Source organism: Amycolatopsis sp. NPDC058986, from assembly GCF_042741125.1.
In the GTDB taxonomy this organism is placed as follows: domain Bacteria; phylum Actinomycetota; class Actinomycetes; order Mycobacteriales; family Pseudonocardiaceae; genus Amycolatopsis.
Map to the genome: position 1 here is coordinate 1 of NZ_JBHYJW010000035.1, position 55810 is coordinate 55810.

The window sequence follows — 55810 nt, forward strand, 5'->3', positions numbered from 1 at the left end:
AGTCACCGTGGTCGGTGTGCGCGGTGGTGCCGAACTCGTGGTTGAGCACGCCGACGTCGAAGTTCACCGACTGGTCGACCGAGGTGACCTCGCCGCTGCCACCGCCGGTGGTCGACCCCTGTTTCTGCATTTGCTCGCCGACGGTCGGCTCCCCGGCGCTGGTGATGGGCTGACCGGTGTTGACCTCGCCGGGGCCGGTGCCGTTGGGGCGGGTCAGCAGTCCGGAGTCGGCCCCGGGGCAGTCGCTTTCCACGATCTGGGCGCCGGAGACGTCGCCGCCGCTCCAGGTGCCGCCGAGGTTGGTGCAGTGCCCGGCGGTGAGCAGATAGGGCGAGCCGCCCCGGGTGACGTTGAAGCCGAGCGAGCAGCGGTTCGTGCCGTTCTGGATCGCGTCGCCACCGGCGATGTACAGCTCGAGCTTGCCGGTCCTGTGCTCGACGCGGACGCTGTCGCCGTACTGGGCCGCCGCCGCGCGCACAGTGTCCGAAGTGGACTGTGACGCCGCGGAGTAGATCGTGACGACGACCTGGTTGGCACGGGTGTCGATACCCCAGGCGGTCTGCGGGACGCCGCGGATCCGGTCGAGCGAGTTCTTGACGCCGGTCAACGCCGCGAAACTGTGCTTGACCTTCTTGGCCGTCAGCCCTGCCGCCTCGACTCTGTGCGCGGAGGCGTCGTCGAGGACGTTGATCACCGCCTTGCCGTGCTCGAGGTAGTAACCGCCGGAGGCCGTGCCCAAGGTCTGCGCGACCTGCGAGGCGTGACGGACCGATGTCTGCTGCGGCTGGGCGAGGTTCGTCGGATGCGCGGCTGCCGGTTGTGCGCAGACACCGCCGATCAGGGCGGCGGTGGACACCGCGGCCAGCAGGGTGAGGGATTTCCGGGTCGACACGAGTTGCTCCTCTTCGCCAGGTGAGGCGCTGATGTGACGAGGAAACTGTCGGTTCGGCAAGCACTGACCACCAGCGACTAAAGTCGGTGATCAATTTGACGACACCGGCGAAAACGCCCGAATAGGCATTTCGGCGCATGAAACGACGCGTCGGCGAATACCTATTAGTCAAACCCGGTAGGGGAAGAACATCCTCGGTCGCCGAGCGAAACATCCTCGGTACCCGCTTCCCCGGCGTGCCCGGCGGGGAAGCGGGCGACCGGTTCGCGCTCAGGCGAGGACTTCGTCGAAGAGGTCGAGCATCGCTCGCCAGGATCGTTTCGCCGACGCTTCGTGGTAGACGATTCCCGGCATCGGCGCGTTGGCCGGATCGGCGTCCGGGTTCGTGAAGCTGTGCTGGGCACCGCCGTAGAGATTCATGCGCCAGTCCACCCGGCCCGCTCGCATCTCCTCCTCGAACGCGACGCGCTGGTCGAGCGGGATGATCGGGTCGTCCGCCCCCATGCAGATCAGCACGCTTCCGGTGATGTTCGCGGCATCCCCTGGCGTCGGTGTGCTCAGGCTGGCGTGGAAGCCGACGACGGCTTTCAGGTCCTTGCCGGCCCGGGCGAGTTCCAGCGCCACCGCGCCGCCGAAGCAGTAGCCGATCGCCGCGACCTTCGCCGGATCCGTCCGCGGTTCGGCCAGGAGCACGTCGAGCCCGGCCGCGCCGCGCGCCCGGGTCAGCGCCTGATCGCTCTGGATTTCGGTGAAGTGCCGGAGCATTTCGTCCCGGTCGGTGAGGAGCCGTCCGCCGCCGTAGTAGTCCAGCGCGAACGCGACGTAGCCGAGTTCGGCCAGCCGCTCGGCGTTCGCCCGCTGGCGATCGCTGAGGCCGTTGCCCTCGTGCGCGATCAGGACAGCGGGCCGTTGGTCCGTGCCGTCGGGCAGTGCGAGCCGTCCCACCATCGTGACTTCGCCGACGATGTATTCGATGTCCTTCGTGGTCACCATGACCCGAACGTAGCGAACCCCGCGGTCCCCGGGCACCCGATTCGCCCCTGACGGTCAGCCGTTCCGAGCCGATCGCGATCAGGTGACCCACGGGCCGGTGAAGCCGCCCGTTTCCGCTGTCGGGCACGGGTCGAGTCGAGCAGCCTTGGCGTGGGGCCTCGATCCTCAGAAGAGCTTCCCCTGGCGCGGTCGTGACCGCGGACACGAAAGGAAACGGCGAATGACTCCGAGACAAGCCACGGCCTCCGCAGCGGTTCTCGCACTCGTCGGCGCATCAGTACTCACGGGAACGGCCGGAGCCGCGACAACCGCGGAGTGTCCCATCGGCGCCTTCTGTGTGTGGACGAACGCCAACTTCACCGGGCACCGGTTCGTGTTCCGGGGAGACGACCCCGAGTGGGAGGACGGCCTCGCCAGGAACGATTCCTCCTGGGTCAACCACGCGGACTCCAAGCCGGGTGTGGCAGACCACGTCAAGGTGTTCGACGGGGAGAACCGCACCGGTCACGTCACCATCTGCCTTGCCCCCGGCCAGAAGGTCTCCACCGACAAGGCAGCCAACGACCGGGGACGTTCCCACGCGTTCACCAAGCACTGCTGACCACCGGGCCGCGGTCCGCTGTCGCGTCAGGCGGGCGGCGGACCCTGCGGCGGGTACGGCACACCGTGGGGCATCGGCGGGGCCGGTGGCTTCGCCGACATCAGCGTGACGATGCCGGTGACCGCGGCGGCGACGAGCGCGACGAACACGAACAGCGCGGCTATCAGGTACACGATGCGGAAGCTGAGGGCGTCGGAGATCAGTCCGCCGAGGAACGGCGCGATCACCAGGGCGAGAACACCGAGGCCCGCTGTCACCCCGGCCGCGGCGGCGCGACCGGTGCGGAGCCGCCGGATCAGCGCGGCGGTCACGCCGAGGGCCGCACCCGCGCCGAGTCCGTTGAGCACCCGCCCGACCAGGAGCAGTCCGCTGTCCGGGACGAAGGCGACCAGCAGTACGCCGAGGAGCATCAGGCAGATCGCGGGCACGGTCACCGAGGTCGGGAAGCGCGCGCCGAGCAGCAGACCCGCGGGGAAGGCGAGCACGGCCGCGACGAGGTAAGCGACGAGGCCGATCAGGAGCAGCGACTGACTGGACATCCCCAGATCGGCCTGCAGCGCCGAAACGCCGTCGAAGCGGTAGATCACGGTGAGCAGGAACAGGCCGATGAGCGCGGCGAGCCCGGGTCCGATGACCAGCCACCAGGGTGGTCCTCCGGCCGGGCGTGGGTCGTTCCGCATGGGCGGCGTCACGTACATGCGCACACCGTATAGCGTCCGGCGATGCGGAGAGGCCACATCGCTGAGAAGCCGTCTCCTAGGGAAACCTCATCGCGGCGGTCATGGGTTTCGGACGCGCGCGTCCGGAAGAGCGACGTCGCTTCGTAGTGCCCGCAGGGTTTCCAGCTCGCGCTCGATGTCGCGGCGCTTGGCCTCCAGACGGTCGACCTCCTGGGCGAGCAGCCGCTCCATGACTCCCGTGCGTTCCTCGGGCGGCGCCTCCAGACACGGCAGCAGCTCGTTGATGGTGCCGCTGCCCAGGCCGGCGGCGAAGAGGTGCTGGATCATCACGACGCGCTCGATCATCGCGGTGTCGAAGTCCCGCCACCCGCCGACGGTGCGCTGGGACCTGATCAGCCCCTGCTGCTCGTAGTACCGCAGCGAGCGGGTGCTGACACCACTGGCCTCCGCCAGCTCACCGATCCGCATGAAGTCCTCCTGCTCCTGTCTCGCGGGCTCCCGTTCTTGCACTTGACACCGGTGTCAGGTTCCACGATCGACAGGCCGGCGCCCACCGGGGGTGCCCTGGCGAATCGATCAGAGGACCATCATGCACTGGCTCTACCTCGGCATCGCCGTCATCTTCGAGATCACCGTAGCCGTCGCCGCCGGCAAGGCCCAAGGCTTCACCCGCCCCGTCTGGACCGTGGCGACGCTGGTCAGCGGTGGCGTCGCCACCTACTTCCTCAGCCTCGCGCTGCTCACCTTCCAGGTCGGTGCCGGCTACGCCATCTGGACCTCCATCGCCGGCGTCGGGATCGTCGTCCTCGGCGCGCTCCTCTTCGGCCAGCGCCTCGGCTGGCGCAAGCTGCTGGGCATCGCCGTCGTCATCGCCGGGGTCATCGGCCTCCAGCTCAGTGGAGCGGCCTGAACCCCGCGGCAGTCCGGACAGGCCAACGACATCACCACGAAAAGGAAGCAGACATGAACAACTCCACGACCCGCACCGGCACCCGTGCGCGAGCATGGCTCGTCCTCCTGCTCGCCGGCGTCTTCGAGGTGGGCTACGCACTTTCCGTCGGCGGCAGTCACGGCTTCACGGTGGTGCCGTGGTCTCTCGTCGCCGTCGTCTTCTTCCTGCTGACGCTGTTCGCTCTCAGCGTCGCACTCCGTACCATCGACGTCGGCATCGGCTATGCCGTCTGGGCCGGCATCGGTGCCGTGGGAGCGGCCGTACTGGGGCCGGTGTTCTTCGACGAGAGCCTCACCCCGGCGAAGGCCTTGTGGCTGACCGTGATCATCGCCGGCGTCATCTGGCTGAAGCTCGCCGACCGGCCCCAGCGCGCCGAACCGAGCGCGGCGTAGCGGGCCAGTGTGCATTCGGCATCAGCAGCTCTCAACAGAATGTGGGGCAGCCGAGGCGCGTTACGTCCACTGTAGACAGACGGCGGGCGTGGCCCGAAGGGAAAGCGTGGCACGGGCCGGTGTCGTGCCCACCCTTTGCGGCACGACACCGGCTGTTCGGAGAAACCTGTCTGTCAGGGGATTACGCGGTTGCGCAGGTTGCTCGGGTAGGGGCCTTCGCCATGGATACGCAGTTCGTTGGCGACGTCGAAGGTGTAGAAGGGGTGCGAAGTGAAGTAGCCGTTGAGGTCGGTGATGGTGCTCATGAAGCAGATACCGTCGGCGCCGCCGGCCGAACGAGGACCGTTGCACAGGCTGAGCGTCGGGTATTTGAAGCCGTCGAGCGGTCGGAGACCGGATCCGCCGGGGCCGGGAACCGGGATGTGCCCGATGAGGCCGCCCGGGTCACCGGGCCAGTTGGACTCCTGCGACTGACGACGGCCGTCCGAGAACAGGATGCCCTGCATGTTCCGCCCGGGCGGCTCGGTCTCCAGCACGGTACCCGCGACGAGCGCGCCGAGGCTGAACCCGGCGATGTACACCTTCGTGCCGAGGTCACAGTTGAACTTCACGTAGAGGTCGTGCAGAGCGGTGCGCAGGTTCGCGACGCCGGCGTCGACGTCGGCGTAAAGGTTGATGTCGGTATCCCTGTTGGGGTACGGGATGCGGACCGGATTCACGCCCGCGGGGGCGTGGTCCAGCATCTCGTGGCCCCCGTCCCGGTAACCCGGAACCACGAACATGACCGGTCCGCACGCGTTCGCCGCGCGGGCCGGGGCGGCGTTCGCGGTGGCGGTTCCTGATGTGGCGAGCAGACCACAGAGCATCAGCGCAGCCGTCGCGGCGCGCCACCTTCGCCTGAAATGCATGATTCCCCTTCGCTTTCTGCTCGTGGTGAGCAATCCGTGGACGTGCCGCACAAGGGTGATCCCGGCCGATGAAATTCTCATGAAATCGTCCCGGTCATCCGGTCCCTTGGCTGCTCACCCCTCGGCCGGCGGACCGAAACCATATCCAGAAGTCCACCTTGACCTCGCAGGCCGGTCACGACGAAAGCTTGTGGGGCGGAATAATCTTCACCTGTTTCAGTGACGTCGTTTCACGCCAAGCCGGACTGGAGTTTCGCGTTGGCGCCCGCATTTCACCGAGCGCCCGATGGGGATGCCTTACAGCGGGAACGCCGGGTTGTCCAGGGTGCCGGATACCCCAAGGGCGGTGTCGGCGCGTGTCAAGGCGACTTCGGCGGGCTCGCCGGAGACCGGGACGGCGGTGATCTCCGCCCCCGGCGGCGAGCGGGACGAGAACCACGGCGACGCCGGCGCGAACGGAAAACGGGACCTCCAAGGGCCACCTGGCCGGTCCGTCGCCTATGATGACAATGGTTTTCGTTATCAGTTCGGGAGGAATGCCGTGCCGGTCACCGTCTCACCCGCCTCCGCACGCTCCATCCTGCGGGATGGCGGGTTCGTCCGGCTGTGGACCGGCACCACCGCCTCCGGGCTCGCGACCTGGGCCTTGCCGTTCGTGCTCGGGCTCGCCGTGCTGCACGGCGACCTCGGTCCGGTCGGGCTCGGCGTCGTGCTGGCCACGCGCACGGCCGGGTTCATCGCCGCCGTCCCCGTCGCCGGCGTGCTGGCCGACCGGTATTCGCGGCGCGGGGTGGTGTTGTGGTCCGGTCTGATGGCGACGGCCGCCACACCGGTGATCGCCTTCGGCCTCGGCCGGTCGGTGGTGCTGATGGCGATCGCGGCCGTCGTGTCCGGCGCCGGCCAGGGCGCGTGCCGGCCGGCGTTCCAGGCGCTGACCGCCGAGGTGGTGGACGAGGGGCGCCGCCAGCAGGCCAACGCGGCGACGTCGCTGGCGGTCCGGGTGACCACGCTGGTGGCGCCCGGGCTGACCACGCTGCTCGGCGCGTTCCTGCCGGTGCGCGTGCTGCTGTTCGGCGTGGCCGCACTGTGGCTGATCGCCGCAGTGGTTCCGCCGCGAGGGAAAGCGCCCGGCCCGGCGCCGGCGCCCGCCCGTGCCGGATTCCTCGCCGAGTTCACCGAGGGGGTGCGGGAGGCACGCCGGCACCCGTGGTTCATCGCCGGTCTGGTCGCGCTCACCTCGATGCTGGCGTTCGGATACTCGGCGAGCATGGTGGTGCTGCCGATGGTGAGCCGTGACCGGTACGGCACCGAGGTGGTGCTCGCCGCGGCCACCACCGCGTACGCGATCGGCGCGCTGCTCGGCGCGGTGCTCATCGCGCGCTGGCGGCCGCGCGCTCAGGGGTGGGCCGCGCTCGTGAGCCTTGCCTGCTACGGGTTCGCGCCGCTGTCCCTGCTGGTGCCGGTGCACCCCGCGATGGTCGTGGCGGCGTACGTGATCGCCGGGCTCGGCGTCGAGTTGTTCAACGTGCCGTGGTTCACCGCGACGCAGCGCGAGGTGGCGCCGGACAAGCTGGCCCGGGTGTCGTCGTTGGACTTCCTGCTGTCCTACGGTCTGGCACCGGCCGGCCTCGCCCTGATCGCCCCGGCGATCGAGACCTACGGCGCCACCCCGGTGCTCGCCGTGTGCGCGGTGAGCTGCTTCGTGGTGCCGGTGGTGGCCTGCCTGGTGCCGACCACTCGCGGGTTCACCAAGAAGCCTCAGCCGGCCGATTAGTGCGACGTGCTGTCGCCGAAGAGATGCCAGCGAACGCCGAGCGGTTCCTGAAGCAGACAATCGTTGGGGTGTAACGCTTTCGCGGATGCGACCTGCGGTGAACCTGCTGCGGACGGAGTGTTTTCGACTTCTGGAAAGTCGTCGACTTGCTGGTCCAGGTAATCCTCATGGTGCGGTTAGTGCCGAAATATGACGAGTCGGCAATATGTGAATGTGACAAATGGTTGACAAGTACCAAGGGGAGCCATGGTTTTCGCGGTAGGCGCATCGCTTCCGAAGGGGAATGTTGACCGGTTACCCGTGTTTGCCTCCCTGCCGGACAGGCCTGCTGTCCAGGAGAGGGCGCTGGCGGATTCGGTGTGAACAATGTTCTGACCGACTTGCAATCCGGGGTGCGACGTCTCACTCGAACCGCTGTCTGACATCGACACGGCAAACCCGGCTCCACTGCGCTGCGTTGGGCGCCGGCGCGCGTGGGTGTCGTCAGCCTCACTCAGCTGTTGCAAATGATTATCGTTTCCATGTATAAGGATGGGGTGCTCATGCCGCGACAAGGACAAGGGTCTCTGCTGACCGGAGTCCAGCCGTTCCCGCTCACCGCCCTTCGGCATCCCGCCGTCACCACGCTCCTGGAGGATCACCGAGCCCTGCTGGCCGACCTGCTGGACGGCCTGGGGTCACCACTGCATGTCGTGCTGCCGGAAGTCTTCGAGGAGAACGTCACCGGCCTCCGGCAGGCGTTCATCGAGTCGGGCGCCGACGTCGACATCTTGTTCGCCAAGAAGGCGAACAAGGCCGACTGCTACGTCTCCTCGGCTGCCGCTCTCGGTGCCGGAATCGACGTCGCCAGCAGTGCCGAACTGGTCAAGGCTCTGGCAGGCGGGGTGCCCGGACATCGGATCGGTATTTCCGGCCCGGAGAAGGACGACACCCTGCATGCTCTCGCCGTCCAGCACAACTGTCTGGTCGCGATCGACTCGATCAGCGAGCTTCGCAGGTTGGCCGCGACAGCGCGGCTCGCGGACCGGCGGGTCCGCGTGCTGCTGCGATCCCGGACGTCCGGTCAACCGGGCAGCCGCTTCGGCATGGCCGCCGCCGAACGCGACGCGGCCGTCGGCCTGTGTATGGAACTCGCGGGCCACGTTCGATTCCAGGGATTCTCGTTTCATTTGAACGGTTACTCTCCCGGGGAGCGCGCGATGGCGGCGAACGAGATGATCGAGCACTGCCTCGACGCCCGGCGGCGGGGTGCGCGGTCGGCCGAACTGGTCGACATCGGCGGCGGGTTACCGATGCGCTATGTCGATCCGGGACTCTGGGACGAATTCCTCCGGCAGAACGAGCCTGCCCACTACCACGGGACCAAGGCCTCCAGGGGTTTCTCCTTCTACCCGTACGGAGGGCACTCTCCCGCCGAGGCGGCGCGCATGATCATGAGTCACCCGGTGGACGGTGACGAGAGCTTGTCGGCGAAGGCGGCTCGCAACGGCATCCGTTTCCTCGTCGAGCCCGGCCGGTCGCTGTTGGACCAGGCCGGATTCACCGTGTACCGCGTGCAGCAGGTCGAGGACCGGCGGGACACCGACGGGTACGCGATCGTCACCGTCGCGGGCAACAGCCTCAGTCTGAGCGAACCGTGGTTCAACACCGACTACCTCCCGGATCCTCTGCTGATCTCCGCCGAGCCCGCCGCCGACGAGGTGTTCCCGGCCTGCGTCGCGGGTTCGACCTGTCTGGAAAACGACATGGTGACCTGGCGGAAGATCGGGTTCCCCCGGCCCGTGCGGCCCGGCGACCACCTGGTCTATTTCAACACCGCCGGCTATCACATGGACTTCCTCGAATCACGGTTCCATGACACCGCGCTGCCGTTGAAAGCGGTTATCCGGCTCGGCGACGGCGGCGCATCGCCCCGTTGGCGACTGGATGGCATCTGAACCCGCTCAGAACAAAGGAGAAGTCTCGAATGTCACAGAGCTACGCCGCGTCTGGGCAGCTGTGGTTGTTGCCGCAGTCGCAGCAAGAAGGCCTGGACTTCGACTACCGGCAGGTGCTCGAAGTCGTGGAGCGGGCCTACCGCGCAGTGCGCGAAAACGGGTCGGACAGCCCGGTGAAGACGGTCATCGAGGACCCGGACGATCACTCGCTGAGCTATTCGATGGTGGCCAGGGACGCCGCCAGCGACACCGTGTGCTTCAAAGCCGTCTACGAGTTCGATCCAAGCCGCCGCCGGGACAGTTACCGGTTTCATTCGTTCATCTTCATCGCCGACGACACCACCGGGGCGCCGATCGCGCTGATGGACGTGGTGAAGCTCGGGCCGCTGCGGTCCTCGGCCACCAGCGCGTTGTTCGCTCGCGCGGCCTGTCCCGACGCCCGCAGCGCGCTGGTCGTCGGCACCGGCGTCCAGGGGCAGATGGCATTGCCGATGCTGCTCGCCGCGCTTCCGGATTTGGAGCGGCTGCAGGTGTTCGGCACCTATCCCGATGGTTTGCGCGCTGTTCAGGAGAGTGCCGGAGGCCGCGAGGTCGAGATCGTGGACGACCTCCGGAAAGCCGCGGGCGAAGCGGACATCCTGATCGGCGCCTCCGGTCTGTCCGTGACGGAGGTGGTCCAGCGCGAGTGGGTGAAACCGGGATCGATCTCCGTGCTGCTCGGCTACGGCGTGCACGACGTGTTCCACGGCGCGGACTACCGGATCGCCACCAACACCACCCAGATGCACGTCACCTGCGGCAAACTGCGGGCGGCGGACGGCAGCCTGCCCCCGGTGGACGCCGAACTGCCGGACATCCTGCTCGGCCGTGCGCAGGCCCGGCGCGATCCCGGCGACGTGGTTTTCGCCTACAACAGCGGTATGGCGGTCACCGACGCCGCGCTGGGCCGGTACATCGCCGATCTGGCGCTGGCGGCCGGGCGAGGGGAAAGGGTCGGCTTCTGGTGAGCACCTTCACCTCTGTCGCGGTGATCGTCTCGTGAACCACGTCCTCGAACCGGAGACTTCAGCGTCCTTGGTGCGCCGGGAGGTGGCGGGCCTGCCCGCCTACGATCCCGGCGCCGACCCGGACGAGGTGGCCGCCTTCAGCGGCGCCGCCCGCGTTATCAAGCTTTCCAACAACGAGAGCCCGTTCGGTGCCTCGCCCGCGGTCGCCGAAGCTGTGCGGCTGCGCCTGGCCGGCGGCGTCTCCCGCTATCCCGACCCCACCGGCAAGCGGCTGGCCGAGGCCATCGGAAAGAGCCTGGCCGTGCCTGCCGAGCGCGTGGTGCTCGGCAACGGTTCGGAGAACATCCTGGAGTTGTTGTGCCAGGCCGTACTCGACCCTGGCGACCTGGTGATCACCCAGGCGCCGGGGTTCAGCCTGCACGAGATCTTCCCGCGCATGATGGGCGCCCGGGTCGAGAAGGTCCCGGTCACCGCCGAGTTCGGGTTCGACGCGGCCGCCTGGGGTGACGCGCTGGCCGCGGGCCCGAAACTCGTTTTCCTCGCCAACCCGTGCAACCCCACCGGCGCGATGCTCGATGTCGGGGAACTGGAACGCGTTGTGGCCGACACCCCGGAGTCGGCCCTGCTGGTGCTCGACGAGGCGTACTGCGAGTTCGCCCGTCCGAACCCGGCGTACCCCGACGGGCTCGCGGTGCTGCGCGGGCAGGACCGGCCGTGGATCGTGTTGCGCACCTTTTCCAAGGCCTACGGCCTCGCGGGCATCCGGGTGGGGTTCGGTGTCGCCTCTGCCGCCGAACTGGTCAAGGCACTGGACCGGGTCCGCACTCCCTACAACGTCAACCAACTGGCACAGGACGCCGCCATCGCCGCGCTGGGGGACCACGCGTACCTGGCGGAAACGGTGCGCCGCACCGGTCTGGAACTCGCCAGGGTCACGGATCGGTTGCGCGGCAAGGGCTTCCGCGTGGCGCCGTCCTCGGCCAACTTTCTGTTCATCGATACCAGCCACCACTCCGACTGGGTGGCCCAGGAATTGCACCGCGCCGGAATCATCGTCAAGGCGTGGCGAGAGCCGGGATACGAGAACTTCATCCGAGCCTCACTGTCGACCCCCGAAGACAACGACGTCTTCGTGCGATGTCTGGCGGAGATCCGCGCGAAGGGAACGCGATGATCAAGGACAGAGTATCCGACCTGATCGGGCGGACGCCGCTGCTCAGGCTGGCGGTGGCGGAGGGGGCGGGAACCGTTCTGCTGAAGCTGGAGCAGTTCAACCCCACCGGCACCGCCAAGATCCGGATGGCCAGGAACATGGTGGACGAGGCCGAGGAGCAGGGGCTGCTCGCCCCTGGCGGGTGGCTGGTCGAGGCCACCTCCGGCAACACCGGGCTCGGCCTGGCGCTCATCGCCGCCGAACGCGGCTACAAGTTCACCGCTGTGGTGGACAACCACTCCAGTGTCGACAAGCTGCGCGGGATGCTCGCCTACGGTGCCGAGCTGCACAACATCGCCGGAGACCAGGAAGGGCTGGCCACGGCCGAACGCTACGCCGGGGCTCGCCGGTTCGCGGCCGAGCAGGGCGCGTACCTCACCGCGCAGGACTGCAATCAGGGGAATCCCAACGGCTACCGGCCGCTCGCCCTCGAGTTGTACGACGACTTGGGCGAGGACATCCATTACCTGTACGGGGCGGTCGGCACCGGTGGTTCGCTCAGCGGCACCGGCCGAGTCCTGCGGGAGCGTGTCCCGGACCTGAAGGTCATCGGTGTCGAGCCGGTGGGCTCCGTCAACTTCGGCGGGGAACAGGCGCCTTACCACCAGTCCGGTACGGGGACGCCGGAAGTCTCGGAAATCTGCGATGTTCTCGACTACGACGTGATCGACGAGGGGAGCAAGGTCAGCGATGCGGAGGCCTTCGAGACTTGTCGTTACCTGGCAAGGAACTTCGGCATTCTGATCGGCGGCTCGGCGGGCGGCGTGGTCTACAAGGCCTTGGAGCGCGCGCAGAGCGTGGGGCCCGAAACGACCATCGTCGTGCTGGTGTGCGACGGCGGCGAGCGGTACCTGGACACCGTGTTCAACGACGAGTGGATGGCGGCCAACGGTTTGTTCGACGCGCAGGTCGTCGACAGGATCGCCTCGATGCTGCGGCGCCCGCCGGTCGGCGGAATCGGAAAGGCACCTGACGAGCCCCGTTTACTCACTACTCTACCTGTCCACCCGCAAGTGGCGGGAAATGAACATTATCGTTTCGAACAAACCTCTCCACGTTAAGGCTGCAACGCTCGCCGAGAGGAACGGCGGTCGCAGCCGATGGGGTCCGTGGATTTGTTCGTAAGCGATATTTTGTGGAGGTGTGGCCGTGTGGTCGACAATGAGGTTGTTCGTGAGCTTGCGTCCGCGGGCCTGGGCAGGGATAGCCGGTCTTGTCGTGCTGACGTTGCTGGCGACGGCGACGTATGTGGGTCAGGGCTTGCTGATCGCGAATTTGTTGTTCCGGGTGTTTTCGTCGGTTGACGCCGGTGGTCTGCTGACATCTCTGGCCGCGATCGGCGTGCTGCAGCTGGCTCGGATCGCGCTGGTCGTGGTGCGCGACTGGTGGGCCCCGCGGGTATCGGCGCGGGTGAAGGAGGCGGTGCGCGAAGGGCTGACGCTGAAGCTGATGGAGATCGGGCCCGGGCAGGCGCAGCGGATGCGTACCGGTGATCTGCAGTCGACACTGGTCGACTCGGTGGAACTGCTCGACCCGCTGCTGGGGCGGTTCGTCCCTACGGTGGTGGCGTCCGTGCTGGGGTCCTGCCTCGCTTCGGTGTACGTGATCGCGGTCGATCCGGTGGTGGGCCTCGTCGTGCTCGTGTGTGCTCTGCTGGCGCCGCTGTCCAAGTTGTTCGGGGAAAAGGCGATCAGGGAACGGGGCAGCCGCTGGATGGTGTCCTACCGGGGTATGTACTCCGAGAGCCTGGACGCGGTGCAGGGAATGGGGACGCTCAAGGCGTTCAATGCCAGTGGCAGGCGCGGCCGGGAGATGGTCGAGCGTGGTGACGCGTTCTGCCGGGATTCCATCGGCCTGATGGTGGCGTGGTGCGGTACCTCGGGTATCGCGGCGTTGATGGTGCCGATCGGCACGACGGCCGCGGTGGCACTGGGTTCCTGGCACGCCGCCACGGGCGTGGTGAGTGTCGCGGGACTGTTCACGATTCTGATGCTGACCCGCGAGACCTTCCGGCCCATGCAGGAGCTGGAGGGGGCCTACCACGCGGCGTACCACGCCATCCCGGCCGGCCAGGCGATCGCCGATATCCTTCGCCTCGAAGCGGACGTGCCGGATACCGCGGCTGCGGCCCCCGCCCTGCGGCAGAACCCGCCCGGTCTGGAGTTCCGCGATCTCCGGTTCAGTTACCCGACCCGGAGCGCACCGGCGCTGGACGGGTTCGGCCTGGTGGTCGCGCCGGGTGAGCGGGTGGCCATCGTGGGCCGTTCCGGCGCGGGCAAGAGTACGTTGCTCGGGTTGCTGATGCGGTACTTCGACGCCGATGCGGGCTCCGTCCGTGTCGACGGCCGTGACATCCGCGAGTTCCCGCTGGCCGACCTGCGATCACTGGTCGGCGTCGTGGCGCAGGACACGTACCTGTTCCACGGCACGGTCCGGGAGAACCTGCTGCTCGCGAAACCCGATGCCACCGAAGAGGAGATCGCTCGCGCGGTGACCGCCGCACAGGCGGCGGACTTCATCGCCCGCCTGCCCCAAGGCTTCGAGACGGTCGTCGGTGAACGCGGCCTGAAACTGTCCGGTGGCGAGCGTCAGCGCATCGCGATCGCCCGTGCGCTGCTCAAGGACGCTCCCGTGCTCGTCCTCGACGAGCCGACCTCGAGCGTCGACGCCGCCAACGAAGCGGAGATCACGCAAGCTCTCGGCGACCTGACCCGCGGCCGGACGACGATCGTCATCGCGCACCGCCTGTCCACGGTGCGCGACGCCGACCGGATCGTGGTGATGGACTCCGGCCGGATCGTCGAGTTCGGCAGTCACCCGGATCTCGTGGCACGCAAGGGCCTCTACGCCGAACTCGTCGCGACCCAGACTGGAGCGCCGGAATGACCTCGACCCTCGACATCCACACCCACGGACATGGGCACGGCCACGGCGTCGAAGACGGCCACGGCGGCGCGCCGGTGCCACGCCGGTCACTGGTCGCCAGGCTGAGGAGCCTGATGCCCCTGCTGGGCCCGCATCGCGGGCTCATCACGGTGGCCTATCTGGCCGGTGTGCTGCACCAGCTGCTCCTGCTCGCCTCGTCCGGGATCGGCGCGTATGTGGTGGCACGGGCGGCCGCGGGCGCCTCGCCGGGCCAGCTCACCGGCTGGCTGATCGCGCTCGGCTGCCTGATCGTGCCGCTGGTCGTCCTGAACATCGCCGACAGCACCTACGCCCACGTCGCCGCCTTCCGCGCACTGGCCGACACCAGGGCCAAGGTGTTCAACGCCTTCGAACGGCTCTCGCCCGGTTACATGCTCGAACGGCGTTCCGGCGATCTCGGCTCGGCCGCCGTTTCCGACGTGGAGCAGATCGAGCTGTTCTTCGCCCACACGCTCAGCCCGCTCGCCGTCGCGTCGACCGTTCCGGTGGCCACCACGGTCGCGCTGTGCTGGTTCCACTGGTCACTCGCCTGCGTTCTGGTTCCGGTTCTGCTGCTGATCGCCTCGGTCCCGGCATGGTTGCGGCGTCAGGCCGAACGACATGGACACGAACTGCGCGACTCCCTCGGCCGGATGAGCGCCGACAGCACCGACACCTTCCAGGGCCTGCGCGAGCTGGTGAACTTCGGCGCACACGCCCAGCGGCTCGGCTTGCTGCGCAAGCAGAGCGTCCGGCTGGCCAAAGCGAAGTCCGGGCACGGACGCCGCAGCGGCATCGAGTACACCGCCACCGACACCATCGCCCTCCTGGGAATCCTCGCGGTGCTCGTCCTGGGCGCGCGGCTCGTCATCGCGGGCGAACTCGACCGCTCGCTCTTCCCTGTCGCTGTCGTGCTCGCCGGGATGGCGATGCTGCCAGTGCTGAAGGTGACCGAGGTCGCGCGCGAGTTGTCCATTGTCGCGTCGTCGGCCGACCGCATCAACACGCTGCTCGACGCGCCGGCTCCGGTCTCGGACCTGGTCAGCCAGGCGCCGGCGGGCCCGGTCGTGCCGCATGTCCGCTTCGATGCCGTGACCTTCGCCTATCGGAGCGACTTGCGGCCCGCCGTGCGCGATGTCGGTTTCGAGATCCGTCCCGGCGAAACCGTCGCGCTGGTGGGCCACTCCGGTGCGGGCAAATCGACCTGCGCCAACCTGCTGCTGCGGTTCTGGGACGTCACCGCCGGCTCGGTTTCCGTGGGCGGACACGACGTTCGCGATTTCCCCCAGGAGGATCTCCGCCGTCTCATGACGTTGGTGCCGCAGGACACCTTCCTGTTCAATACCAGCCTGCGCGACAACATCCGGCTCGGCCGTGCCGATGCCTCCGACGACGAGGTCGAGGCCGCCGCGCGGGCCGCACAGGCCCACGAGTTCATCACGACGCTGCCGGACGGATACGACACCGTCGCGGGCGAACTCGGCGCGCTCATGTCCGGCGGGCAGCGGCAACGGATCGCGATCGCGCGGGCCCTGCTGAAGGACGCGCCGATCCTCGTCATGGACGAGGCGGTGTCGAACCTCGACGCCGCCAGCGAGCAGGCGGTCACCCAGGCGATGGACGAAGCCCGGCACGGCCGCACCACCCTGGTCATCGCCCACCGGCTCTCCACCATCCGGACCGCCGACCGGATCGTCGTCATCTCCGACGGACGCGTCGCCGAAACCGGAACCCACGAGGAACTCCTCGCTCGCAACGGCGCCTACGTCGAACTACTCGCCTCACAACTCGAAGGATTCGTCGGGCAGGGTTCCTGACCGACGGCGGCGTTCCGGCCCGGCAGCACCAGAACCTCACCAGAAGAAGGAGCAGACTTTGGATTCGGTAACCGCGAACACCACCGGATTTCTTTACCGTAGCCCGGAGCTGTACGATTCGATCTATCGGTTCGACGAAACCGGCATCCGCCTGACGAGGATGACTCACGAGCTGCTGGCCCGGAACGGGAAAACGCCGCCGAGTTCAGTACTCGACCTTGGGTGTGGCACTGCCTACAAACTCGCTTACCTGAACGAAGCCGGCTATGAGTGCGCCGGCGTCGATTACCTGGAAGGGATGGTCGCCTACGCCCGTGACCAATACCCGGACATGCGATTCGAGGTGGGCGACGTTCGCGATGTCCGGGTTGGCCGGAAGTTCGATGTGATCACCTGCCTGGGGTGGGTGATCGAGAACGTGCACTCGTGTGCGGACATCGCGAGGGTGATGGAGACGTTCGCGGTCCATGCGAATCCCGGTGCGCTGCTCGTGCTCGGTACGCACAATCCTGTCGGTGACTTGTCCGCGCTGGGGGCGAAGAGCAGTTTCGCCATTGAGCGAGAGGATTTCAAGGCGACGGGCGAAGCCTCGTTCACCGTCGACCGTCGTCGGCAAATCCTTACCCGGCACCTGAACTGGTCGCTACCGGGAGGTGCCGCGGAGGAGGAAGTGACGAGTTACCGTCTCTTCTTCCCCATGGAGCTGGAGTACTATTTGACGTCGCATGGATTCGGCGACGTCGTGATGTATGACAACATCGACCTGAACCCGTCGGATCTGGAGGGTTCCATGTTGTATGTGACCGCGACCTATCAAGGGTGAAATCGGTCGTCGGGTCAGGTTCGTTGATCGTTCGCAGTTGTTTGGGGAGTCATCAATGTTGCATCGCCTGCGCCTGTGCGCCCTGGCCGGCCTCCTGGTGGTGACCGCGGGCTGTAGCGCGGGGAAACCGGACGTCACGGCCGGCGGCACCGCCGTCGAGAACTGCGGCGTGCGGGTGCGGGTGGATCAGCCGCCGCGGCGCGCCGTCGCACTCGATCAGGAGACCACCGAGACGCTCCTGGCGCTCGGCCTGCGCGACCACATCGCGGGGACCGCCGTGCGGTCGGGGCCCGTGGCGGAGGAGTACCGCGCCGAATACGCGACGATCCCGATGCTCAACCCCAAGGAGCCGACCGGAGAGCAACTCCGCGCCGCCGACCCCGACTTCGTCGCCAGTGCGTATCCCAGCCGCTTCACCCGTGAACGGGTCGGCACCCGGGACGAGTTGGCCACCCTCGGCGTACCGTCCTATGTGAGCGCGGTGGGCTGTCCGAAGTACCAGCCGGACAAAACCCCGTTCGAGCGGCTGTTCAGCGACTACGAGAACTTCGGCACGATCTTCGGCGTCCGCGAACGAGCCGCCGATCTGATCGGCAAGCAGCGCGCGGTGATCGCCGAGGCGGAGAAGGCTGGCGCGGCCCGGAGGACCAAGCCGACGGTGGCCTTCCTGTACTCCGTCTACAACGGCACGCCGCATGTGGCGGGCGGCAGCGGGATGCCCGCCAACATGAGCCGCGTCCTCGGCGTCACGAACGTCTTCGACGACGTCGACAGCAACTGGCCCGAGGTCAGCTGGGACCAGATCGCCGCCCGCAACCCGTCGATCATCGTGCTCGCCAACTTGCCCGACCGGGGCGAACAGGGTGACACCGCCGACGAGAAGGTCCAGCTGATGCGCGCCAACTCGGTGCTCTCGCAGGTGAGTGCCGTCCGCGCCGGCCGGTTCGTGACCGTCCCCGGCCCGGAACTCGACGCAACGGTGCGCAGCGTGCACGCGCTCAAGCTGATCAACGACGGTTTGGCGGCGCTGGGTTGACGACTTCGGAGAACCGTGTCCTGGCCCCGCCCCCCAAGACTGACGGAGCCGGGACACGGCGCACCGCGATGCCGACCTGGATGCTGTTCGTCATCGGCCTGGCCGCGCTGGCGCTGTCCGTCGGGATCGCCACCTGCGTGGGCGCCAACGGTGTCGGCCTGTCGGAACTGGCTCGCGCCGTCGGCACCCGCCTCGGGCTGCCGGTGGAGCCGCTGCCTCGGCTGCTCGACTCGCTGATCTGGCAGCTCCGTGTCCCCAGGGTGCTGCTGGCGGCACTGATCGGCGCGATGCTGGCCGTGTCCGGAACCGTGTTGCAGGGCCTGACCGGCAACGCACTGGCCGACCCGTACCTGCTCGGCGTGTCCAATGGTGCCTCGGTGGGCGCTGTGTCCATGACGCTGCTCGGCCTGGGCGGGAGCGCGCTCGGGTTGTCCGGCGGGGCGCTGCTGGGCGCGTTGCTGTCCTTCGGCCTGATGATGCTGTTGCTGCGCGGGGGCATGCGGACGGTCCGCATCGTGCTGACCGGCGTTGTCGTCGGCCAGCTCTTCGCCGCGCTGACCTCACTGCTCATCATGGCCTCGGCGGACGCGGAGACCACCCGCGCCATCACCTACTGGCTGCTGGGCTCGATGACCTCCGCCCGCTGGGACTCGGTCGTCGTCTGCGCGATCGCCTGCGCTGTCGGAGTGGCGGCCTGCTGGAACCGGTCCCAGGCACTGGACGCGTTCGCGTTCGGCGAGGACACCGCCGAGTCGCTCGGGATCAGCGTGCGCGCGACCCGGATCGGCACACTCGTCATGACCGCGCTGCTGACCTCGGTCGCGGTCGCCTCGGTCGGTGCCGTCGGCTTCGTCGGCCTCATCGTTCCGCACGCCGCCAGGTTCATGGTCGGCCCCCGGCACCGGGTTCTCACACCGTTCGCCGCCATCATGGGCGCGCTGTTCCTGGTGTGGACCGACGCGCTGGCCCGGGTCGCCCTGGCGCCGAGGGAGGCGCCGGTCGGCGTCATCACCGCCGTGATCGGCGTCCCGCTGTTCCTTCTCATTCTGCGCAGGCGGGGAGAGCTGTGAGAATCGATGTGGAATCCCTGAGCTGGGGCGTACCCGGCAAAAGGATTGTCGACGACGTCGCACTGAGCGTCGGCACCCGCGAAGTACTGGGCCTGGTGGGGCCGAACGGGTCCGGCAAGTCCTCGCTGCTGCGGTGTGTCGCCGGACTGCGCAGGCCCGCCCGGGGGTCCATCCGGTACGACGGTGCGGACATCTCGGACTGGGACAGCAAGCGCATCGCGCGTCGTGTGGCCTTTGTGGACCAATACACGGAGACCGAGAGCGACCTTCGCGTGGCCGACGTCGTGGATCTGGGCCGCACCCCGTTCCGCGCGAACTGGCGAAGCCGGGACCAGCGCGACGACGCTGTGGTGGAGGCGGCGCTGGACCGCATGGGCCTGACCGAACTGCGTGCCAGGCACTGGAAAACCCTCTCCGGCGGGGAGCGTCAGCGCACGCACATCGCTCGCGCGCTCGCGCAGCAGCCTTCGGCCATCCTGCTCGACGAACCCACGAACCACCTCGACATCCGGCACCAGCTCGATCTCCTGCGCCTGCTGGCCGCGGCCGACCAGACCGTGGTGATCGTTCTGCACGATCTGGCGCTGGCGGCACGGTTCTGCGACCGGCTGGTGCTGATGGACCAGGGCAGGGTCGCGGCCTCCGGTGTCCCGCTCGATGTGCTGACGCCCGCGCGCATCCGGGAGGTGTTCACCGTGGACGCGGAAGTCGGACTCGACCGCTGTGGCGACGTCCGGGTCCACTACCGATGACGTGCCCAGCCCGCCCCGGCGGAAATCCATTCGCTTCCACCGCGGTCCCTTCTGTACTCACAGGCGTCCTGCTAAGGTCTGGTTAGTGAAAACGAAAACGATTATCACTGTGCTTTTCTCCGTAACGACGCTCGCGCTCGCGGGTTGCGCCGGTGCCGGTTCTTCCGACGCGGGCAGACAGGGAACGGCGGCGGGCTACCCGTTCACCATCAAGAACTGCGGCACCGACGTGACCTACAAGGCCGCGCCGCGGCGAGTCGTCACCTTGAACCAGACCGCCGCCGAGATCCTCATCCACCTGGGGGCAGGCGACCGGATCGCCGGATCGGGGTACGAGATCTTCACGACGCCGGAGGAGATCTCCGCGCAGTACAAGAAGATCCCGATCCTGTCCGCGCACGGGCAGGAGATCAAGCACGAGAAGCTGCTGGAAGCCCAGCCGGACTTCGTTTACAGCTCGTTCGGGAGCTTTCTCACCGCGGCGCGTTCCGGCGATCGCGCGGAGCTGCACAACCTGGGCGTGCCGACCTACGTGACCGAGTTCGACTGCACCGAGCACGTCAGCGTGCCGGGCGCGGGTTTCCCGATGCTGTACGAGGAGTACCGCCGGCTGGCCAAGATCCTCGATGTGCCGGCCGCGGGGGAGAAGCTGGTGGCCGAGCAGCAGGCCGTCGTCGGCAATGCGCTCGCCGCCGTCAAGAAGCGGGACAAGCCGTTGAAGGTGATGTGGTTCTACTCCACGTACGGTGGCACTCCGTGGGCGGCGGGTCCCGGCGGTCTGCCGCAGCATGTGTCCGATCTGGTCGGAGTCGAGAACATCTTCGCCGATTTGTCGACCAAGATGGCCGAGGTGAGCTGGGACACGGTCGCCGCAAGGAATCCCGACGTCATCATCCTGGGCGACCTGACCCGCGGCGAACCCAACGACACCGCGCGGGAGAAGATCGACCTGCTCAAGAAGGACCCCCTGACCAGCAAGCTCGGTGCGGTGGCCGCCGATCGGTTCATCACCGTCCCGGGGGCTCACATGGATCCCGGCTACGGCAGCGCGTACATGGTTCCCGCGCTCGTCGAAGGCCTGAACAAGATCCGATGAACGGCTTACTGCCATGACGACGAGTTCAAAAAGGACTGTCGGGCGCGCCAAGAATCCGGGCACCGGTGGCGAGACGGCTCCGGTGCGCCCGCGGCGCGCCTCGACCGTGGCGCTCTTCTTCGTGGCCACGGCCGGGCTGCTGGTGTCGGTCGTCGCGGCGTCCCTGCTCGGGAGCGCGAACATCGGTCTCCTTGACGTCGTCTCCACGATCCTGAGGCATGTCGGCCTGGGCGGGATCGCCCCCACTCCGCCACTGCCGAAGCTGCTGGACGCCCTGATCTGGGAGTCGCGCTTTCCGCGGGTGCTGCTGGCCGCCGTCGTGGGCACGGCACTGGCGGTCTCCGGCGCGGTGCTGCAAGCGGTCACCAGGAACTCGCTGGCCGACCCTTACCTCCTGGGCGTGTCCTCCGGCGCCTCGACCGGCGCGGTGGCCGTCCTCCTGCTGGGCATCGGCGGGAGCATCTCCCTCTCGACAGGGGCCTTCCTCGGCGGCCTGGTCTCCTTCGCCGTGTTGCTGGTCCTGCTCGGCGGGGGCCGCGTCGCCAGCCCCTCCCGCGTGGTGCTCACCGGCGTGCTCGTGTCCCAGTTCTTCGCCGCGGTCACCTCGGTCATCCTCATGGTCAGCGGGGACGCGAACTCCACCCGCGGCTTCACCTACTGGCTGCTCGGCACCCTCGCGGGCGCCCGGTGGGAGGGGGTGACCGTCACCGGCGTGATCATCCTGATCGGGGTGCTTGCCATCCTGTTCTTCGCGCCCGCCCTCGACGCCTTCACGTTCGGCTGGGACTCCGCCGCCGCACTGGGGATCAATGTCACCGCGGCGCGCGTCTGGCTGATGGTGCTGACCTCGGTCATCACGGCGGCCGCCGTGGCGGCCTCGGGCGCGATCGGGTTCATCGGGTTGCTGATCCCGCACGTCGTCCGCATCCTGGCGAGCCCGATGCACCGCTCGCTGCTTCCCCTTGCCGCGATCACCGGTGCCATTTTCCTTGTCTGGGTGGACACGTTCGCGCGCACCGCGTTCTCGCCACACGAACTGCCCGCGGGCGTCATCACCGCACTGCTCGGCGCACCCGCCTTCGCACTGGTCCTGAAGCGGCTGGGGTCCTGATGGGTCGCATCACCGCCTCCGAACTCTCCTGGTCGGTCAAGGGGCATCGGCTGCTGGACAACATCGAGATGGCGGCCCACGATGGGAAGATCGTCGGGCTCCTCGGCCCCAACGGCTCAGGGAAATCCACCCTGCTGCGCCTGCTCGCCGGATTGCGCGGCCCGGACACCGGAACCGTCCGATATGACGACACCAGCCTGCGTGACCTCGGCCGCCGTGCGCTCGCCCGGCGGCTCGCCGTCGTCGAACAGGACGTGACCGCCCACAACCACGTCAGCGTCCGCCAGGTCGTGGAACTCGGCCGCACACCTTTCCGGGGACGCTTCGACGCACTGACCGACCACGACCGGCGGATCGTCGACGCGGCGCTGGAACGGGTCGACGTCGCCGACAAACAACACCGGAGCTGGCACACCCTCTCCGGAGGCGAGAAACAGCGCACCCAGCTCGCCCGCGCCCTCGCCCAGGAGCCCCGCGAAATCCTCCTCGACGAACCCACGAACCACCTCGACATCCGGCACCAGCTCGAACTCCTCGATCTGCTGGGAACGCTGGATGTCACCTGCGTCGTCGCGCTGCACGACCTCAACCTGGCCGCCCGCTACTGCGACCACGTCGTCATCCTCGATCACGGACAGGTGGTCGACGCGGGAACCCCCGGGACCGTGCTGACCGCCGAGCTGATCGAGTCGGTCTACGGCGTCAACGTGCTCATCGACCGCGAACCCACCACCGGCGCTCTCCGCGTCACCTACCTGGCTGCCGTGAGGGAAACGACTGCCAGGAAAGCGATGCAGGACGATCCGCGGTAGGTGGCGGCCGTTCGACGCCACCCACCGCGGAGGTTCGGTGCGGAACGGGTCAGAGGTTGAGCTTTCCGGTGGCTTCGGCGGTCAGCTGACGGCTGTCCACCGACGGGTTACTGGCCGCCTTCGCCCGGTCGGCGTCGGCCTTGCCGTCGGCGGTCGGCACGGGGAGCGGCTTGTGCACGTGGAGGGCGCTGTCCCGCGGCGGGGTGACTCCGTCGAGGTAGTAGCTCTCCACGAGGTTGTCGATCTCGGGCACGCCGTCGAGGTAGACACAGTGGTCGCCGACGCCGTCGATGTGCACCAGCCGCGAGTTCTCGAACGACCGGTGCGCCGCGACCGCGCCTTCGTACGGCGTCGCCGGGTCGAGCCGGTTCTGCACCATCAGGATCGGCGGGAGCCCCTTGCCCGTCGGGGCAGGCAGGGCGATGTCGGCGGGCTGTTTCCAGGTGTCGCAGATCTGGCCGACCCAGCTCCAGCCCATCAACGGGTAACGCAGGCCCAGCGCGGTGGATTCGATGAGGCGTGACGCGCGCGTGCCGTGCCAAGCGGTGTCGTTGCACATGATGGTGTTGAACACCGTGCTCTCCGCTTCCTTCTCCTTCGCGTCATCGGCGGGTTTGCGCGCCGCGTCGAGATCGGCCCGCAGTTGTTGCTTGCTCTGGATCCCGTCACCGCCGCGGCTGTCGAGGGCCTTCTTCAGTGAACCGAGGGCCTTGCCCAGCTTCACGAACTGCTTGTCCGCGGAGTACAGGTTGAGCGTGATCAGGCTGTCCAGGTCGACCGCCCCGAGCTTGCCCAGTTCGGGGTCGTCGATCGGTTTCGCGGCCAGCGCGGCACGCATCGATTCGTACGCGGCGGTGATCGCGGCCGGCGTCGTCCCGAGGTGGAACACGTTGTCGTACTTCGCCGCCCACGGCCGGAACTCCACGTCGAACCGCCGCTGGAACCCCATCGGCTGCGTGCTCCACGAGGTGTCGAGATCGGTGGTGAAATTCGTGTTGGCGTCGAGCACGAACTTGTCCACCCGCGCGGGGAACTGGGTCGCGTAGTGCGCGCCCATCCAGGTTCCCGCCGACCACCCGAGCCAGCTGATCTTCTCCCGGCCCAGCAGCGCGCGCAGCAGGTCGACGTCGTCGTCGGTCTGCTCGGTGGTGATCGTGGTGCCGAGTTCGCCCTCGGCACGCTGGCAGTCGCGCTGGTTCTGCTCGTTGGCGTCCTGGATCGCCTTGATGTTGGCCGGGCGCCGGTCCCGCGGGTCCAGCTCGGCGCCGTTGTCCAGGGCGCCTCCGCAACTCACGTGGGTGCTCTTCCCGACACCGCGCGGGTCGAAGCTGACGAGCTCGAAGCTGTCCAGCATCCGGGTGCGCTGGTTCTTGCCGAACACCAGCGGCATGGTCAGGCCCGGTTCGCCGGGGCCGCCGGGGTTGATCACCAGGCTGCCGCGAGGGGCGCCCTTGTCGTTGCGGATCCGGCTCACCGCGACCGCGATCGTCTTCCCGTCATCGGGGTGGTGCCAGTTCTGCGGTACGGTCATCGTCCCGACCTCGTAGCGCTCGACGCCGGGCTTTCCCTTGAGGGCGTCGGGAATCTCGCCCGGTTTGAACCCGGGTTTCCAGTCGATCTTCTGCTCCAGGAACCGCTTCGGCACGACCGGCTGTCCGGGCGCTTTGCCGGGCGCGTCCGCCAGTGCCGGAGCCGCGCCGGCGACCATCGCGCCCACCACCGCCGCGACGACGGGGAGCGCGGTCAGCTTCCTCACCACAGTTCCTCCAGCTCCCCGCCCGGAAATTCCCAGCCGGTGGACCATCTCGTGCCTGCTACGCATCCGGACACCCTGACACGTGCTTTACCGGCTACGCCACATTTCGGCCGGCAGGACAATCCGAAAGTCGGACACTCTTCAATCAAACGATGTAGCCGCCGAAGATGAAAAGTTCTTCACTGCAGCGGAAAAGCACGGCGGGCCGGCGGAATGAATTCGGCGGGCGGTCCCGTCACGACACACTCGAGTCCTGACGGGACCGCGGCCGGCTAATCGTGCGTGGTGGCCCTGCGCCAGACCGCGTCGTGAAGTACTCGGACAGCGCCGGAAACACCGTGGCTGACGACCTCCTCGGTGGCCGGCTCCGGCGTGAGCCACCTGAGCACGAGCACTCCGGTCACGACGACTTCCTGGCCGGCGAGGTCACCCCAGTCCGTGAGCCCGTCGACGTAGATCGGTGGCTCCTGATCTCGGACGAGTACCGCCCCCGCGTGCGCGTTGCCCGCGGTTCCCCGCAGGGTGACCACCTGTCCGGCCCGGTCGTCGCCGGGCATCAGTCTGTTCCGGCGAAGGCCACGCTGAAAACCTGCTCGTCGAAGTCGAGCAGCGGCCTCGAATAATGCTTCAACGTGCTCTGGTAGACCTCCATTCCCGGCTCGGAGTGGTTGGCGTGCCACCACGAGCCGGTCTGCTGGTCGAACCATCCGTAGTCGAAATTGACGTAGCCGGGCTTCGCGCGGTACCGGTAGGTGCTCATGTCGACCTGATCGGTAGCCGGATCCGGCCGGTACACCTTCCTGGCGTGCTCGTCCGACCATTGGGGGTTCTGCTTGGAGTAGAACCGCTTCGAGAAGATCACGGCCTTCAGTTTGGCCGTGCTGATCCAGCGGGGCAAGGCCTTTGCCACGTTCTCGAGCCGGTTCAACAGCGGGTTCGCACGCACCGCGTCGTCGTATTGCCTCGGGCTGGGATGCTTTTGGACGATCTCGTTCAAGGCGTCCCGTACCCGCTCGGCGGTTTCGAGCCTGCCGAACGACAGATACAGGGGTGGGTTTCCGACATCCTCGCGATCGAGGTTCACCACGGTGACCCCGATACATCCGCGAGCGAGGTCGTGACGCTCGCCGGCGGTCATCCGGCGATCGTGAAACCGTTCCCATGCCGCGATGTAGTGCGGAACGGTCCAGGTCCGGGACGCGACACCGTGCCGCAGCGGCGGCGCGATCGGCGATTCGGCGGCGGATGCGGTTTGTGCCGTCACCGCCATGACGGGCGCCATGCCCAGCAGGATCGCGATGGCGACCGCCGCTCTGAGAAACCACCTGTGCACAGGTTTCCCTTTCGTGGGTTGGATTTTTCGTCGGGTTACTCCGATAACGACGACGAGAAGATTCCACAGAGCCACGGTGGCCGGGCGGGAACTGTGATCGACCTCTCCGGGCAGGTCCATCGAATGGCCCAAGCGACCGGCCGGGTATAGCAGGATTCGCTTATTGCGATCAAGTCATCCGGCGTAGGGAAACCAAGTCGAACCCAACAAATTTTCGAGGTTGTGCAAGGCGTGTCAAGGACGGCGAACCGCCGAACAATTCACGGATGGCTCGCACGATCCGGGCTCAGAGGACGTCGCGGGTGTTCAGGACGCGCTCGGCGACCACCGTGAGCACCAGGAGCCAGCCCGCGAGTATCGCGAGCGCCGCCGGGGCGGGAAGCGGTGGCGACGTTCCGGCGTAGGCCAGGGAAAGCTGGCCGCCCAGCGGGAGCAGGCGGCCGATCGCCGGTGCCGCGCTCAGTGCGGGGATCGCGGCGAGCAGGGAGACCAGCGCGGCCAGCGGCGCGAGGACGTAGTGCCGCACCAGTGAACCGACCAGCAGCCCCCAAGGCGCGGCGAACGCCGACGCCCCCATGGTGCCCAGCGTTGTCCACAGCAGCGTGGTGTCCACTGTGGATCGAGAGGTGAGCACGGCAAGGACGGTGCCGTACAGGCCGATGACGGCGCCGCCCGCCGCGGAGGTCGCGACCTTCGCGCGCAGGACGTGCGCGCGGCGGTTCAGCAGGACGCAGCGGGCGAAGACGCCGTCGCGGTGTTCCAGCGCGAACCGGATCGCGCCGTACAGCGCGGCCATGACGGCGGTCTGGATCCCGGCGGCGGCGATCCGCTGGTGAGGGTCACCGCCGCCGGAGGACTGGACGACGCTCGCGACAGCGGTGAACGTCACGAAGCCGAGGCAGCCGAGCAGGACGTAGTCGCCACGCAGCCGCAGCCATTCGGCACGCAGCACGCCGCTCATGCGATCGCCTCGCTTCGCGAGACTGTGTTTCGCGGGACACCCGCACCCGGTCGGCCGTCGCGAGTGGCTGCGCGATTGTTGCTCACGCCGGCCTCCGTGTTGAATCCTTCTTGGCGCATGACATCGATGATTCGCTCGCAAGCGTCGCTCATCGCACCTCCCGGCGCCGGAACAGCACCCAGCCGAGCCACGACGCCGTGGCCAGCACCGGCAGGTACACCAGGAAGCCGAGCGCGGGCGGGAGGACGCCGTCGATCGGGGTCCGGATGATCCCGGCCAGCGCGGTCGCGGGCAGGAACCGCGCCACGTCCGGATAGTTGAGCAGCAGCGGCAGTTCCACGCCGAGCGGCAGCAGGATCGCGATGCCGGTGCCGACGTAGTAGTTCGGCACGATCCAGCCGACCGCGACGCCCCACGGCCCGGCCAGGGTGCACGCGGCGACGCATCCCGCGAGCATCTGCCACGTCCTGGCGTCCATGGCGAACGAGCGGGTGTCGGCACGCAGCACGAGGGTGACGATCACCGCCCAGCCCGCCGCGCCGACGATCCCGACGGCGAGCCCGCCGGCGGCGCCCGCGACCAGTTTCCCGAGGTAGACGTCGGCGCGCCGGTTGGCCAGCACGGTCCGCACCACCGACTTGTAGTAGTACTCGCGGGTCACCAGCCAGCAGCCGAGGAACATCGCCGCGACCGGGCAGGCCGCGAGGAAACCGAGCAGCAGGTGCGTGCCGGTGGCAGCGTCGACGGCCTTGACGTCCACTGTGGACTTCGGCGCGTTGGCCAGCAGCAGCGCGGGCATCAGGAGCGCGTAGGCGAACACCGCCAGCATCCAGAACCCGCTGCGTGCCTTGAGGATTTCACTGCGGACCGCGTCACGCACCGGGCACCCCCGCGTCCACGAGCTCGAAGAACCGGTCCTCGAGGTTGTGCTGTCCGTGGCCGGTGAGTTCGTCGAGCGTCCCGGCGAAGATCGTGCCGCCGCGGATGATGACGACCTCGTCGATGGTCTGGGCGACCTCGGCGAGCTGGTGACTGGACAGCAGCACGGTGCCGCCGTCGTCGGCGAAGGACCGCAGGAACCGGCGCAGCCAGCGCACGCCTTCGGGGTCGAGGCCGTTGGCGGGTTCGTCGAGGACGAGGAGTTCCGGGTCGCCGATCAGCGCGGTGGCCAGGCCGAGCCGCTGCTTCATACCGGTGGAGAACTTCCCGACGCGCCTGCCGCCGACCGAGTCGAGGCCGACCTTGGCCAGCACCTCGTCCACCCGCCTGTCCGGCACACCGGCCGCGGCCGCGCAGATCCGCAGATGCTTGGCTGCGGTCATCCCGGTTTCGAAGCCGACGCCGTCCATGTGCACGCCGATCCGCCGCGCGGGGGCGGCCAGCCCGGCGAACGAGGTGCCGAACACGGTGGCTGTTCCCGACGTCGGGCGCAGCAGGCCCAGCAACCCACGCAGCGACGTGCTCTTGCCCGCTCCGTTGGGGCCGAGGAGGCCGACGACACGTCCTGATTGGACAGTGAAGCTCAGGTCGGAGACCGCGGTCGTGCGCCCGTAGCGCTTGGTGAACCGGTCGAACCGGACGATCTCGTTCATGGCAGTGGTGTTCTCCTAACCGAAGAGGGGGGCCAGCACGGGCCGGAGGTAGCGGCGGCCCGCCCACGTGCCGAGCGATACGGACCCGGTCTCCACGTGGGCGAGCCCGGATCTCTCGGGCAGCCCACCGGTGTCCACTGTGGACAGGGGGAGAGTGAGGGCGTGGCCGGGAATGTCCGAGCGCAGCGGCAGCAGCGCCGAGACGGGGACCTCCGCCGGGGTCGCGGTACCCGCGCCGATCTCGGCCGTGCCCAGCGTCGTGGTGAAGAACAGGCCACCGCGTTCCAGCACGACGCGTTGGCCGGGCCTCAGCTCCGTCACGTCGGTTCCGGACGGCAGCACCAGCCGGATTCCGGCGGCGTCGGCGACGTACCCGGCCGGAATTCGGTAGGGCACGTGCACCAGGGTCGCGACGGCGACGAGCGCGGCGGCGCCGGTCACCACCACCGCGGCCAGCCGGAACCACGACGCGCCGCCACGCCGCGCGTCGGCGAGCACTCCGAAAACCGTGGCCAGCAAACGATAAGCGAGGTACACGGCGAGCAGGCACACCACGATCGCGCCGGCGAACCCGGCCGCCAGCATCACGTTCGTCCACCGCGTCAGCGCCGCGGTCAGGATCACCACCGGGAACGCCGCGCAGAGCATGCCGTAGGGCACGGCCCAGCGCAGGTGCGGCAGCTGCCGTTCGGCCGCGACGCCGAAGAGCCGCCGCGACCACCAGCCCCGCGCGTCGCGGATCGCCTTGTCCCGCAGGTGCGGGACGTCCACGGCGGCCATCAGCGCCAGGTAGCCGTCGAGCTTGATGAACGGCACCAGGTTCAGGACGCCGATGAAATAGCAGGCCAGCGCGAAACCGACCACGGTCGTGCGCGTGTCGCCCGGCGGCAGCGGCAACGCGATCGCCGCCGCGACGCCGCCGATGACCGCCTGCGCGCTCACCCCGGCCAGCGCGATCGCCACCCGCTGCCGGGGACGCGGCAGCCGCCAGCCGTCGGTGACCTCGCAGAAACACGCGGGCGTCAGGTAGAACAGCATGACGCCGAGCCAGCCGGGCCGGCCGCCGTGGTGGGTCAGCGTCGCGCCGTGACACAGCTCGTGGACCACGGTGGTGGCGACGAGCCCGATCCAGATCCAGCCGAACGCGGGCAACGTCATCGGCGCGGCGACCGCACTCACGACGACGTCCGGTTGCAGTGCCAGCGCGAGCAGCCCGGCCGCGCCCAGCACCGCGGCGGTCGTCACCACGGCGCGGCCGGAGAGCCGGGAAAGCAGGCCCCGCAAGGGATCCAGCACCCGGGTGGCGCGGATCAGCCGTAGCTGCACCGCCGCGGGCGGAAGCAGGACGACACGGCGTTCGCGGGGCGCCACGGCGTTCCGGTCCGTGCCGAGCAGTCCCAGTTCGCCGAACTTCGCGAGCGCGCCCCGGACCAGCTCATCGGTCCACTTCGTACCCAGCTGGGTGGCGAGTTCGTCACTGCCCCGGACGCCGTCGAGCGCGCTCAGCAGCCTGCCCGCGTCGGCGCCCACGCGCAGCGGGTTCGTGCCCGGCCGCTCGACGATCCACGCGCCCGCGTCGGTGATCGGCCGGTGCACCACGACCCCGGGCGCGAGGTGCGGTGCGGCCTCGATCGGCGTGCCCATCAGATCAGCGGGTGCGGGAACGTGGCGTGGATTCCCGTGGTCAGGCCGTGGCGGCGGCGTACGGCGTCGATCCGGTCATGACGCCACCCGAACGACGTCGTCTCGTCCATGCGCAGCGGCTGATAGCCCGGCGCGATCACCTTGACCACCCGCCAGCCCATCGCCCGGTGGGCCTCGGGGAGACGCCCGGTCAGCTCGACGGCGGCGGGCCGGGCACCGTCGGCGATCATCCCGCGCACCAGGGTTTCCGGCGACACCGGAGCCGCCGGGACGTCGCGGATCCGGGCGGTGCGCACGGGCAGGTCACGCAGCCGTCGCTCCAGTTCCGCGACGGCGGGTTCGCTCAGCCACAGCCGGGCGCGGTCGATGTCGTCGCGGACCGCGTGCACCGGGGCACCGCCGATCGTGTCCGCGATCCCGAGCAGCGCGGCACGGACCTGGAGCGCCTCCTGCAGCGCGATCAGGATCGCGCGGCCCCAGTCGGGATGTGCCTTGACGCCGACCGCGGCCAGCGTCCGGCCGCGGGTGCGGTCGACCACGGCGGCGAGTACACAGTGGACACCCGGTAGCCCGGTCGTGACCTCGACCAGATTTGCCGTCAGCCCGGCTTCGCACGTGGAAGTCCACAGTGCACTGATCTGACGCCACGGCTGGGTCCGCGGTGCCGCCGCGAGTTCGGCATCCGGATCGAGCGCGGTCAGCCCGGCTTCGGCGGCCCAGGCGACGGCGACCGCGTCCCGCTCGATCGTCTCCAGCAACGCGCCACGCAGTGCGAAATCCAGGTCACCGCCCGCCGCGGCGCCGGACGGTGTCGGGTCGAACCACCGGGTGGACGCCGGGTAGTCGACCAGACCGGCGGGCAGCCACACCGGTTCGCCGGAGCCCAGCCAGCGACCCTCGTACCAGGTCATCGGCTCACCGGCGGCGGCAGGATCGCCCAGCGACTCCGCGGCGAAGTCGAGCGTGTCCGGTGCGGCCGTGGTGCCGACACGGCGGCGGGGACCGCCCGCGCGACGGGGCAGCAACGCATACCGCTCGACCGCCTCGCCCGCGGCACGCACCGTGGCGTCGGTCCGGCTGGCCCCGCACGCGCCGACCAGGTGCAGCGGGTACTCCGCCTCGGCGGCACCGCGCGCGCCGAGCCCGCCGATGTCCACCGCGATACTCCACAGTGGATGGTCGGGCGGGGACGGCTTGGCGACCTTCCAGCCGGAGGTCAGCCCGCGTGCGGGGTCCAAAGTGGCCATCACGTCGAGCACGGCGACACCTCCCTGGCGGCTTCGCGATACAGGGCCTCGAGTTCGGTCACCGGCAGCCCGGCCAGCATCGGCAGCGGGCCGCCCCAGCTCTCGACGGCGTTGGCCGCGGCTCGCGCGCACGCTTCGCCCGGGACGACGGCGGTTTCGATTCCCCAGCGGCGCACCAGTTCGGCGACCCCTTCGACAGGGTCGTCGCCCAGGCCGGGAACGGTGCGGGTGATCCAGTGCCAGATCTCGGCGAGTCGTTCGCAGTGGCCGTAACGCCGGTTTCCGGAGGCGATGCGAGCCCATATCGGCGGCAGGACGCTCGCGGTCGCGGCGATCTTGCCGGTGCCCAGCACCGATGCGAGTTCGTTGGCCAGGTACCAGTGTTTCGCCGAGAACGGCTCCCGCCGGGCCAGCGCCCAGCCGGTGTGCGTGATCGCGCCGAGCGTCGCGGCGGCAAGCCGGGTGTCCGGTCCCGTTTCGCCTCGCGCCAGCCGCTCGCCCACGAGCATCAGCCGGGTGGTCAGCGTCTCGGCTTCCGCGTCGCCGAGTTCGTCGGGCCGGTCGTCGCCGATGACCGGGCCGATCACGCGCAGGAGAGCCTCGAAAACGCCTTCGCGAAGCAGGCGCGACGGCAGGGTCGCGGTGAACCGCGGGTCCAGCACCGCCAGGTCCGGTCGCAGCGCGGCACCGGTGATCAGTCGCTTGCGGTCCGACAGCGTCGTGCACGCGACCTGGCTGACCTCGGTTCCGGTGCCGATCGTGGTCGGCACGAACAACCGTCGTGGCAAGGGTTTCCGCGCTGTCGTGGCGGGCAGGGACACGACCCCCGCGCGACGTCCGCGGACAGCGACGGCTTCGAGAGCGGGCGGGTCGGCGTGACCGAGACACGCGAGTTTGACCCGGTCGAGGACGCTGCCGCCGCCGAAGGCGACAACCGTCGACGGCGCCTCGGCGGTGAGCACGTGGGTGAGATCCGCGATCGACGCGGCGTCGTCGTCTGTCGCGCGCAGGCGCACGAGGGATCCGGGGGAGACGCCGAGCACCGCCACGAGGTCGCGCAGATCCGGTGCGGCGTCGGCGAATCCGGAGTCCACCACGACCAGGCAGCGACGCGGCCGCGCGAGTTCGGCGACGGCGGACGGCCACGCCTCCGGCCCGGCGTGCAGGACCGGGGCAGCCCGGCGGACGGTGGCGGTCATGCGGCCGCCCGGTCCGCCGCCGCGTCGAGTCCGATGCGCAGGCGCTCCTCCAGCTCGTCGAGGTCGGCGTCGGTGTAGGTCAGCGCGGGGACGAGCTGGATCGCGCCCGGCCCCGGCTGCACGAGGACACCGGCGTGCCGCGCCTCGGTCACCACGGCGCGAACCCTCTCCGGCGCCGGGTCGGTGAGGGTGAGCGAGCGGAAGCATCCGACGCCGTCGCTGCCGGACACCAGCGGGTGCTCCGCGAGACGGGCCAGTGTTCCGTCCAAGAGCGTGCCAAGCCGTGCTGCCCGCGTGCACGCGTCGAGCCGTCGCATCTCGGCGATGGTCGCTTCGATCGCGGCACAGGTCGGCGGCGTGCCTGCCTGGGTCTCGCCGTGCACCAGGGTCGCGTCGGCGTCTTCGAAGGCCTGGCAGATCTCGTGGGAGACCACCACGGCCGAGGCCGCGCAGGTGCCGTTGGTCAGTCCCTTCGAGGTGATCAGCACGTCGGGCCGCGTGGGCCAGGCCTCGGACGCGAAAAACCGGCCCGTGCGGCCGAAACCGGTCGCCACCTCGTCAGCCACCAGGAGAAATCCGTGTTCGCTGCGCAACTCGCCGAGCGCGGCGAGCAGCCGTTCGCCGAGCGGATGGGCTCCCGAGCCGAGGACCGGCTCGACGACCACGGCCGCGACCCGGTGTCCTTCACGGGCCAGCAGCGCCGCGAGTTCGGTTTCGTCGTGAGGGGAGACGTGCCGCACCGCGCGCTGGTCGACACCGTAACCGGACTGGCCGAGATCCTCGCCGGTGAGCCCGAAACTGCCGTAGGTGAGCCCGTGGTAGCTGCCCTTGAGCCCTACGACGACGCGGCGCCGCGGTTCACCGAGTAGCGCCTGGTAGTGCCGGACGAGCTTCATCATGACGTCGTTCGCGGCGCCGCCGGAGGTGGAGAACAGCACGCGGCCGAACGTCTCGGGGCCGCACACGTCCAGCAACGCGGTGGCCGCGCGGACCGCGGGTTCGTGCCCGGCGCGAAACAGCGAAAGGTACGACGCGCCGCTGAGCGCGTCCGCGACGGCGCCGGTGATCGCCGGGTTGCCGTAGCCGAGGTTGACGTTCCACAGCCCGCTGGTGGCGCACAGCGCCCACCGGCCGTCGGCGAACCGGACCCGGACACCCTCGGCGGCCACGGCGTGCCGGTCGGCCCGGCCGTACTCGCTCGGCGGCACGAAGGATTCCCACAACGGATACCGGTTCATGTGCACGCCTCGCAGGTCAGCAGCACCGGATACTGCCCGGGCTGGGCCGCGCCCGGGGTCGCCCGCAGCAGATCCGCGCCTTCCTTCCGGTCGATGACGCGCAGGCCCGCATCGGCCAGTTCGGCGGTCAGCCGTGCGGAGTCCACGAGGTACACCTCGCTGACGAACAGCGTCCGATCCGTCGTCTGTCCGTTGTGGACACGCTCGCGGAGGAGACTCGTGGTGCGGATTCCGCGCGGCGCGTCGAAGTGCTGGAACAGCGTGATCACCGTGTCGCCGGGCTCGTCGGCGTACGTGACCATGCTGACGCGCTCGGCCGACCGCGCGGTCAGCAGCTCCGGTCCGAAGTCCATGGTGGACACGAGGAACCGTCCGCCGGGTGCGAGCGACTGCCGCACACGCGAGAACAGCGCCGCGCGGCTCGCTTCGTCGAGCAGGCACACCGAGGACGTGCCGAGCACGACCAGCCCAAAGGTGGCTTCGAAGTCCATAGTGGACATATCGGCTTCGATGGTCTTGAGCGTTCCCCGTGCGTGCGGCTGCTCGGAGTGCCGTTCGGTCAGCAGCCGCAGCATGACGGGAGAGGAGTCGGCCGCCCGGACGTCGTGACCGCGCGCGAGCAGCGGCAGAGTCAGCCGGCCGGAGCCGCAGGCGAGGTCGAGGACAGGGCCGGTGACCTGCCGGGCGGCACGCAGCAGTTCGCCGATTTCCTGGGTGTCGCCGCGGCTCAGCCGGTCGTACTCGACGGACCCTTCCGGCCCGTACAGCGGCAGTGTCGCCAGCCCGGTGCCGTAGATCCGGGCGAGCTGTCCGGCGGTACCCGGCGCGGTGATCGTCGCGGCCGTCATGACGTCGTGACCGGTGTGCGTGGGGTGGTCAGCCGGGTGGTGAGGCCGGTGAGCGCTTCGGTGGCCACGTCGGCGGTCAGCCCTAGGTGCTCGACCGCGCGCCGTGCCGCGGCGGCCACGTCGCCATTGCTGACCGAGAGCAGCTCGACGAGCCGGGCGGCGTCCTTGCCGACCTCGAACCAGCGGCTGTCGCCCAGCTGGTAGAGCAGCGTCCGGTCCTCGGCCCAGAGCAGGAGTGGCGCGGTGGCGTCCTCGGGCAAGTCGAGTGGCAACCCGTCGACCAGTCGTCCGCCGAACCCGGAGACTCGGTACGAACGAGTGTCGCCCCGGCGCAGCGAGCGCAGCGCGTCGAGCGTGGTCAGGTAGCGCGCCAGCCACGGCCGTGCGGCGTGTGCCTCGTCGGTCAGTGTGGCGTCCAGAACCGTCGCCAGTGCTTTCTTTCCATGCGTGTCAAGGGAATCCCACGTCCGCGGCGGCGCATCGATGGAGCCGATCACTGGGCCGGACGGTCCCGCGCGGAACTCGCCGGTCTCCGTGACGTGCACCCGGTCCAGCGTCATCGAGGCGCGGGGGAGGCCGAGCGCGCACTGGTCGGCGAGCACGACCGACGGATGCACGAGCTGCTCGGCGAACACACCCTCCCGCCGGGCCAGCTCGGCGTCCTCCAGGAAGACCTCGAAGTCGTGTGGCCCGGTCACCCGCACGACGGTCGGGCCCGCCACGGCCTGATAGGCGATCGACAGGTAGTCCTGGGTGTGCACGAAGATCTCGTCGCCGATGACGATTTCGTCGCCGGGTTCGGCAAGGGAGCCGTCGTAACCGATCGCCCGCGGGTCGGCGCCGGACGGCGCGAACACCACGTCGCCAGGCTCGGCGAAATCGTCCAGAATCGTCCCGGCGTGTGCGGCGGATTCGAGAAACCAGACCCGGTGCTCAGCCGCGGGCTGATGACCGGAAATCCAGCGAATCAATGCTTCACTGATCAGCTGATGGCTTTTCCTGGCGTCGGAAAGGTGCCTTTCGGTACTGCCCATGACTATCCCCCTGGTTGCTGGCCTTATCCGCACGGCCGGAAAGAACAAAGCGACGGTAACCCGGAGTAGTGGCGGCTGCTCAAGCGAATGTGACGCCGATCACTGATTACGAAACGGGTGAGCGTGGTACACAGATTGGCGCGCTCCGTGACGTCAATCGTTCGATTGACGCACGCTTCAACCGTGCGATTTACCCCTTGGCAACCGGTAACGACTTTCGGCGTATTGTCGCTGGTCGAACGGCATGCCTAGGCTTCGCCGAACGCTGAAAGGGGGTGGATAGCGTGGAAGAACTCGATCTCTCGTTCCAGGAACTGGAAACCGTGAGCGCGCCGAGTGATGACGATTTCTGGGGTGGAGTCGGTGCCGGTCTCATCGCGGCCGGATTCATTGGTGCGACGCTGACCTGATTGCGCGTCCTTCGCATCGTCGAAATTATTCCGAGTTTCACCGGGGAAGTCCGGTGAACCGTGTCCGAAATACAGAGGAAAAGATATGGAAACGCGTGAACTGATGAACGGTTTCGGTGCCTACACCGACGCCGCCGAACTGCAGGTCTCCGCCGCCACCGAGGCGCCGGCCAGCACCCCGTGGTGCCTTGGCCTGATCATCGCGGGCACCGGCCTCGTGGTCTCGGGCGACTCGAAGCACTGAGTCCGCCGGCTGGTGCCCGTGCCCCGCGGCCGGGCACCAGCCACCGCGTCCCATCCGACACATCCCACTCGGCGAGGTCATGGTCCATGAGTACCGGGAAAACGCTGGAGCGGTCGGCTTCCGCCGTCGTTCGCACCGTGCTGGGCAACGGGCTCACGGTCGTAATCGCGCCTGATCCCGCGGCCGGCGACGTGGCGCTGAGCGTCAGCTACCGCGTCGGTTTCCGCGGCGAGCCGGAGCACACGGCCGGGTTCGCGCACCTGCTCGAACACCTGATGTTCGAGGGCAGCGAGAACGTCGAGCCGCTGCTGCACGGGCAGCGCGTCCGTGCGCTCGGGGGAGCGGTCGACGCCCGGACGCATCAGGACTACACACAGTATTTCCAGAGCGTGGCGGGCGAGTACTTCGAGCTGCTGTGCTTCCTCGAAGCGGACCGGATGCGCGCGCCGAAGTTCACCGAACGCGGGCTGCGCCGCCAGCTCGCCGGGATCGGCATGGAGATCCGCCAGGCCCGCTCACGGCCCTACGGCGGTTTCCCGTGGCCGGGGCTGGCCCCGCTGCTGTATCGGAGTTTCGCCAACGCCCACGACGGTTACGGTGACACCGGCGCGCTGACCGGGATCACCGCCGCCGACTGCCACGAGTTCTTCCACCGGCACTACGCGCCGGCCAACGCGGTGCTCGCGGTGGCCGGGAACGTCGAACCGGACCGCGCCCTCGACCAGATCGCCACGTGGTTCGGCGGCATCACGGCCCGCCCGGCGCCACCCGCGCCCCAGCTCGCGGAACCCGCCTTGGCCGCGGACAGCACCGCCATTCGCCACGACGCGCGGGTCAGCCGTCCGGCGCTCGCCCTCGGCTACCGGCTGCCCGATCCGCTGACGCCGCAGTACTTCGCGCACCTCGTCCTCGCCCGGTACCTCAAACACTTCCTCGGGCCCAAACTGTCCACTTCGGACGCCGTGGCGGCCAGTGACGCTTCGTGCGGCTTCTTCGGCGCGTTCGACGCGCTCGCCCCGGACACGATGATCGTCACCACCGTCCACGACCCGGCGATCCGGCCGGACACGGTACTGGACACTGTGGACAGTCTGCTGAGTGTGGCCGCGGATGGTCTCGACGAGACCCGGGTGGCCGAACTGCGCGCGTTGGTGCGCCGGGACCACGACCAGCGCCAGGCCGCGGTGCTCACCCGCGCCCGTGCGCTCGGACGGTTCGAAGCGCTGTTCGGCGCGGCGGAGCGCTACACCGGCCTCGCCGCGCAACTCGACGAGATCGGCGTGGACGACGTCGCGGAAGCTGCGGTCGCCGTCGCGGCGCAGCACCGCGCGGTGCTGCGTGTCGTGCCCGAAGGGAAAAGACGATGACCAGGACGTCGCTGCCGATCCTGCGGGAGCTCGGCCGGGGACCGGCGCTGGCGGCGGTGATGGTGCTGTCGGTGGCCTCGGCCGCGTGCACGCTGGCCATGCCGTTGATCGTCGCCGACCTCATCTCGGCGGTGCGGACGGACGCGGGGCTCGTCCGCCCCGCCGTCCTGCTGGGCGTGACCGCGCTCGGCGGCGCGCTGGCCGCGACCGCGGCGTCCTACCTGCTTGCCCGGATGGGCGAACGGCTCGTGCTGCGCCTGCGGGTCCGGCTCATGGCGCACATCCTGCGGCTGCCGCTGCGCGAGGTGCGGGCCACCGGCGAAGGCGACCTGGTGACGCGGGTGACCGCGGACAGTCTCCAGCTGCGCACGATCACCGACCTCGGGATCGTGCAACTGCCGGTCTCGGTGCTCACCACCGCGGGCACGCTGGTGATCATGGGCCTGCTCGACTGGGTGCTGCTGGTGATCACGGTCGCCGCGTTCCTGATCGCCGGCGTCGTGATCGCGGTCGTCGTGGCCGGGATGCAACGCGCGCAGCTGCGCCACAGCCGCGCCCTCGGCGAACTCGGCCATCGTTTCGCGACGGCGCTGGCGGCACTGCCGGTGGTGAAGGCGTCCCGGGCCGAAGGGCAGGTCACCGACCGGCTCGGCGCCTCCGCCGACGAGACCGCGCGTGCCGCGATCACCGCCGCGCGCCTGCAGGCCGCGGTGAATCCGGTGCTCAGCCTCGGCCAGCAGATCGCGCTCGTCGCGGTGATCATCGCCGGGGGCGCCCGGCTCGCCGCCGGATCGCTGGACATCGCCGGTTTCGCGGCGTTCCTGCTCTACCTCATGCAGCTGATCGCCCCGGTGATCATCATGGTGATGGCGGTCGGCAGGCTGCAGGCCGGGCTCGCCGCCCGGTCCCGGTTCACCGAGGTACTCGATCAGTCCACTGAGGACGGTGGCGATCCGGTGGCCGCGCCCGCCCCGCTCGACGCCGCTCCGGCGGTTCGGTTCCAGCACGTCGAATTCGCTCACGGCGACCGGCCGGTGCTGCGCGGGATCGACTTCGAGGTGCCACGCCGCGGGCTGACCGCACTCGTCGGGCCGTCCGGCGCCGGGAAGACGACGGCGCTGTCGCTGGTCGAGCGGTTCGTCACGGCCGACGCCGGGCGGGTCGAGGTGCTCGGCCGCGACGTCACGAGCTGGCCGGTCGGCGCGCTGCGAAGCCGGATCGCCTACGTGGACCAGTCGTTCACGTTGCTGGCCGACACGGTCCGCGCGAACCTGACGGTCGGGCTGACCGAGCCGATGCCGGACGCCCGGCTGCTCGACGTGCTCGGCACCGTCGGCCTGCGGGAGCACGTGACGGCGATGCCGGACGGTCTCGACACCGAACTCGGCCGCGTCGCGGACCTGTCCGGCGGACAACGGCAGCGGCTCGCCCTGGCCAGAACTCTCCTGTGCGAAGCCGAAATCGTCCTGCTCGACGAGCCGACGTCCCAATTGGACGGAGTGAACGAGAGCCTGCTGCGCGACGTCGTCGACACCCTCGCGGCCGACCGCGCGGTCCTGGTCGTGGCGCACCGGCTGTCCACGATCCGGCACGCCGCCCGGGTCGTCCTGCTCGAAGACGGCCGGGTGACCGACCTCGGCGGACACGACGAACTGCTGGACCGCAACGAGTCGTATCGCGCGCTGGCCGCCGCCCAGCGGCTGGACCGGCCGGTCGGGGCTGTGTCGTGAGCCCGTCACCACAGCTCACCGCGCTGCTCGACCGCGCGGGTCTCGGCCCGTTCGTCCCGGACGGTCTCGCCCGCCTGCCCGGCCGCAACGAGAACTGGCTCGGTACCACGGTTTCCGGCACCACGGTGTTCGCCAAACGCCTGATCGGCCCGCCCGGCGAGGCCGCCGCGCGGATGCGCCGTGAGGTCGCCTACCACCGCAACGCCCGCGGCGGCCCGCGATGCCTGGCCTGGGACGAAGAATCCCGCGCGCTGGTGCTCACCGCCGTTCCCCTCGCGAAGACGGGGCTGCGGCTGGCCGAGGACGGCGAATTCGACCGTACGCTGGCGTACGAGGTCGGCACCGCGCTCCGGTCGCTGCACGGAAGCACCGGCTGGCCCGCCGAACTGGACGACATGCCCCCGGCGATGCCCTCGGCCGAGCTGCTGCGCGGGCTGCCGCGGGCGGTGTTCGACGAATGCTGTGCCGCCGAACTCGAGGCATGGCGGCTGCTGCAACGCGACGACGCGCTGATCGCCGCTGTCGGCGGGCTCTTGGCACGGGAGCGGGACGTGGTCCGCGTGCCCAGTCACGGGGATCTCCGGCTCGACCAGATCCTCGTCGGCACGGGCGGCGTGTACCTCACCGACTGGGAGGAATTCCGGTACGCCGACCCCGCCCGCGACGTCGGCCGGTTCGCCGGGGAATGGCTCTGGCAGGCGGTTTCCGGCCTGCCCGCGGCCGCCGCCTCGACCACCGAGGCGGTCGTCGAACACGGCGCGGCGCGGATCGACCGGACCCGGCCGATCGTGGCCGCGTTCTGGTGGGCCTACCAGGGGACCGACGCGGACGAGGCGCTCGCCGTTCGGGCGACCGCCTTCGCAGGCTGGCACCTGGTGGAACGCATGATCGCCGGGGCTGCCGGGGCCACGCGGCTGAGCGCGGTCGCCAAGGCCGCCGCCGGGATCGGCCGCAGCCTGCTGTGCGGGCCCGAGGCGTTCGTGACCACCGTGGGCCTGGGATAGCCGATGGACGTCGCGAAAAGAGTACTCGACGCGCTGGCCGCCGTGTCCGTCCACGGGCAGGAGGCGATGGCCGGCGGACGACGGGTGACCGCGTCCTCGCCCGGCGGGCTCCGCATGGCGTTGGCGGACGCGCTGTACGAACAGCTGCACCTCGGTGGCTTGTCGTCGGGACGTCCGGTGCGCGACCGCGAGTTCGAGCGCACGCTGATCGACGCCGCGGGACCTCGCACCATCCGGGTACCGACCACCGTCCACGCCGTCGAAGGCGGGCGGATGCTGGCCGACCGCGACGGCGTCCGGGTGTGGTTGCCCGCCGAACCGGGGGCCGCGCCGGGCGAGCGGATTCCCCTCGCGGTGAACGCGATCCGGCCCGCGTTGTCGCCGGGATTCCTCGTCGTCGACGGCCAGGCCGCCCGGTCGCCGGAGTTCCCGGGCCGTCGGGTGTACGTCCACCTGACCCGGCCGCCGGACGCCCCGCGGGTGCTGGCCACCGTCCTCGACGCGCTCGACGTCGCCGGGGTGCCCTACCGCGTCAAAGTGCTTTCCACGCCGGATCTCTACCCGCGCACGGACGGACTCGTCGTCTACTTGGGACACGACGCCGGACCGGAGGTGATCGGGGGCGCGGTGCGCGGCCTGCCCGGGCTCGGCGCGACGACGTCGGTGTTCGCCCGTCCACTGTGGCCCGGCGTCGCAGTGGCTGACGAACCAGCCGATCCCCGTATGCGGGGGAGAAGCTTCGGCGAGCACCGGGCACTGGTGTCCGCGACGGCTTTGCTGCACAGCGCCGAATCCGGCGTCCCCCGGGAATCCGCGCTACGGCGGGAATTCCGGCTCGCCCGCATCGACCCCGGCGAACCGGGAAGGAATGTCCGGGAATAGCGCCCGGCCTCGATTTCCGCGCCGCCCCGACCGCGCGGAAGACCTGTCCGTAACGGAAAACCGAAAGGAGGTGAGCAGGAATGGAAATGGAGACGCTCGACCTGTCGCTGCAGGAGCTGGAGACCACCACCGCGCCCGACTGGGGGCGCAGCGAGTGGCTGGACATCGCCGGTGCCGCCCTCGGCCTCGGCGCCATCGCCATCACCTGATGGTGGGTCCGGATCAGGAGGAAACCGGGGAAGGGGGTGACAACATGGAGAACCTCGACCTGGCCTGCCAGGAGGTGGAGGTCGTGTCCGCGCCCAACGACTTCACGTCGGGCCTCGCGCTCGGCGTCGGGATCGGCGGGCTCGTGATCGCCATCACCTGAAATCGGTGTGCCGCGGCCTGACTCGCGGCCACCGGAAAAGACAGTACGCTCGGTGGCGGAGATCGACGCGGCGGTGGGTGGCGCGGCGGGGAGACCCGTGCCCACCCACCAGCCCACCGGGCGGACCAAGTGCCGATGAGAATTCGACGTGGGAACAAGGAGAAGACGTGTCCGAAGCGAGCGAAGGAAACTCCGCCGCACCGGCGCTGGTCACCGCGAGCGCCGTCATTCCCGCCGCGCTGCTGTTCGTGCTCAGCGCGGTCGTCGACCTGAGCGGCTGGCCACTGGTCGTCGCCGCGGTCGTCCTCGTCGCGGCCGCGCTCGGCCTCATCGCGCTCGGCCAGAGCATGCGGCAACGACGGGCGCGCCGCTAGCGCGTTCACCTGAATCGGTCGTGCAGCCCGGGCCGGACCAGCCCCGATTCGTAGGCGGCGATCACCACCTGGGTACGGGAGGTCAGGCCCAGTTTCGCCATGAGCCGGTGCAGGTGCGTCTTCACCGTCGCCTCGGAAAGCCGGAGCGCGGTGGCGACCTCCATATTGGACAGTCCCTGCGCGACCTGGACCAGTACCTCGGTCTCGCGCTCGGTGAGCCGCGCCAGTGCCCGGCAGGCGGACGGTTCGGTGTCGTCGTCCGGCGTGACGGCGAACTGCTGGATCAGCCTGCGGGTCACACTCGGCGCCAGCAGACCCTCACCGCGCGCGACCGCTTGGACGCCCTCCACGATCCGCTCCGGCGGCGCGTCCTTGAGCAGGAAACCCATCGACCCGGCCCGCAGCGCGCCATAGACGTACTCGTCGATGTCATAGGTCGTCAGGGTCAGCACCGCGGGCGGATCGGGCAGCGCCATGATCCGGGCGGTGGCCTCGACCCCGGTCATCTCCGGCATCCGCACGTCCATCAGCACCACGTCCGGCCGGTGCGACTCGGTGGCCGCCACGGCCTCGGTCCCGGTGGCTGCCTCGGCGAGCACCGTCATGTCCGGCTGCGCGTTGAGCAGGCTCACCAGCGCGACCCGCACGAGCGGCTGGTCGTCGGCCACCACGACGCCGATGAGGTCGTCCGCGGTCACGACGCGATCCTCGGCAACGTCGCGGTGACCCGGAACCCGCCCGCCGGATCGGCCTGGGTCCGCACCTGGCCGCCGTAGATCGCCGCCCGCTCACGGATCCCGATCAGCCCGTGCCCCGGCCTGCCCGCCTTGTCCGACGGCGCGGGCCCGCCCGGGATACGCGGGCCGCTGTCGGAGATGTCGATGCTCAGCTCGTCGGGCGCGTACCGCAGCGCGACCCGCGTGCAGGTCGGCCCGGCGTGCTTGAGCACGTTGGTGAGAACCTCCTGCACGATCCGGTACGCGGCCAGATCCTGGCCGGGCGGTAGGGCATAACGCTCGCCGTCCTCGGTCATTTCCAGGTCGAGACCGGACGAGCGGGCCGAGGCGAGCAGATCGTCCAATTTGTCCAGTCCGGGTGCGGGGGCGGTGCTTTCCTCGGACTCGTCGGGAACCCGCAGCGCGCTGACGACGTGCCGCATCTCCGACAGCGATTCGCGTGCCTTCTCCTCGATGACGCGCAGTGCGTCGCGGGTGTGTTCGGGGTCCTGCGGCAGCAGCGCGCGGGCGACGCCTGCTTGGAGCGCGACGAGACCGAGGCTGTGCGCGACGATGTCGTGCAGCTCGCGCGCGATGCGCATCCGCTCCAGCGTGGCGACCTCCGTGGCCAGTTCCTGCTGCGCCTCTTCGAGCAGGATCACCGCGTGGTGCAGCCGGGCGGCGTGTTCGCGGCTGCGGCGCACCGTGAGTCCGAGTGCCAGGCTGATGATGACCAGCGTGATGGCGATGAGGTAGCCCTGCAGCGTGACGTGGCCGGGCCCGGCGATGCTCCACACGATGTCCCAGGACAGCGGCAGCAGACCGGCCACCAGTGCGTGCCGCGGCCCGCGGAGCACCGCGACGGTGTAGAACGCGACCAGCATCGCCAGCGTACTGGCCGGGCCGGTGGCCTCCAGGATCTCGAGCGCGATGCCGCAGCCGAGCGTTACCGCCACGACCGGCCACGGGAACCGGCGGCGGGCCAGCAGGCTGAGCACCGAGGCCGACCCGATCGCGACCACCCAGGCGACCGGTGCGGGGATCGTCCAGCCTTTCCCCACAGCGAGCCCGATGGTGATCACGTGCAGTAGTAGCAATCCGACGACCATGGCGGAGTCGGCCACGACCGGCCGGGTGACCCAGGTGCCCGCGAATCGATTCCACCAGTTCGTCATGCCTACCAGTATCCAAGGTGGAGGCCGTCTTACCCAATCGGGGCGGTCACTCTCCGTCAGCTTCGCAGGGTCGCGAATGGCACATGGGGGACGTTCAACGCCGTCAATGTCCCCTTCGCGACGCCCGGCCCACTGGGCCCTCGGCATCCACCCGGCCGAATCCGTAGCGCCACGGTGGGGGCACTCGCGATCTTGGTGACCGTGCTTCCGTAACTGGACAGTTCATTCTTGTCCATGGGCCGAAAACGCGACGGTGGAGTGTGCGGCCGTGGTGTTTTCCGGCAGATACCGATGAACGCGCCGTACCACGACGCTCAGTGTCACACCGGCGTCGGCGATTCCGCTTCCTCGGCGTGCCCCAAGAGAAGGAGCCTGACGGATCCCCTGTCGTTCGGCTCGTGCTGATCGAGTCGCCGCCGGGTCGGGGCACCGGCGGCGACTCGAGGTTCGGGGTGATTCAGTTGTTGGCGCCGATGGTGTCGCGGATCCAGTCCATATTGGACGCGATTCCGGTGTAGATGGTGCCACCGCTACCGCACGAGCCGCTCGTTCCACGGCTGGTCACGGCGACGGCTTCGCCGTTCACCAGTGCGGGAGTGCCGGAGTCGCCGTGACAGGCCGCGGCGGTCGGCGACTGCTTGACGCAGACCTCGGTGTCGTCGATCCCGCAGGCGGAGCCGTCGAGGACCGTGGTGTCCAGTTGCTTGAGCTTCTTCGGCGAGTAGTGATCGGTGTTGCTTTCCCAGCCCCAGCCGAGCAGTTTGATCGCCGCGCCGGCCGAGGGCAGGTTCGCGGCCACTTTCATGGGCGCGGATTTGGCCGGAGCGGTCAGGCGGATCAGCGCGATGTCAGCTCCGTCGCGGGTGAACGTCTTGTCCCATTTGACGAGTTCGCCGCCGGATGTCCGGTCGTTGGACCCCACGCGCAGTTGCTCGAACTGGTGGCCGATGCAGTGGGCGGCCGTCACGACCCAGCGGTCCTGGATGAGCCCGCCGCCGCAGCCGTGTCCCTCGTTCGCGTCGTCGTGTCCGAGGTCCACGATCCAGGAATAGCTTTCGGTCGCCTCGCCGCCGCCGATGATGGCGGGCTGGGCGGCGGAGGCCGTTCCCGGTGCGGCGAGGCACAGCGCGCCGGCCGCAAGCGGCAGGAGCAGGGAAGCAAGGCGCTTGTGCACGTAAACACTCCTCACGCTCGAGAATTATCTTCGCTGACACGCTACGACCGCTCTCGCGCGCCGAATACCGACCAACGTCGGGAGTTCCCCGGTGTTCAAGCGTGACGAGCGGGAATTTCTCCGGTGACGATCCGGGAATCGTTCATGGGCTGTCCACATCGCCGGGCGCGAATACTGAGTGTCCATTGTGGATGAGCGGTCGTGAAGTCCGCCGCTAGTGCGGATCCTCCGGGATGTGACCGCCGATCGCCATCGTCGTCGGCTTCAGCTGACGGAGCCGGGGGATGAGGAGCGTCACCGCGACGGCCAGATAGACGTAGGTGAGGATGAGCCTCGCGGATTCGCCTGGCAGCACGAACTGGACGGCGAACAGGACGAAGAGCCCGATCGCCTCCCACAGCCGGAACCGGAGGTCGAGCAGGACCACTACGGCGAGAACTGTCTGCGCCGCGGTCAGTGCCACCTCGTCGACCTGGCGCTCGACGAGGGGCAGCGCGGCGGAACCGCCGCCGAGCAGGTAGGCGATCGGCAGTGCGCCGACCAGCAGCGTCCATTGGTTGATCTTGCTGGACAGCAGCGCGCCGAGTCCGTCGGCGGCACGCAGCCGCCAGGCGAAGACCACGGCGACGATCAGTTCGGGGGCTTCCGATGCCAGCGGTGCCAGCCACTGGATCAGCAGGAATCGGTCGATGCCCAGCGCGCTGCCCGCTTCGACGAGTGATTCGGCGAACGGCTCGGCGGAGGAGAACACCAGCACCGCGGCCACCGCGAACAGCAGGATCGTCAAGGGCCGTCGGCGGTTCGCCCGCAGTGTCGCCAGCCGGGCCGGAACGCCGGCGAGTTCCTCCAGGTCTTCGGCGCCGCACCGGCTCATCCGCCACAGGTAGAACCCGTACCACCCGATCAGCACAACCGAAAGGTACAGTCCGATGTGGCCGGTCAGCGGCATCACGAACGCGACGAGCGCCGCGACCGCGAGGAAGGCGACGTCGATGCGGTGGTGCGGCTCGAGCCGGATGTGCGGGCTTGCCGAGCCGCGTGATCGGCGGACGGCCAGCGCGGTGGCGATGGCGACCAGCGGCCAACCCACGCCGACGAGCAACCTGTTGGCGCCCGTCATGTTGGCGGCCGCGTAGGCCACGTAATCGGGGCGAGTGCCCGCGCTGTAGGCGAAATAGAGGTCCACGGCGTACTCCGGGAGCACGGCGATGAGGGCGAGCAGCGCCAGTGCCAGCGCGCCGGAGATGTCGGCACGCGCGGTTTCCGCCGCCCACATCAGCATCACCGCCGCCGCGAGCACGCCGAGTCCGAACAGGACGCCGCCCCAGACGGCGTTCGGGTGCGTCCCGGTCAGCCTGAGCACGACGGCGGGTGCCGCGGCGACCGCGACCAGGGTGAAGCGCAGCGCGACGGCGCCCCGGCTCGGGAGTGACCAATTTTGACTGTTCATGGTGTCTTTCCTGTCGCCCGGTCACTTCGGAAGATAGAACAGAGCACACGGGGCAGCCATCCGAAACGAGGGGCTTTCGCCGAACATCACCCGAGAGGCAGTTATCCGGGGAGCTGTGCGGTCACCATGAGCTGACTGTCGCCGAACCGGTAGGGCTCGTCGGTCGGCCCGGCGAACCGTGCCACGTCGACGAAGCCCGCTTCGGTGAGCAGCTGGCCGAGGTGGGCACTGGTGTAGATCCGATGAACGGCCGTCGCGGTGACCTCGGCCGCACCACGGCGGAAGGTGTCGTGCGAGATAATGGCGGACCGCTCGACGTCGTAAGTGTTGACCGATTCGACCTCGATATCGCCGACCTGATGTACGGAGCGCTCGGCATCGACGAAGCCCGGCAGCACCGATTCGGCGGTGATCCCGACGTCCACCACGATGCCGCCGCCGGGCCGGACCGTGGCAGCCATTCCCGCGACGAAGTCGCGTAATGCTTCGATGTCCAGGTAACCGAAGCTGTTGCCCATGCACACCACGGCGTCGTATGCGCCGTCGTTCGGTAATTCCCGCATTTCGGCCACGGCGAGGTCGACATCGAGGTCGCGTTCGGCGGCCCGCTTGCGTGCGTGGTCGATCGCTTCCGAAGAGATATCGATACCGCGTACCCGGTGTCCACGGGCAGCAAGTTCGAGCGAATGCCTGCCGCTCCCGCACGGCACGTCGAGTACCCGTGATCCGGCGGTGAGGCCGAGCCTGCGCACGATGAAATCAACCTCGTCCTCGGTGGAGAACGTCGTCGCGACTCGTCGCCAGAACTCGTTGGGAAGCTCGGTGAAGAACGTTTCGAACCAGTTGTCGGAAACGTCGCTGGACATGAGTGAGCCTCTCGCCGTGCCGATTGCCGTGTCTATCGCGTCGTGATTCTAGGCCAGTGCCCATGCGGCCGGCTTACAATCGGCTAGACTTCGTAGGTTGTCGGGGCGCGCGTGCCCCGCGTAGCGGCAAGTGAGGGAAGTGTGATGGCTCAGAAAGTTCTGGTTCAGGTACTGGACGATATCGATGGCAGCGAGGCCGACCAGACCGTTCCGTTCAGTTTGGACGGAGTCGACTACGAGATCGACCTTTCGCAGGACAACGCCGAAGAGCTGCGGGACCTGCTGGCGCAGTTCGTGTCGGCGGGGAGGCGAGTGGGTGGCCGGAAGGTGCGGTCGACGGTCGCCCAGTCCCCGGGTTCGGTGTCCGGCGGTGGTTCGGTGTCGCCGGAGGATCGCGAGCGTTCCCGGGCGATCCGGGCCTGGGCGCTGGAGAACGGTTTCGAGATCTCCGATCGTGGCCGGATGCCGCGCGAGGTCATCGAAGCGTTCGAGGCCGCGGAGGCCAAACCGGTGAAGACGACACGCAAGCGGGGACGACGGAAGTAGCCTGTCACCACCTGATGATGTCCGATGAAGGGGTGAAATCCGGGGTACGGATCAGGGAAGCCGCCGCCTTGTACGATCTCGCGCCGTCCACATTGCGCTGGTGGGAGGCGCAAGGGGTACTCGACGCGCCAGAACGGGAAGCCGGTAAGCGGCTGTACAGCGACTGCGATCTTCGGCGGATAGGGCTCGCCTACCTGTGCTGTGTGGCCGGGAGGATGCCACTGGAACAGGCCGCGGTCGTGACCGCGGGCACCGCGAACGTCGAAGCGTGGCATGGGGTCGTGGGTGCGCAGGTCGCTCGTCTCGAGCGGGAGATCGGGTTCCTGGTGGCCGCGCGCGACTACCTCGCTCACCTCATGCTGTGCTCCGACGACGATCCGGCGCTGTGTCCGCACCTGGACGGCGAGCTGGTCGCGCGTACGCCACGCGGACGTGTCGCCGGAGGCGACCTGCTCGAAGCCGCGCAGGCGGCAGCCCGGCACGAGGAACGCGACGAAGCTCGGAGCGGGGGCGTCGAGAACCCGGAAGACGTTCCCCTGTGCCCCGGGTGTGGAGAACAGGTCGATTCGCCGTCTCGGGGGAGGCCGCGCACCTACTGCTCCCACGCTTGCCGGCAGCGAGCCTATCGCGCGCGCCGCGGCAGACCAGGCCGGTGATCCCGCGATGCGCACTCGACGAACGCTGACTGGCCTGAGTTTCATGGCCGGCGCTCAGTATCTCGCCGCAGACAGTCGCGAGCCGCGACGAGCGCTTCGACTCCGCCGCACTGCGCGGTGACGGCTTCCTCGCCGGTCAGGCGGTTCTCCAAACCTTCCACAGTGGACATGTTCGCAGGGCTGTCCTCGCTGAGGAAAAGGTGAAACGAGTGAGCCCGTCACCGTGTTAGTGTCCAAAAAGGACAGATAGTGTTCGGTGAGAACTGTCGTGCCGTGAAATGTTCATCATTCGCGAGCGGGCCGGTGGAACGAGTGTCCACCGGCCCGTCAGCATGTCCCGGGGTCTTTCAGTCCTCTGTGGATGAATGCGGCATCGGCTTTACGTGGTTCAGGACAGGCCGAGCGTCTCGAGCGTGTGCTGTGCCATCTGCCGCTCGCCCTCGGCGTTCGGGTGGACAGGCCCGAGAGTGCCGGACGGCACGACGGGCTCGACCCAGCGGGTACCGGCCGGTTGGCAGGCGTCGTGCCCTTCGGAGATCTCCGAGTAGTCGACGAAGGTCGTGTCGGTGGCGTCGGCGGCACGCTTGATCGTGTCGTGCAAGGTGGTTTGCAAGTCTCGCACGTAGCCGAGGTCGCCGGACGCGAGCGGGATCGTCGGGAAGCACCCCGCACCGCTGGGCAGAATGTTCAGGTAGTCGCCGATCGCGACGCGTGCGTTGGGGGCCTTCTTTTTCACGGCGGTGAGCGCCTTGACGAGGTTCGGGTAGGTCTTGGCCCTGACCGTGTGCGCGAAGGAGTCACCGAAGGCCGTTTCGCACGGGCTGCCCGTTCCACCCGAGAGCACTCCGGCGGCGCCGCAGGCGATGATCGCGGAGATGAAGGTGTTGTTGTCGTTCCCGCCGATCGACATGGTGACCAGCTTGGTGGCCGACGACAAGGCGTCGACCTGTGCCGGAACCCCAGGATACTGCGGGAGCGTGTAGTGCGTGGTCGAAGCGCCTCCGCACGAGACGTCCTTGAGGCGATAGCCCTTGGTCGCGGCGATCACGTGGGCCCAGTTCTTCGCGGACTGCGCGCACAACGGACTCATGCCCGGCGCGAGTGGCAGGATGCCGGAACCCGCGCTGAAACTGTCCCCCATGTTGACGTAGTCCGGCGCGCTCGCTGTGTCCGCCACGGCGGAACCGGGAACCGCTACGGTGGTGAGTAGTGCGGACGAGACGATCGCGCCGGCAACGCGGGCGCGAGAGAACAAAGGCATCGGCGGTCCCCTTTGACAGGCCGGAATCAGAATGTCGAGCCATCATCGAGGACCTGACCCGGGAACAACAGTGGACGCCGCCCGAAACTTTACGCGCGAGTTTGTAGCTGTCTCCAAGAACGGCCGTCGCTACTGTGCGCTGACGAACCGGTGGGCGATCACCGCCGCGCGCAGTGTCTGCCAGCCTTCGCGCGTCGTGGGATCCACCTCGGTGAGACCGCGGACGCGGCTCAGCCGGTAGTCCACCGTGTTGACATGCAGATGTAGCCGCTTCGCGGTCTCGCGGCGAACGCCGTCGCAGGCGAGATAGGCGGCGAGGGTCTCCCGGAGGTCCGGATGACCGGCCAGGCGCTCGACCAGGTCCGCCAGTGCGGCCCTGGCCGGTCCCGGCCGGGTCACTTGGACTTCGAACCGAAGGGCGGTCAGATCGTAGACCCGGGGTTCGAGCGCGAGCCGGTCGGCGACCTCGGCGGTGTCCACCGCCGCGCACACGGCCTCCGGCATCGTGTTCGCGACGGCATTCGCCGTTCCGGCGGCCCAGCGATCACCGACCACAGGGGCGAGCGCGGTGGTCAGGCCGTCAGCACGCGCCTGGCCTTTGAGCATGATGGTGCCGCCTGTGGCGGTCAGCCCATCGAGGACGGGCGTGCCGGACAGGTCCGTCAGAACCTGGCGGATGGCGCGGTTCCTCCGGCGCACCTCCACCGCGGCGGTGACCTCGTTGCCGGGCACTGGTTCCGTGAACCGGAGAGCCAGCACCGTGCGTTCGCGCCACGGTGCGAGCCCCGCGTTTTCCCAGAGTTCGGGGGTTTCCCGGCCGGTGAGCACCGCGTCGAACAGCTGACCGCGGATCTCGCGGTCGCGTCCGGTGACGGCCAGCGTCGTCTCCATGAAGCCTTCGGTGACGGCCGTGCTCAAGGTCAGCAGGTATCTCAGCATCCGGCTGCCGATCGCCACCACCGCGGCGACTTCGTCCCCTCGGGCGTACTCGGAGACCACCTCCCACGCCGCCCCGGCGCCGGCGTAGTTCGCTGCCAGTACCAGGCGCAGCGGAATTCCTTCCTCGGCCCGCCGTGCCGCGGACCGCGTGACCACCGCCAGCTCGGCCCCCGTCGGCATCCGGTCCTCGCGGAGCATGCGGGTGACGAGGCCGAGATGGAACTCCGCGATCCCGCGGACGTCCACCTCGATCTCGGCCTCGGGCAGTTGCCGGTAATAGGGCACTTCCGTCAGTATTCGCCGCACCATCGCGTCCAGCAGGCACGGCATCCTGTCCGCCAGCCGCACGGCCAATGACGCGGAGCCGAGGTGGGCGCCGTCCCGGTGACCGATACCGCTCGTGGTCATGACCTGCCCCCGCCTGCCGAGGACGTGCGCGGGTGGCGGGGCACGGGGTGGTGCTGCACGGGAGCCTCCCAGAGGTCTGCGTCACTCGCCCTTGCGCAGCCTCCTGGATCCAAAGAAATATTTCAAGTACTCGCTTTTTAAGTTAGTCTTGTGTCATCCGGCAGGAGGAGACGATGTGGCGGACCAGCGGCGAACCCAGTCGGAGCGCCGCGCGGCGACCACCGCACGCCTGATCGAGGGCGCCATCGGCGCCGTGGTCGACCTGGGCTACGCGCGCACGACGGCGAAGGAGATCTGTGCGCGGGCGGGGGTCTCGCAAGGTGCGCTTTTCGGGCGTTTCGCGACACTGGTCGACCTCGTGCTCGCCGCGGCGCGGGAGGTCGCGCGGCGGCAGATCGAGAACTTCGCCCGCCGTTTCGCCCGGCTGTCCGACACCGACGACGTTCCGACGGTGCTCTCGCTGGTCCGGGAAGGGGCCAGGGACCCGATCAACGCGGTCTGGATCGAACTGCTGGTGGCGGCCCGAACCGACGCTGACCTACGAGCACGATTCGAGCCGATCGTCAGCGAGTACGTGGCCGCGATGTTCGTGAACGCGGAGCGCGTCCCCGCCGTACGCAGGCTGCCCCAGGAAGCCCGCGCGGCGGCGCTGATGACGACGCTCCACTTCTTCGACGGGGAGGCCTTGGGCGCGGCGCTCTACCCGGACCCCGAACTCGACGCCCAGCGGCTGGCGGTCATCGGGGTGATGACGGAGTCCTATCTCAAAGAGCAGGGAGCGCGATGACGCCGCCGCGCACCGAGGTGATCCGAGCGGCTTCGAAGATCCTTCGAACGGGGGGTGCCAGGCGGCCTGCGCGGGCGCATATCGTTCGTTGACATGGGTGAAAATGTGCGCGACGCTCGATCATTCCGGTTTCGCGCGAAATGACGACGCGGCTTTCCGTTTCGGAGGTCCTCCGCAGTGCGGCTCCGAAGGCCGAGAATCCGCTGCCCCCGCTCGTCAACGCGGGGCGGGCCCGGCAGCGGGTGGCGTTGCCGTACCGGTCACGCGACAGTGTCGATGGGACCGGCGGCGAGCATTCCTCGCCCGCGCTGATTCTGGAGAACGACTGTCTCCGGGTAACCGTGCTGCCTGCTCTCGGTGGGCGGATCGAATCGTTGTACGACAAGGGAAGCCGTCGGGAACTGGTACCCGGCGGTGACGTCGCGGGCGGTATCGAATGGAATCTCGGTGACGGCGGTTTCGCCGGCGCCGCTGTGGTGCCGATGTATGCCGCGGAAGTCGACGGCCCGGACGGGACACCCGCGCTGCGGCTGTGGGAATGGGAGCGAACCCGCGATCTGGCCTGTCAGGTGGATCTGTGGCTGCCGGAGGATTCCTCCCTGCTGCTCGTCGGGGTGAAGGTCCGCAACCCGCATGACCACGCGGTGCCGGTCGGGTGGTCCTCGAACATCATCGTCTCGCGCACCGTTCGCCTGCTCGGCAGGCCACGGGAGAGCAGCCGTTGGACGGCTGCGGTGGGCGAAGACGGAGCAGGGCTGGTGCAGTTGTCCGTGTCGCCCTCGAACGAGCACGTCGCGGCCGGAGGTTCGTGGCACCGGCTCGAAGCGTTCGGATCGTGTTACGCGGGAGCGGCCGCCTGGCGTGGTGACGCCCGTGTCGCGGCTACGGATCTGGAACGGAGGCTTCCGGACGCGGGGCTACTGGGGCGGCTGAGCCGAGCGTGGCTGGGGGCCGCCGACAACCCGCCGCGCGACCCGTTGTCGCATGGCTCGGGATGGGGTGCGCTGGAGACCCACCGGATGCTCGTCGAGTTTCCGGCCACTCCTTATCCCGCCGAGTCAATGGGTGTGGAGCAACGCCCATGGCTTTCCTTGCTCGACGGTACGCCGTGGACGGGTGACCCCGTGGTGGACCCGGGCCCGACGCCGGTCAACGCGTACTGGCGTGAGCTGCTCGAATACGCGCCGGCTACCTGGACGACCTGGTACCACCGTGGCGTCGCTCGCTGGGCTGCCGGTGAGCGCCGGAAGGCGGCCGACGCGTGGGCGATGTCGTTGGCGCACGCGGAAAACCCCTGGGCGCTTCGGAACCTGGCCGTCGTTTCCCGGCTGTCCGGTGATACCGGCCGCGCCGCGCGCCGCTATGCGCGTGCCGTGGAGCTGGCGCCCGCCGTCCGCGCACTCGCGACCGAGGCGCGGCTGGCCGCCGAAAATCCCGCCCGGCCGGCAACCGGGCATTGAATGTCCACTGTGGATACGGGTGTGGGTAGGCGCTCGTACTCCGCCCTGGCGCTTCGCGCAGGCGCAGCGCGGTTCCGGATCGTCGAGAAGACGCCGGAACAGGGCAGCGTCCAGCAACGGCCGACGCCGAGGGCCGCGTACGACAGGCAGGCCGCGACTACCGCCACAGCGTCTCCAACGAGAACGGCTGCCTGTGTCTCGCGGGGCCTACTGTTCGACGGGTGCTTTCGGCAACCGGTGCGGGAAGCGCCGGTGGGCCACGGCCGGACGACTACTTCGTTCAGGCGGTGAGCTTGGCGAACTCGGCCATTTCCGCGGGCGGGTCGACCACCGGCTGGATGACGATCTCGTCGATCCCGGCCGCCGCCATGGCGGCGATCCGGGAAAGGAGGTCGTCCCGCGTGCCGGCCATGGCCAGTCTGTCGATCAGTGCCGGCAGGACCAGGTCCCGGTCTGCCGGATCGATGCGTCCCAGGTAGTTGGTGTAGAGCATGCGGTACCGGTCCGGCGCTGTGGCGGTGGTGCCACGCCGGTCGAGGAACCGTCGCACGGCTTCCCGTTCCTCGGGGCCGAGTACCTCGGCGAAGGAGGGTTTGTCGGCGGCGAAGACCAGGAAGGACAAGACGGTGTGGCCTGTCGCGTCCCGGACCGCGTCGCCGTTCGGGTCCTCGCTCTCGCCGAGTACGTGCAGCGAGGTCATCAGATAGCAATCGCCGCCAACCGGCGTGCTCGAGTTCTCCCGGCGAGCACCGTGGAGCGCGCGCCAGGCAGAGGGATCCAGGGTGGCGAAGGAAAGCAGGCCGGTGCCGCGACGGCCGGCGATGGCAGCGGCCTTCACACCCTGCGCGGCCACCACGAACTCGACGGGGCCGGCGGTGTCCCGGTACTGCCCGGCGTGCAGGAACCGGATGTCGCGGACCCGGTCGCCCTCGCGGTAGCTGATCGAGCGGCCGGCGCACAGATCCTGCAGCGAGGCGGTGAACGTCTCGAGCTCGGCCCCGGTGGCAGGCGGCATTCCCAGGGTGCGCCGGGCGGAGTTCCCGGTGCCGACTCCGCAAATGATCCGGCCCGGTGCCAGCGCGTCGAGGCTGGCGAGCGCGCTCGCGGCGGCCGGTATCGACCGCAACGCCGGTGACGTCACGCCGACGCCGAGTCTGATCCGGCTGGTGGCCTTCGCGCACAACGCCAGCGCCGCGAACGGATCGCCGTGGACCATAGGGGTGTCGTAAACCCAGAAGCTGCTCAAGCCCAGTTCCTCGGCCTGTACGGCGAGTTCCTCCACGCCGGGCCGTGCCGCGACCACAACGCCTGCACGCAAGATGCCTCCCCGGACTCGTCGCGCCAAGGCATGGCCATCGTAGCCTTCCCTCGCCGTGCCTGTCGACGAAACGAACCAGCGACCCGTGTGCGCGTACGAGAATCGACCTGATTCGGGACCGCGTGGCTTTCCGGCCCCCTTCTGTGCGAACGAATCCCAGTCAACGGGGGCGGTGCCCGGTCGGGGCGCATACGGCAGGAAGGTCCCGGCCGGGCACCTCGCGTGTGCGGTCGCCGGGGGTTGACGGCCGCACCGTGGATGTCCTCAGTGGAGGGAGAACCCTGGGACTCCTGTCGCCTTTGGCTCTGCCACGGGATGCGGTTTCGCAGGCGGCGGTCCTCCGAAATGGACCACCGCCGGTGACGCCTCGTGCCCGGCAGCGGGTCTGCCGGCTGGAGGCGGCTTTCTGTGCCCGTGTTCATCGGGGTCAACCGCTCGGCGTCGGCGCCTGCTTGATCACGGACATGATCGGGCCGAGCTGGCCGATCATCCCCTTGAGCCAGGTCAGTGCCGCGTCCGCGTTGATCAGCAGCCAGATCCCGATCGCGACCGCGCCGAGCACGAGCAGCACGAGCAGGAGTCCGGCGACCAGCAGGAGCCAGACGACCAGCCTGCCGAAGCCGGAGGTCTTGCCTGCTGTTCCCAGATTGTCGGCCATGGTTGCTCCCATCTCCTCGGTGGCGCCGGGCCGGTACCGTCCACTGAGAACTATATAGTCACATAGCAATGTATGCATATATAGCGTGAGTGGTGTCACCGCTGGTCAGGTATCTCAGCCGGCCCGGCGAGGACGCCGAGGCTCGATCCCGGATCCTTGGCTGGCCAGGATCATGGCCCGGTGTGCGCGTGTGCCGCCCAGTGCAAGGGGTGGCCACCCGCGTAGTGGTCCCGGAGGTCGCGCGTGGCGGCGTGCACGGCGTCGGCGGGGTGGCTTCCCTTGCCGAGCAGTTCGGTGTAGACGCGCTCGGCGAATTCCGCTTCGTCGCTGATCGGCCACAGCGTGGAGATCACGTGCGGATACCCGGCCTGCTGGAACGCCGACGCGATGTGG

Annotated in this window: 58 protein-coding genes (1 of these 58 cut by a window edge); 30 read left to right on the forward strand and 28 right to left on the reverse strand. The window is 69.0% G+C overall.

All coding sequences use genetic code 11. The annotated features are described in order from the left end of the window. Together ACFW0G_RS27590 and ACFW0G_RS27595 are read right to left on the reverse strand one after the other, a co-directional pair. The coding region (locus tag ACFW0G_RS27590; protein WP_378328312.1) for a S1 family peptidase at positions 1-892 on the reverse strand (892 nt) is incomplete at its 3' end. A 270-nt stretch (positions 893-1162) separates the two neighbouring features. Next, entirely contained in the window at positions 1163-1885 is a 723-nt protein-coding gene (locus tag ACFW0G_RS27595) for a dienelactone hydrolase family protein (protein ID WP_378328313.1), read from the reverse strand. A gap of 220 nt (positions 1886-2105) precedes the next feature. Between ACFW0G_RS27595 and ACFW0G_RS27600 the strand changes: the two genes are divergently transcribed. Continuing rightward, on the forward strand, positions 2106-2486 hold the full coding sequence (locus tag ACFW0G_RS27600; RefSeq protein ID WP_378328314.1) for a peptidase inhibitor family I36 protein: 381 nt from the start codon (positions 2106-2108) through the stop codon (positions 2484-2486). A gap of 26 nt (positions 2487-2512) precedes the next feature. Here the strand turns inward: ACFW0G_RS27600 and ACFW0G_RS27605 are convergent, their stop codons facing one another. Beyond that, positions 2513-3184 carry an MFS transporter gene (locus ACFW0G_RS27605; protein ID WP_378328315.1) on the reverse strand — a complete coding sequence of 224 codons (672 nt, stop codon included), beginning with the start codon at positions 3182-3184 and terminating at the stop codon, positions 2513-2515. Positions 3185-3265: 81 nt separating this feature from the next. Continuing rightward, complete coding sequence (locus ACFW0G_RS27610) at positions 3266-3634, reverse strand: MerR family transcriptional regulator (protein WP_378328316.1); 369 nt, start codon at positions 3632-3634, stop codon at positions 3266-3268. 121 nt (positions 3635-3755) lie between these two features. Between ACFW0G_RS27610 and ACFW0G_RS27615 the strand changes: the two genes are divergently transcribed. Further along, complete coding sequence (locus ACFW0G_RS27615) at positions 3756-4076, forward strand: DMT family transporter (protein ID WP_378328317.1); 321 nt, start codon at positions 3756-3758, stop codon at positions 4074-4076. Positions 4077-4129: 53 nt separating this feature from the next. Then, the gene (locus ACFW0G_RS27620) at positions 4130-4510 is read left to right on the forward strand and encodes a DMT family transporter (protein WP_378328318.1); all 381 of its coding nucleotides are present in this window, start codon (positions 4130-4132) and stop codon (positions 4508-4510) included. A 173-nt stretch (positions 4511-4683) separates the two neighbouring features. On the opposite strand, the gene ACFW0G_RS27625 is transcribed toward ACFW0G_RS27620, so the two are convergent. Then, positions 4684-5418 carry a hypothetical protein gene (locus tag ACFW0G_RS27625; RefSeq protein WP_378328319.1) on the reverse strand — a complete coding sequence of 245 codons (735 nt, stop codon included), beginning with the start codon at positions 5416-5418 and terminating at the stop codon, positions 4684-4686. Positions 5419-5998: 580 nt separating this feature from the next. On the opposite strand from ACFW0G_RS27625, the gene ACFW0G_RS27630 reads away from it, so the two are divergent. The 14 genes from ACFW0G_RS27630 (at position 5999) to ACFW0G_RS27695 (ending at position 22770) form a co-directional block, all read left to right on the forward strand. Further along, a complete protein-coding gene (locus tag ACFW0G_RS27630; RefSeq protein WP_378328406.1) occupies positions 5999-7192 on the forward strand; it encodes an MFS transporter in 1194 nt (397 codons plus the stop codon). A gap of 542 nt (positions 7193-7734) precedes the next feature. Continuing rightward, positions 7735-9129 (forward strand): alanine racemase, encoded by a 1395-nt coding sequence (locus ACFW0G_RS27635; RefSeq protein ID WP_378328320.1) that lies wholly within the window; start codon positions 7735-7737, stop codon positions 9127-9129. Between the two features lie 29 nt (positions 9130-9158). Continuing rightward, entirely contained in the window at positions 9159-10136 is a 978-nt protein-coding gene (locus ACFW0G_RS27640; protein WP_378328321.1) for an ornithine cyclodeaminase, read from the forward strand. A 31-nt stretch (positions 10137-10167) separates the two neighbouring features. Then, entirely contained in the window at positions 10168-11310 is a 1143-nt protein-coding gene (gene hisC, locus ACFW0G_RS27645) for a histidinol-phosphate transaminase (protein WP_378328322.1), read from the forward strand. After that, entirely contained in the window at positions 11307-12410 is a 1104-nt protein-coding gene (locus tag ACFW0G_RS27650) for a PLP-dependent cysteine synthase family protein (RefSeq protein ID WP_378328323.1), read from the forward strand. The genes hisC and ACFW0G_RS27650 overlap by 4 nt, the downstream gene beginning before the upstream one ends. Before the next feature lie 112 nt (positions 12411-12522). Then, positions 12523-14235, forward strand: a complete 1713-nt coding sequence (locus ACFW0G_RS27655; RefSeq protein ID WP_378328324.1) for an ABC transporter ATP-binding protein — start codon at positions 12523-12525, stop codon at positions 14233-14235. Further along, on the forward strand, positions 14232-16070 hold the full coding sequence (locus tag ACFW0G_RS27660; protein ID WP_378328325.1) for an ABC transporter ATP-binding protein: 1839 nt from the start codon (positions 14232-14234) through the stop codon (positions 16068-16070). Before ACFW0G_RS27655 ends, ACFW0G_RS27660 begins: the two co-directional genes overlap by 4 nt. A gap of 58 nt (positions 16071-16128) precedes the next feature. Continuing rightward, on the forward strand, positions 16129-16893 hold the full coding sequence (locus ACFW0G_RS27665; RefSeq protein WP_378328326.1) for a class I SAM-dependent methyltransferase: 765 nt from the start codon (positions 16129-16131) through the stop codon (positions 16891-16893). 55 nt (positions 16894-16948) lie between these two features. Beyond that, positions 16949-17929, forward strand: coding sequence for an ABC transporter substrate-binding protein (locus tag ACFW0G_RS27670; protein WP_378328327.1), 981 nt, complete (start codon positions 16949-16951; stop codon positions 17927-17929). Between the two features lie 68 nt (positions 17930-17997). Continuing rightward, positions 17998-18999 (forward strand): FecCD family ABC transporter permease, encoded by a 1002-nt coding sequence (locus ACFW0G_RS27675; protein WP_378328328.1) that lies wholly within the window; start codon positions 17998-18000, stop codon positions 18997-18999. Next, complete coding sequence (locus ACFW0G_RS27680; RefSeq protein WP_378328329.1) at positions 18996-19751, forward strand: ABC transporter ATP-binding protein; 756 nt, start codon at positions 18996-18998, stop codon at positions 19749-19751. The genes ACFW0G_RS27675 and ACFW0G_RS27680 overlap by 4 nt, the downstream gene beginning before the upstream one ends. Positions 19752-19860: 109 nt before the next feature. Next, positions 19861-20847 (forward strand): ABC transporter substrate-binding protein, encoded by a 987-nt coding sequence (locus ACFW0G_RS27685; RefSeq protein ID WP_378328330.1) that lies wholly within the window; start codon positions 19861-19863, stop codon positions 20845-20847. 13 nt (positions 20848-20860) lie between these two features. Beyond that, complete coding sequence (locus ACFW0G_RS27690; RefSeq protein WP_378328331.1) at positions 20861-21958, forward strand: FecCD family ABC transporter permease; 1098 nt, start codon at positions 20861-20863, stop codon at positions 21956-21958. After that, a complete protein-coding gene (locus ACFW0G_RS27695; RefSeq protein WP_378328332.1) occupies positions 21958-22770 on the forward strand; it encodes an ABC transporter ATP-binding protein in 813 nt (270 codons plus the stop codon). Before ACFW0G_RS27690 ends, ACFW0G_RS27695 begins: the two co-directional genes overlap by 1 nt. A gap of 49 nt (positions 22771-22819) precedes the next feature. Here the strand turns inward: ACFW0G_RS27695 and ACFW0G_RS27700 are convergent, their stop codons facing one another. The 12 genes from ACFW0G_RS27700 to mpaB form a co-directional block, all read right to left on the reverse strand. After that, the gene (locus ACFW0G_RS27700; RefSeq protein WP_378328333.1) at positions 22820-24526 is read right to left on the reverse strand and encodes an alpha/beta hydrolase; all 1707 of its coding nucleotides are present in this window, start codon (positions 24524-24526) and stop codon (positions 22820-22822) included. Between the two features lie 272 nt (positions 24527-24798). After that, positions 24799-25083, reverse strand: a complete 285-nt coding sequence (locus ACFW0G_RS27705) for a hypothetical protein (protein ID WP_378328334.1) — start codon at positions 25081-25083, stop codon at positions 24799-24801. Then, positions 25083-25979 carry a hypothetical protein gene (locus ACFW0G_RS27710; RefSeq protein WP_378328335.1) on the reverse strand — a complete coding sequence of 299 codons (897 nt, stop codon included), beginning with the start codon at positions 25977-25979 and terminating at the stop codon, positions 25083-25085. The genes ACFW0G_RS27705 and ACFW0G_RS27710 overlap by 1 nt, the downstream gene beginning before the upstream one ends. Before the next feature lie 166 nt (positions 25980-26145). Beyond that, positions 26146-26820 (reverse strand): hypothetical protein, encoded by a 675-nt coding sequence (locus ACFW0G_RS27715; RefSeq protein WP_378328336.1) that lies wholly within the window; start codon positions 26818-26820, stop codon positions 26146-26148. A 148-nt stretch (positions 26821-26968) separates the two neighbouring features. Next, a complete protein-coding gene (locus ACFW0G_RS27720; protein WP_378328337.1) occupies positions 26969-27700 on the reverse strand; it encodes a hypothetical protein in 732 nt (243 codons plus the stop codon). Further along, entirely contained in the window at positions 27693-28412 is a 720-nt protein-coding gene (locus tag ACFW0G_RS27725; protein WP_378328338.1) for an ABC transporter ATP-binding protein, read from the reverse strand. The genes ACFW0G_RS27720 and ACFW0G_RS27725 overlap by 8 nt, the downstream gene beginning before the upstream one ends. A 15-nt stretch (positions 28413-28427) precedes the next feature. Further along, positions 28428-30056: a daptide biosynthesis intramembrane metalloprotease gene (mpaP, locus tag ACFW0G_RS27730; protein ID WP_378328339.1), complete on the reverse strand. Its 1629-nt coding sequence runs from the start codon at positions 30054-30056 to the stop codon at positions 28428-28430. Further along, positions 30056-31315 carry a YcaO-like family protein gene (locus ACFW0G_RS27735; protein ID WP_378328340.1) on the reverse strand — a complete coding sequence of 420 codons (1260 nt, stop codon included), beginning with the start codon at positions 31313-31315 and terminating at the stop codon, positions 30056-30058. The genes mpaP and ACFW0G_RS27735 overlap by 1 nt, the downstream gene beginning before the upstream one ends. Further along, positions 31303-32502, reverse strand: coding sequence for a daptide-type RiPP biosynthesis dehydogenase (gene mpaC / locus ACFW0G_RS27740; protein ID WP_378328341.1), 1200 nt, complete (start codon positions 32500-32502; stop codon positions 31303-31305). Before mpaC ends, ACFW0G_RS27735 begins: the two co-directional genes overlap by 13 nt. Beyond that, positions 32499-33740: a daptide-type RiPP biosynthesis aminotransferase gene (mpaD, locus tag ACFW0G_RS27745; RefSeq protein WP_378328342.1), complete on the reverse strand. Its 1242-nt coding sequence runs from the start codon at positions 33738-33740 to the stop codon at positions 32499-32501. The genes mpaC and mpaD overlap by 4 nt, the downstream gene beginning before the upstream one ends. Beyond that, positions 33737-34588 (reverse strand): daptide-type RiPP biosynthesis methyltransferase, encoded by an 852-nt coding sequence (mpaM, locus tag ACFW0G_RS27750; RefSeq protein ID WP_378328343.1) that lies wholly within the window; start codon positions 34586-34588, stop codon positions 33737-33739. The genes mpaD and mpaM overlap by 4 nt, the downstream gene beginning before the upstream one ends. Beyond that, entirely contained in the window at positions 34585-35622 is a 1038-nt protein-coding gene (gene mpaB / locus ACFW0G_RS27755; RefSeq protein WP_378328344.1) for a daptide biosynthesis RiPP recognition protein, read from the reverse strand. Before mpaB ends, mpaM begins: the two co-directional genes overlap by 4 nt. A gap of 284 nt (positions 35623-35906) precedes the next feature. Between mpaB and ACFW0G_RS27760 the strand changes: the two genes are divergently transcribed. From ACFW0G_RS27760 to ACFW0G_RS27800, 9 genes are all read left to right on the forward strand, one after another. Then, complete coding sequence (locus tag ACFW0G_RS27760) at positions 35907-36032, forward strand: daptide-type RiPP (protein WP_378328345.1); 126 nt, start codon at positions 35907-35909, stop codon at positions 36030-36032. Positions 36033-36117: 85 nt separating this feature from the next. Then, positions 36118-36276, forward strand: coding sequence for an LxmA leader domain family RiPP (locus ACFW0G_RS27765; protein WP_378328346.1), 159 nt, complete (start codon positions 36118-36120; stop codon positions 36274-36276). A gap of 86 nt (positions 36277-36362) precedes the next feature. Beyond that, positions 36363-37643: a M16 family metallopeptidase gene (locus ACFW0G_RS27770; RefSeq protein ID WP_378328347.1), complete on the forward strand. Its 1281-nt coding sequence runs from the start codon at positions 36363-36365 to the stop codon at positions 37641-37643. Then, positions 37640-39373 carry an ABC transporter ATP-binding protein gene (locus ACFW0G_RS27775; protein WP_378328348.1) on the forward strand — a complete coding sequence of 578 codons (1734 nt, stop codon included), beginning with the start codon at positions 37640-37642 and terminating at the stop codon, positions 39371-39373. The genes ACFW0G_RS27770 and ACFW0G_RS27775 overlap by 4 nt, the downstream gene beginning before the upstream one ends. After that, positions 39370-40377: a class V lanthionine synthetase subunit LxmK gene (lxmK, locus tag ACFW0G_RS27780; protein WP_378328349.1), complete on the forward strand. Its 1008-nt coding sequence runs from the start codon at positions 39370-39372 to the stop codon at positions 40375-40377. Before ACFW0G_RS27775 ends, lxmK begins: the two co-directional genes overlap by 4 nt. A gap of 3 nt (positions 40378-40380) precedes the next feature. Then, the gene (locus ACFW0G_RS27785; RefSeq protein ID WP_378328350.1) at positions 40381-41259 is read left to right on the forward strand and encodes a T3SS effector HopA1 family protein; all 879 of its coding nucleotides are present in this window, start codon (positions 40381-40383) and stop codon (positions 41257-41259) included. An 80-nt stretch (positions 41260-41339) separates the two neighbouring features. Continuing rightward, entirely contained in the window at positions 41340-41468 is a 129-nt protein-coding gene (locus ACFW0G_RS27790; protein WP_378328351.1) for a hypothetical protein, read from the forward strand. After that, positions 41468-41629: a hypothetical protein gene (locus ACFW0G_RS27795; protein WP_378328352.1), complete on the forward strand. Its 162-nt coding sequence runs from the start codon at positions 41468-41470 to the stop codon at positions 41627-41629. The genes ACFW0G_RS27790 and ACFW0G_RS27795 overlap by 1 nt, the downstream gene beginning before the upstream one ends. Positions 41630-41796: 167 nt before the next feature. Continuing rightward, entirely contained in the window at positions 41797-42003 is a 207-nt protein-coding gene (locus tag ACFW0G_RS27800; RefSeq protein WP_378328353.1) for a hypothetical protein, read from the forward strand. Between the two features lie 5 nt (positions 42004-42008). On the opposite strand, the gene ACFW0G_RS27805 is transcribed toward ACFW0G_RS27800, so the two are convergent. The 5 genes from ACFW0G_RS27805 to ACFW0G_RS27825 all read right to left on the reverse strand — a co-directional run bounded on the left by ACFW0G_RS27805 (position 42009) and on the right by ACFW0G_RS27825 (position 47384). Further along, entirely contained in the window at positions 42009-42701 is a 693-nt protein-coding gene (locus ACFW0G_RS27805; RefSeq protein ID WP_378328354.1) for a response regulator, read from the reverse strand. Beyond that, positions 42698-43894, reverse strand: coding sequence for a sensor histidine kinase (locus ACFW0G_RS27810; RefSeq protein ID WP_378328355.1), 1197 nt, complete (start codon positions 43892-43894; stop codon positions 42698-42700). Before ACFW0G_RS27810 ends, ACFW0G_RS27805 begins: the two co-directional genes overlap by 4 nt. 457 nt (positions 43895-44351) lie before the next feature. Next, on the reverse strand, positions 44352-45068 hold the full coding sequence (locus ACFW0G_RS27815) for a S1 family peptidase (protein ID WP_378328356.1): 717 nt from the start codon (positions 45066-45068) through the stop codon (positions 44352-44354). A gap of 214 nt (positions 45069-45282) precedes the next feature. Then, positions 45283-46518 carry a sodium:proton exchanger gene (locus tag ACFW0G_RS27820; protein WP_378328357.1) on the reverse strand — a complete coding sequence of 412 codons (1236 nt, stop codon included), beginning with the start codon at positions 46516-46518 and terminating at the stop codon, positions 45283-45285. A 101-nt stretch (positions 46519-46619) separates the two neighbouring features. Beyond that, positions 46620-47384, reverse strand: a complete 765-nt coding sequence (locus tag ACFW0G_RS27825; RefSeq protein WP_378328358.1) for a methyltransferase domain-containing protein — start codon at positions 47382-47384, stop codon at positions 46620-46622. Between the two features lie 144 nt (positions 47385-47528). Here ACFW0G_RS27825 and ACFW0G_RS27830 point away from each other — a divergent pair, with 144 nt between their 5' ends. Beyond that, positions 47529-47930, forward strand: a complete 402-nt coding sequence (locus ACFW0G_RS27830) for an Lsr2 family protein (protein WP_378328359.1) — start codon at positions 47529-47531, stop codon at positions 47928-47930. A gap of 17 nt (positions 47931-47947) precedes the next feature. Then, on the forward strand, positions 47948-48586 hold the full coding sequence (locus tag ACFW0G_RS27835; RefSeq protein ID WP_378328360.1) for a MerR family transcriptional regulator: 639 nt from the start codon (positions 47948-47950) through the stop codon (positions 48584-48586). Positions 48587-48627: 41 nt separating this feature from the next. Here the strand turns inward: ACFW0G_RS27835 and ACFW0G_RS27840 are convergent, their stop codons facing one another. The 3 genes from ACFW0G_RS27840 to ACFW0G_RS27850 all read right to left on the reverse strand — a co-directional run bounded on the left by ACFW0G_RS27840 (position 48628) and on the right by ACFW0G_RS27850 (position 51194). Further along, the gene (locus ACFW0G_RS27840; protein WP_378328361.1) at positions 48628-48756 is read right to left on the reverse strand and encodes a hypothetical protein; all 129 of its coding nucleotides are present in this window, start codon (positions 48754-48756) and stop codon (positions 48628-48630) included. 218 nt (positions 48757-48974) lie between these two features. Further along, complete coding sequence (locus ACFW0G_RS27845; protein ID WP_378328362.1) at positions 48975-49847, reverse strand: SGNH/GDSL hydrolase family protein; 873 nt, start codon at positions 49845-49847, stop codon at positions 48975-48977. A 129-nt stretch (positions 49848-49976) separates the two neighbouring features. Beyond that, complete coding sequence (locus ACFW0G_RS27850) at positions 49977-51194, reverse strand: PucR family transcriptional regulator (RefSeq protein ID WP_378328363.1); 1218 nt, start codon at positions 51192-51194, stop codon at positions 49977-49979. A gap of 175 nt (positions 51195-51369) precedes the next feature. Between ACFW0G_RS27850 and ACFW0G_RS27855 the strand changes: the two genes are divergently transcribed. Together ACFW0G_RS27855 and ACFW0G_RS27860 are read left to right on the forward strand one after the other, a co-directional pair. Beyond that, positions 51370-51981 carry a TetR/AcrR family transcriptional regulator gene (locus ACFW0G_RS27855; RefSeq protein ID WP_378328364.1) on the forward strand — a complete coding sequence of 204 codons (612 nt, stop codon included), beginning with the start codon at positions 51370-51372 and terminating at the stop codon, positions 51979-51981. Positions 51982-52121: 140 nt separating this feature from the next. Next, positions 52122-53441 (forward strand): hypothetical protein, encoded by a 1320-nt coding sequence (locus ACFW0G_RS27860; RefSeq protein WP_378328365.1) that lies wholly within the window; start codon positions 52122-52124, stop codon positions 53439-53441. 280 nt (positions 53442-53721) lie between these two features. Here ACFW0G_RS27860 and ACFW0G_RS27865 read toward each other — a convergent pair whose 3' ends face one another. The 3 genes from ACFW0G_RS27865 to ACFW0G_RS27875 all read right to left on the reverse strand — a co-directional run. Then, positions 53722-54759 (reverse strand): LLM class flavin-dependent oxidoreductase, encoded by a 1038-nt coding sequence (locus ACFW0G_RS27865; RefSeq protein ID WP_378328366.1) that lies wholly within the window; start codon positions 54757-54759, stop codon positions 53722-53724. Between the two features lie 427 nt (positions 54760-55186). Then, positions 55187-55417 (reverse strand): hypothetical protein, encoded by a 231-nt coding sequence (locus tag ACFW0G_RS27870; RefSeq protein ID WP_378328367.1) that lies wholly within the window; start codon positions 55415-55417, stop codon positions 55187-55189. Between the two features lie 170 nt (positions 55418-55587). Beyond that, a protein-coding gene (locus ACFW0G_RS27875) for a CHAT domain-containing protein (protein ID WP_378328368.1) crosses the window boundary here: on the reverse strand, positions 55588-55810 show its final stretch. 2522 nt of this gene lie beyond the right edge of the window; 223 of the gene's 2745 nt are visible here — the last part of the coding sequence; the start codon falls outside the window, past its right edge; its stop codon occupies positions 55588-55590.

Bases quoted from the DNA above. Each gene is read 5' to 3' on its own strand.
- ACFW0G_RS27825 (WP_378328358.1), bottom strand. From the start codon at position 47,384: ATGTCCAGCGACGTTTCCGACAACTGGTTCGAAACGTTCTTCACCGAG.
- ACFW0G_RS27870 (WP_378328367.1), bottom strand. From the start codon at position 55,417: ATGGCCGACAATCTGGGAACAGCAGGCAAGACCTCCGGCTTCGGCAGG.
- ACFW0G_RS27725 (WP_378328338.1), bottom strand. From the start codon at position 28,412: ATGAACGAGATCGTCCGGTTCGACCGGTTCACCAAGCGCTACGGGCGC.
- ACFW0G_RS27840 (WP_378328361.1), bottom strand. From the start codon at position 48,756: ATGTCCACTGTGGAAGGTTTGGAGAACCGCCTGACCGGCGAGGAAGCC.
- ACFW0G_RS27605 (WP_378328315.1), bottom strand. From the start codon at position 3,184: ATGTACGTGACGCCGCCCATGCGGAACGACCCACGCCCGGCCGGAGGA.
- ACFW0G_RS27625 (WP_378328319.1), bottom strand. From the start codon at position 5,418: ATGCATTTCAGGCGAAGGTGGCGCGCCGCGACGGCTGCGCTGATGCTC.
- ACFW0G_RS27690 (WP_378328331.1), top strand. From the start codon at position 20,861: ATGACGACGAGTTCAAAAAGGACTGTCGGGCGCGCCAAGAATCCGGGC.
- ACFW0G_RS27610 (WP_378328316.1), bottom strand. From the start codon at position 3,634: ATGCGGATCGGTGAGCTGGCGGAGGCCAGTGGTGTCAGCACCCGCTCG.
- ACFW0G_RS27820 (WP_378328357.1), bottom strand. From the start codon at position 46,518: ATGAACAGTCAAAATTGGTCACTCCCGAGCCGGGGCGCCGTCGCGCTG.
- mpaB (WP_378328344.1), bottom strand. From the start codon at position 35,622: ATGGGCAGTACCGAAAGGCACCTTTCCGACGCCAGGAAAAGCCATCAG.
- ACFW0G_RS27830 (WP_378328359.1), top strand. From the start codon at position 47,529: ATGGCTCAGAAAGTTCTGGTTCAGGTACTGGACGATATCGATGGCAGC.
- ACFW0G_RS27765 (WP_378328346.1), top strand. From the start codon at position 36,118: ATGGAAACGCGTGAACTGATGAACGGTTTCGGTGCCTACACCGACGCC.
- ACFW0G_RS27710 (WP_378328335.1), bottom strand. From the start codon at position 25,979: ATGGACCTGCCCGGAGAGGTCGATCACAGTTCCCGCCCGGCCACCGTG.
- ACFW0G_RS27775 (WP_378328348.1), top strand. From the start codon at position 37,640: ATGACCAGGACGTCGCTGCCGATCCTGCGGGAGCTCGGCCGGGGACCG.
- mpaM (WP_378328343.1), bottom strand. From the start codon at position 34,588: ATGACGGCCGCGACGATCACCGCGCCGGGTACCGCCGGACAGCTCGCC.
- ACFW0G_RS27715 (WP_378328336.1), bottom strand. From the start codon at position 26,820: ATGAGCGGCGTGCTGCGTGCCGAATGGCTGCGGCTGCGTGGCGACTAC.
- ACFW0G_RS27695 (WP_378328332.1), top strand. From the start codon at position 21,958: ATGGGTCGCATCACCGCCTCCGAACTCTCCTGGTCGGTCAAGGGGCAT.
- ACFW0G_RS27785 (WP_378328350.1), top strand. From the start codon at position 40,381: ATGGACGTCGCGAAAAGAGTACTCGACGCGCTGGCCGCCGTGTCCGTC.
- ACFW0G_RS27620 (WP_378328318.1), top strand. From the start codon at position 4,130: ATGAACAACTCCACGACCCGCACCGGCACCCGTGCGCGAGCATGGCTC.
- ACFW0G_RS27670 (WP_378328327.1), top strand. From the start codon at position 16,949: ATGTTGCATCGCCTGCGCCTGTGCGCCCTGGCCGGCCTCCTGGTGGTG.
- ACFW0G_RS27860 (WP_378328365.1), top strand. From the start codon at position 52,122: ATGACGACGCGGCTTTCCGTTTCGGAGGTCCTCCGCAGTGCGGCTCCG.
- ACFW0G_RS27675 (WP_378328328.1), top strand. From the start codon at position 17,998: ATGCCGACCTGGATGCTGTTCGTCATCGGCCTGGCCGCGCTGGCGCTG.
- mpaD (WP_378328342.1), bottom strand. From the start codon at position 33,740: ATGAACCGGTATCCGTTGTGGGAATCCTTCGTGCCGCCGAGCGAGTAC.
- ACFW0G_RS27770 (WP_378328347.1), top strand. From the start codon at position 36,363: ATGAGTACCGGGAAAACGCTGGAGCGGTCGGCTTCCGCCGTCGTTCGC.
- ACFW0G_RS27595 (WP_378328313.1), bottom strand. From the start codon at position 1,885: ATGGTGACCACGAAGGACATCGAATACATCGTCGGCGAAGTCACGATG.
- ACFW0G_RS27640 (WP_378328321.1), top strand. From the start codon at position 9,159: ATGTCACAGAGCTACGCCGCGTCTGGGCAGCTGTGGTTGTTGCCGCAG.
- ACFW0G_RS27600 (WP_378328314.1), top strand. From the start codon at position 2,106: ATGACTCCGAGACAAGCCACGGCCTCCGCAGCGGTTCTCGCACTCGTC.
- ACFW0G_RS27845 (WP_378328362.1), bottom strand. From the start codon at position 49,847: ATGCCTTTGTTCTCTCGCGCCCGCGTTGCCGGCGCGATCGTCTCGTCC.
- ACFW0G_RS27660 (WP_378328325.1), top strand. From the start codon at position 14,232: ATGACCTCGACCCTCGACATCCACACCCACGGACATGGGCACGGCCAC.
- ACFW0G_RS27795 (WP_378328352.1), top strand. From the start codon at position 41,468: ATGGTGGGTCCGGATCAGGAGGAAACCGGGGAAGGGGGTGACAACATG.
- ACFW0G_RS27835 (WP_378328360.1), top strand. From the start codon at position 47,948: ATGTCCGATGAAGGGGTGAAATCCGGGGTACGGATCAGGGAAGCCGCC.
- ACFW0G_RS27635 (WP_378328320.1), top strand. From the start codon at position 7,735: ATGCCGCGACAAGGACAAGGGTCTCTGCTGACCGGAGTCCAGCCGTTC.
- ACFW0G_RS27615 (WP_378328317.1), top strand. From the start codon at position 3,756: ATGCACTGGCTCTACCTCGGCATCGCCGTCATCTTCGAGATCACCGTA.
- ACFW0G_RS27790 (WP_378328351.1), top strand. From the start codon at position 41,340: ATGGAAATGGAGACGCTCGACCTGTCGCTGCAGGAGCTGGAGACCACC.
- ACFW0G_RS27850 (WP_378328363.1), bottom strand. From the start codon at position 51,194: ATGACCACGAGCGGTATCGGTCACCGGGACGGCGCCCACCTCGGCTCC.
- mpaP (WP_378328339.1), bottom strand. From the start codon at position 30,056: ATGGGCACGCCGATCGAGGCCGCACCGCACCTCGCGCCCGGGGTCGTG.
- ACFW0G_RS27810 (WP_378328355.1), bottom strand. From the start codon at position 43,894: ATGACGAACTGGTGGAATCGATTCGCGGGCACCTGGGTCACCCGGCCG.
- mpaC (WP_378328341.1), bottom strand. From the start codon at position 32,502: ATGACCGCCACCGTCCGCCGGGCTGCCCCGGTCCTGCACGCCGGGCCG.
- ACFW0G_RS27650 (WP_378328323.1), top strand. From the start codon at position 11,307: ATGATCAAGGACAGAGTATCCGACCTGATCGGGCGGACGCCGCTGCTC.
- ACFW0G_RS27705 (WP_378328334.1), bottom strand. From the start codon at position 25,083: ATGCCCGGCGACGACCGGGCCGGACAGGTGGTCACCCTGCGGGGAACC.